Source organism: Novosphingobium sp. KCTC 2891, from assembly GCF_025938155.1.
Classification (GTDB): domain Bacteria; phylum Pseudomonadota; class Alphaproteobacteria; order Sphingomonadales; family Sphingomonadaceae; genus Novosphingobium.
In genome coordinates, this window is sequence record NZ_JAPCZG010000007.1 from 1 (window position 1) to 54055 (window position 54055).

General features: G+C 67.3%; 60 protein-coding genes, 2 tRNA genes and 2 pseudogenes (1 of these 64 cut by a window edge). 33 read left to right on the forward strand and 31 right to left on the reverse strand.

Annotated features, from left to right (window positions below; genetic code table 11):
* Positions 1-177 (reverse strand): annotated as a pseudogene (locus OLX02_RS13420) (biotin synthase); the annotation flags it as partial.
* A 215-nt stretch (positions 178-392) separates the two neighbouring features.
* Here OLX02_RS13420 and OLX02_RS13425 point away from each other — a divergent pair.
* Positions 393-1685 carry a nucleotide sugar dehydrogenase gene (locus OLX02_RS13425; RefSeq protein WP_264423600.1) on the forward strand — a complete coding sequence of 431 codons (1293 nt, stop codon included), beginning with the start codon at positions 393-395 and terminating at the stop codon, positions 1683-1685.
* Here OLX02_RS13425 and OLX02_RS13430 read toward each other — a convergent pair.
* From OLX02_RS13430 to OLX02_RS13480, 11 genes are all read right to left on the reverse strand, one after another.
* Positions 1627-2244 carry a hypothetical protein gene (locus OLX02_RS13430; RefSeq protein WP_264423601.1) on the reverse strand — a complete coding sequence of 206 codons (618 nt, stop codon included), beginning with the start codon at positions 2242-2244 and terminating at the stop codon, positions 1627-1629. The genes OLX02_RS13425 and OLX02_RS13430 overlap by 59 nt on opposite strands.
* Positions 2139-2657 (reverse strand): hypothetical protein, encoded by a 519-nt coding sequence (locus OLX02_RS13435; protein ID WP_264423603.1) that lies wholly within the window; start codon positions 2655-2657, stop codon positions 2139-2141. Before OLX02_RS13435 ends, OLX02_RS13430 begins: the two co-directional genes overlap by 106 nt.
* A gap of 241 nt (positions 2658-2898) precedes the next feature.
* On the reverse strand, positions 2899-3324 hold the full coding sequence (locus tag OLX02_RS13440; RefSeq protein ID WP_264423605.1) for a hypothetical protein: 426 nt from the start codon (positions 3322-3324) through the stop codon (positions 2899-2901).
* Between the two features lie 47 nt (positions 3325-3371).
* Entirely contained in the window at positions 3372-4712 is a 1341-nt protein-coding gene (wecC, locus tag OLX02_RS13445) for a UDP-N-acetyl-D-mannosamine dehydrogenase (protein ID WP_319641250.1), read from the reverse strand.
* The gene (wecB, locus tag OLX02_RS13450; RefSeq protein ID WP_264423607.1) at positions 4709-5833 is read right to left on the reverse strand and encodes a non-hydrolyzing UDP-N-acetylglucosamine 2-epimerase; all 1125 of its coding nucleotides are present in this window, start codon (positions 5831-5833) and stop codon (positions 4709-4711) included. The genes wecC and wecB overlap by 4 nt, the downstream gene beginning before the upstream one ends.
* A gap of 2 nt (positions 5834-5835) precedes the next feature.
* The gene (locus OLX02_RS13455) at positions 5836-6828 is read right to left on the reverse strand and encodes a hypothetical protein (protein WP_264423609.1); all 993 of its coding nucleotides are present in this window, start codon (positions 6826-6828) and stop codon (positions 5836-5838) included.
* Between the two features lie 56 nt (positions 6829-6884).
* Positions 6885-7238, reverse strand: coding sequence for a polysaccharide biosynthesis/export family protein (locus tag OLX02_RS13460; protein WP_264423611.1), 354 nt, complete (start codon positions 7236-7238; stop codon positions 6885-6887).
* A gap of 23 nt (positions 7239-7261) precedes the next feature.
* Positions 7262-7441, reverse strand: a complete 180-nt coding sequence (locus OLX02_RS13465; RefSeq protein WP_264423613.1) for a hypothetical protein — start codon at positions 7439-7441, stop codon at positions 7262-7264.
* A 7-nt stretch (positions 7442-7448) separates the two neighbouring features.
* Entirely contained in the window at positions 7449-7664 is a 216-nt protein-coding gene (locus OLX02_RS13470) for a hypothetical protein (protein WP_264423615.1), read from the reverse strand.
* A gap of 284 nt (positions 7665-7948) precedes the next feature.
* Positions 7949-8194 (reverse strand): hypothetical protein, encoded by a 246-nt coding sequence (locus tag OLX02_RS13475; protein ID WP_264423617.1) that lies wholly within the window; start codon positions 8192-8194, stop codon positions 7949-7951.
* Between the two features lie 104 nt (positions 8195-8298).
* Positions 8299-8865, reverse strand: coding sequence for a hypothetical protein (locus OLX02_RS13480; RefSeq protein WP_264423619.1), 567 nt, complete (start codon positions 8863-8865; stop codon positions 8299-8301).
* Positions 8866-9018: 153 nt separating this feature from the next.
* Here OLX02_RS13480 and OLX02_RS13485 point away from each other — a divergent pair, with 153 nt between their 5' ends.
* Complete coding sequence (locus OLX02_RS13485; protein WP_264423621.1) at positions 9019-10044, forward strand: NAD-dependent epimerase; 1026 nt, start codon at positions 9019-9021, stop codon at positions 10042-10044.
* A 28-nt stretch (positions 10045-10072) separates the two neighbouring features.
* On the opposite strand, the gene OLX02_RS13490 is transcribed toward OLX02_RS13485, so the two are convergent.
* A complete protein-coding gene (locus tag OLX02_RS13490; protein WP_264423623.1) occupies positions 10073-10435 on the reverse strand; it encodes a response regulator in 363 nt (120 codons plus the stop codon).
* A 196-nt stretch (positions 10436-10631) separates the two neighbouring features.
* Here OLX02_RS13490 and OLX02_RS13495 point away from each other — a divergent pair, with 196 nt between their 5' ends.
* The 6 genes from OLX02_RS13495 (at position 10632) to OLX02_RS13520 (ending at position 17623) form a co-directional block, all read left to right on the forward strand.
* The gene (locus OLX02_RS13495; RefSeq protein WP_264423625.1) at positions 10632-11387 is read left to right on the forward strand and encodes an energy transducer TonB; all 756 of its coding nucleotides are present in this window, start codon (positions 10632-10634) and stop codon (positions 11385-11387) included.
* A 171-nt stretch (positions 11388-11558) separates the two neighbouring features.
* On the forward strand, positions 11559-13958 hold the full coding sequence (locus OLX02_RS13500) for a glycosyltransferase family 4 protein (RefSeq protein ID WP_264423627.1): 2400 nt from the start codon (positions 11559-11561) through the stop codon (positions 13956-13958).
* Positions 13912-15222, forward strand: a complete 1311-nt coding sequence (locus OLX02_RS13505) for a glycoside hydrolase family 130 protein (protein WP_264423628.1) — start codon at positions 13912-13914, stop codon at positions 15220-15222. Before OLX02_RS13500 ends, OLX02_RS13505 begins: the two co-directional genes overlap by 47 nt.
* 49 nt (positions 15223-15271) lie before the next feature.
* Positions 15272-16312 carry a mannose-1-phosphate guanylyltransferase gene (locus OLX02_RS13510; RefSeq protein WP_264423630.1) on the forward strand — a complete coding sequence of 347 codons (1041 nt, stop codon included), beginning with the start codon at positions 15272-15274 and terminating at the stop codon, positions 16310-16312.
* Positions 16309-17127, forward strand: coding sequence for a class I mannose-6-phosphate isomerase (locus OLX02_RS13515; RefSeq protein WP_264423632.1), 819 nt, complete (start codon positions 16309-16311; stop codon positions 17125-17127). The genes OLX02_RS13510 and OLX02_RS13515 overlap by 4 nt, the downstream gene beginning before the upstream one ends.
* 52 nt (positions 17128-17179) lie before the next feature.
* Positions 17180-17623, forward strand: a complete 444-nt coding sequence (locus OLX02_RS13520; RefSeq protein WP_264423634.1) for a DUF2721 domain-containing protein — start codon at positions 17180-17182, stop codon at positions 17621-17623.
* Between the two features lie 38 nt (positions 17624-17661).
* On the opposite strand, the gene OLX02_RS13525 is transcribed toward OLX02_RS13520, so the two are convergent.
* Genes OLX02_RS13525 through OLX02_RS13535 form a run of 3 tightly spaced genes read right to left on the reverse strand, consistent with a single transcriptional unit; the run spans position 17662 to position 19951 of the window.
* Positions 17662-17967, reverse strand: coding sequence for a polyhydroxyalkanoic acid system family protein (locus tag OLX02_RS13525; protein ID WP_264423636.1), 306 nt, complete (start codon positions 17965-17967; stop codon positions 17662-17664).
* Positions 17967-18728, reverse strand: coding sequence for a hypothetical protein (locus tag OLX02_RS13530; protein WP_264423639.1), 762 nt, complete (start codon positions 18726-18728; stop codon positions 17967-17969). The genes OLX02_RS13525 and OLX02_RS13530 overlap by 1 nt, the downstream gene beginning before the upstream one ends.
* A complete protein-coding gene (locus OLX02_RS13535) occupies positions 18728-19951 on the reverse strand; it encodes a toxic anion resistance protein (RefSeq protein ID WP_264423640.1) in 1224 nt (407 codons plus the stop codon). Before OLX02_RS13535 ends, OLX02_RS13530 begins: the two co-directional genes overlap by 1 nt.
* 163 nt (positions 19952-20114) lie before the next feature.
* Here OLX02_RS13535 and bla point away from each other — a divergent pair, with 163 nt between their 5' ends.
* Both bla and OLX02_RS13545 read left to right on the forward strand, forming a co-directional pair.
* Positions 20115-21059 carry a class A beta-lactamase gene (gene bla / locus OLX02_RS13540; protein WP_264423642.1) on the forward strand — a complete coding sequence of 315 codons (945 nt, stop codon included), beginning with the start codon at positions 20115-20117 and terminating at the stop codon, positions 21057-21059.
* Between the two features lie 5 nt (positions 21060-21064).
* The gene (locus tag OLX02_RS13545; RefSeq protein ID WP_264424002.1) at positions 21065-21781 is read left to right on the forward strand and encodes an SDR family NAD(P)-dependent oxidoreductase; all 717 of its coding nucleotides are present in this window, start codon (positions 21065-21067) and stop codon (positions 21779-21781) included.
* Positions 21782-21823: 42 nt separating this feature from the next.
* On the opposite strand, the gene hcp is transcribed toward OLX02_RS13545, so the two are convergent.
* The gene (hcp, locus tag OLX02_RS13550) at positions 21824-23464 is read right to left on the reverse strand and encodes a hydroxylamine reductase (protein WP_264423645.1); all 1641 of its coding nucleotides are present in this window, start codon (positions 23462-23464) and stop codon (positions 21824-21826) included.
* A 122-nt stretch (positions 23465-23586) separates the two neighbouring features.
* A complete protein-coding gene (locus OLX02_RS13555) occupies positions 23587-25344 on the reverse strand; it encodes a fatty acyl-AMP ligase (RefSeq protein ID WP_264423647.1) in 1758 nt (585 codons plus the stop codon).
* A gap of 154 nt (positions 25345-25498) precedes the next feature.
* On the opposite strand from OLX02_RS13555, the gene OLX02_RS13560 reads away from it, so the two are divergent.
* The 4 genes from OLX02_RS13560 (at position 25499) to OLX02_RS13575 (ending at position 27722) form a co-directional block, all read left to right on the forward strand.
* Positions 25499-26062: a regulatory protein RecX gene (locus tag OLX02_RS13560; RefSeq protein WP_264423649.1), complete on the forward strand. Its 564-nt coding sequence runs from the start codon at positions 25499-25501 to the stop codon at positions 26060-26062.
* Positions 26046-26543, forward strand: a complete 498-nt coding sequence (locus OLX02_RS13565; protein WP_264423651.1) for a DUF192 domain-containing protein — start codon at positions 26046-26048, stop codon at positions 26541-26543. Before OLX02_RS13560 ends, OLX02_RS13565 begins: the two co-directional genes overlap by 17 nt.
* A 97-nt stretch (positions 26544-26640) precedes the next feature.
* Positions 26641-27054: an NADH:ubiquinone oxidoreductase subunit NDUFA12 gene (locus tag OLX02_RS13570; protein WP_264423653.1), complete on the forward strand. Its 414-nt coding sequence runs from the start codon at positions 26641-26643 to the stop codon at positions 27052-27054.
* Entirely contained in the window at positions 27054-27722 is a 669-nt protein-coding gene (locus tag OLX02_RS13575; RefSeq protein ID WP_264423655.1) for a DUF2155 domain-containing protein, read from the forward strand. Before OLX02_RS13570 ends, OLX02_RS13575 begins: the two co-directional genes overlap by 1 nt.
* A 14-nt stretch (positions 27723-27736) precedes the next feature.
* On the opposite strand, the pseudogene aat reads toward OLX02_RS13575, so the two are convergent.
* Positions 27737-28420, reverse strand: a pseudogene (gene aat / locus OLX02_RS13580) (leucyl/phenylalanyl-tRNA--protein transferase); the annotation flags it as partial.
* On the opposite strand from aat, the gene OLX02_RS13585 reads away from it, so the two are divergent.
* From OLX02_RS13585 to nusG, 4 genes are all read left to right on the forward strand, one after another.
* A tRNA-Trp gene (locus tag OLX02_RS13585) sits at positions 28394-28469 on the forward strand. The pseudogene aat and the gene OLX02_RS13585 sit on opposite strands and share 27 nt — an antisense overlap.
* A gap of 22 nt (positions 28470-28491) precedes the next feature.
* A complete protein-coding gene (locus tag OLX02_RS13590) occupies positions 28492-29991 on the forward strand; it encodes a hypothetical protein (protein WP_264423658.1) in 1500 nt (499 codons plus the stop codon).
* Between the two features lie 220 nt (positions 29992-30211).
* Entirely contained in the window at positions 30212-30406 is a 195-nt protein-coding gene (gene secE / locus OLX02_RS13595) for a preprotein translocase subunit SecE (RefSeq protein WP_264423660.1), read from the forward strand.
* A gap of 22 nt (positions 30407-30428) precedes the next feature.
* Positions 30429-30965 (forward strand): transcription termination/antitermination protein NusG, encoded by a 537-nt coding sequence (gene nusG, locus OLX02_RS13600; protein WP_264423662.1) that lies wholly within the window; start codon positions 30429-30431, stop codon positions 30963-30965.
* A gap of 36 nt (positions 30966-31001) precedes the next feature.
* Here the strand turns inward: nusG and OLX02_RS13605 are convergent, their stop codons facing one another.
* The gene (locus OLX02_RS13605; protein WP_264423664.1) at positions 31002-32093 is read right to left on the reverse strand and encodes a glycosyltransferase; all 1092 of its coding nucleotides are present in this window, start codon (positions 32091-32093) and stop codon (positions 31002-31004) included.
* Between the two features lie 223 nt (positions 32094-32316).
* Here OLX02_RS13605 and rplK point away from each other — a divergent pair, with 223 nt between their 5' ends.
* The 3 genes from rplK (at position 32317) to OLX02_RS13620 (ending at position 33822) form a co-directional block, all read left to right on the forward strand.
* Positions 32317-32748, forward strand: coding sequence for a 50S ribosomal protein L11 (gene rplK / locus OLX02_RS13610; RefSeq protein WP_264423666.1), 432 nt, complete (start codon positions 32317-32319; stop codon positions 32746-32748).
* A 4-nt stretch (positions 32749-32752) separates the two neighbouring features.
* A complete protein-coding gene (gene rplA, locus OLX02_RS13615) occupies positions 32753-33454 on the forward strand; it encodes a 50S ribosomal protein L1 (protein WP_264423667.1) in 702 nt (233 codons plus the stop codon).
* A gap of 140 nt (positions 33455-33594) precedes the next feature.
* Positions 33595-33822 carry a hypothetical protein gene (locus OLX02_RS13620; RefSeq protein ID WP_264423669.1) on the forward strand — a complete coding sequence of 76 codons (228 nt, stop codon included), beginning with the start codon at positions 33595-33597 and terminating at the stop codon, positions 33820-33822.
* 41 nt (positions 33823-33863) lie between these two features.
* On the opposite strand, the gene OLX02_RS13625 is transcribed toward OLX02_RS13620, so the two are convergent.
* Genes OLX02_RS13625 through OLX02_RS13640 form a run of 4 tightly spaced genes read right to left on the reverse strand, consistent with a single transcriptional unit; the run spans position 33864 to position 37557 of the window.
* Positions 33864-34649 carry an enoyl-CoA hydratase gene (locus tag OLX02_RS13625; protein ID WP_264423671.1) on the reverse strand — a complete coding sequence of 262 codons (786 nt, stop codon included), beginning with the start codon at positions 34647-34649 and terminating at the stop codon, positions 33864-33866.
* A gap of 4 nt (positions 34650-34653) precedes the next feature.
* Positions 34654-35214, reverse strand: a complete 561-nt coding sequence (locus OLX02_RS13630) for a chorismate--pyruvate lyase family protein (RefSeq protein ID WP_264423673.1) — start codon at positions 35212-35214, stop codon at positions 34654-34656.
* A gap of 14 nt (positions 35215-35228) precedes the next feature.
* Positions 35229-35990 carry a competence/damage-inducible protein A gene (locus OLX02_RS13635; RefSeq protein ID WP_264423675.1) on the reverse strand — a complete coding sequence of 254 codons (762 nt, stop codon included), beginning with the start codon at positions 35988-35990 and terminating at the stop codon, positions 35229-35231.
* 43 nt (positions 35991-36033) lie between these two features.
* Complete coding sequence (locus OLX02_RS13640; protein ID WP_264423677.1) at positions 36034-37557, reverse strand: flavin-containing monooxygenase; 1524 nt, start codon at positions 37555-37557, stop codon at positions 36034-36036.
* 121 nt (positions 37558-37678) lie between these two features.
* On the opposite strand from OLX02_RS13640, the gene OLX02_RS13645 reads away from it, so the two are divergent.
* From OLX02_RS13645 to OLX02_RS13655, 3 genes are all read left to right on the forward strand, one after another.
* Positions 37679-38650 carry a magnesium and cobalt transport protein CorA gene (locus OLX02_RS13645; protein ID WP_264423679.1) on the forward strand — a complete coding sequence of 324 codons (972 nt, stop codon included), beginning with the start codon at positions 37679-37681 and terminating at the stop codon, positions 38648-38650.
* A 21-nt stretch (positions 38651-38671) separates the two neighbouring features.
* Positions 38672-39580: a cation diffusion facilitator family transporter gene (locus tag OLX02_RS13650; RefSeq protein WP_264423681.1), complete on the forward strand. Its 909-nt coding sequence runs from the start codon at positions 38672-38674 to the stop codon at positions 39578-39580.
* Between the two features lie 83 nt (positions 39581-39663).
* Positions 39664-41451 carry a tetratricopeptide repeat protein gene (locus OLX02_RS13655; protein WP_264423683.1) on the forward strand — a complete coding sequence of 596 codons (1788 nt, stop codon included), beginning with the start codon at positions 39664-39666 and terminating at the stop codon, positions 41449-41451.
* Here OLX02_RS13655 and OLX02_RS13660 read toward each other — a convergent pair.
* Both OLX02_RS13660 and rimO read right to left on the reverse strand, forming a co-directional pair.
* The gene (locus OLX02_RS13660; RefSeq protein ID WP_264423684.1) at positions 41448-42254 is read right to left on the reverse strand and encodes an enoyl-CoA hydratase/isomerase family protein; all 807 of its coding nucleotides are present in this window, start codon (positions 42252-42254) and stop codon (positions 41448-41450) included. The genes OLX02_RS13655 and OLX02_RS13660 overlap by 4 nt on opposite strands.
* A gap of 14 nt (positions 42255-42268) precedes the next feature.
* Complete coding sequence (gene rimO, locus OLX02_RS13665) at positions 42269-43657, reverse strand: 30S ribosomal protein S12 methylthiotransferase RimO (RefSeq protein WP_264423686.1); 1389 nt, start codon at positions 43655-43657, stop codon at positions 42269-42271.
* A gap of 130 nt (positions 43658-43787) precedes the next feature.
* On the opposite strand from rimO, the gene OLX02_RS13670 reads away from it, so the two are divergent.
* A complete protein-coding gene (locus tag OLX02_RS13670; RefSeq protein ID WP_264423688.1) occupies positions 43788-44201 on the forward strand; it encodes a DUF1761 domain-containing protein in 414 nt (137 codons plus the stop codon).
* Here OLX02_RS13670 and OLX02_RS13675 read toward each other — a convergent pair.
* From OLX02_RS13675 to OLX02_RS13690, 4 genes are all read right to left on the reverse strand, one after another.
* On the reverse strand, positions 44191-44943 hold the full coding sequence (locus OLX02_RS13675) for a M23 family metallopeptidase (RefSeq protein WP_264423690.1): 753 nt from the start codon (positions 44941-44943) through the stop codon (positions 44191-44193). The two genes, OLX02_RS13670 and OLX02_RS13675, sit on opposite strands and share 11 nt — an antisense overlap.
* The gene (serS, locus tag OLX02_RS13680; RefSeq protein WP_264423692.1) at positions 44943-46223 is read right to left on the reverse strand and encodes a serine--tRNA ligase; all 1281 of its coding nucleotides are present in this window, start codon (positions 46221-46223) and stop codon (positions 44943-44945) included. The genes OLX02_RS13675 and serS overlap by 1 nt, the downstream gene beginning before the upstream one ends.
* A 61-nt stretch (positions 46224-46284) precedes the next feature.
* The gene (locus OLX02_RS13685) at positions 46285-46470 is read right to left on the reverse strand and encodes a DUF2892 domain-containing protein (RefSeq protein WP_413630259.1); all 186 of its coding nucleotides are present in this window, start codon (positions 46468-46470) and stop codon (positions 46285-46287) included.
* 81 nt (positions 46471-46551) lie between these two features.
* A tRNA-Val gene (locus OLX02_RS13690) sits at positions 46552-46626 on the reverse strand.
* Between the two features lie 113 nt (positions 46627-46739).
* Here OLX02_RS13690 and OLX02_RS13695 point away from each other — a divergent pair.
* Positions 46740-47051 (forward strand): DUF3297 family protein, encoded by a 312-nt coding sequence (locus OLX02_RS13695; RefSeq protein WP_264423694.1) that lies wholly within the window; start codon positions 46740-46742, stop codon positions 47049-47051.
* Positions 47052-47098: 47 nt separating this feature from the next.
* On the opposite strand, the gene OLX02_RS13700 is transcribed toward OLX02_RS13695, so the two are convergent.
* On the reverse strand, positions 47099-47992 hold the full coding sequence (locus tag OLX02_RS13700; RefSeq protein WP_264423696.1) for a LysR family transcriptional regulator: 894 nt from the start codon (positions 47990-47992) through the stop codon (positions 47099-47101).
* Positions 47993-48081: 89 nt separating this feature from the next.
* Here OLX02_RS13700 and OLX02_RS13705 point away from each other — a divergent pair, with 89 nt between their 5' ends.
* The 7 genes from OLX02_RS13705 to mmsB form a co-directional block, all read left to right on the forward strand.
* On the forward strand, positions 48082-49578 hold the full coding sequence (locus OLX02_RS13705; RefSeq protein WP_264423698.1) for a CoA-acylating methylmalonate-semialdehyde dehydrogenase: 1497 nt from the start codon (positions 48082-48084) through the stop codon (positions 49576-49578).
* Between the two features lie 70 nt (positions 49579-49648).
* Positions 49649-50185 carry a hypothetical protein gene (locus OLX02_RS13710; RefSeq protein WP_264423700.1) on the forward strand — a complete coding sequence of 179 codons (537 nt, stop codon included), beginning with the start codon at positions 49649-49651 and terminating at the stop codon, positions 50183-50185.
* A 10-nt stretch (positions 50186-50195) separates the two neighbouring features.
* Positions 50196-50498, forward strand: a complete 303-nt coding sequence (locus OLX02_RS13715) for an I78 family peptidase inhibitor (protein WP_264423702.1) — start codon at positions 50196-50198, stop codon at positions 50496-50498.
* A 94-nt stretch (positions 50499-50592) separates the two neighbouring features.
* Complete coding sequence (locus tag OLX02_RS13720) at positions 50593-51735, forward strand: acyl-CoA dehydrogenase family protein (protein WP_264423704.1); 1143 nt, start codon at positions 50593-50595, stop codon at positions 51733-51735.
* Entirely contained in the window at positions 51732-52781 is a 1050-nt protein-coding gene (locus OLX02_RS13725; RefSeq protein ID WP_264423706.1) for an enoyl-CoA hydratase/isomerase family protein, read from the forward strand. The genes OLX02_RS13720 and OLX02_RS13725 overlap by 4 nt, the downstream gene beginning before the upstream one ends.
* A 34-nt stretch (positions 52782-52815) precedes the next feature.
* Positions 52816-53601 (forward strand): enoyl-CoA hydratase-related protein, encoded by a 786-nt coding sequence (locus OLX02_RS13730; RefSeq protein ID WP_264423708.1) that lies wholly within the window; start codon positions 52816-52818, stop codon positions 53599-53601.
* A 4-nt stretch (positions 53602-53605) separates the two neighbouring features.
* Positions 53606-54055, forward strand: the 5' portion of a protein-coding gene (mmsB, locus tag OLX02_RS13735; RefSeq protein ID WP_264423709.1) for a 3-hydroxyisobutyrate dehydrogenase. The gene runs 420 nt beyond the window's last position; 450 of the gene's 870 nt are visible here — the first part of the coding sequence; its start codon is at positions 53606-53608; its stop codon lies off the right edge, out of view.

Below are 54055 nucleotides of genomic sequence, written 5' to 3' on the forward strand. Positions count from 1 at the left end.
CGTGCACAGCTGCACTTCGCCCGCGCGGTGATGCGCGCGGTGCACTTCGGCGGCGCGGAACACGAGTTCGGGGAACGGAAGGTCGAACAGCGCGGCGATCTCCTCGCGCGTCCAGTCATTGCGGACGGTGCTGCGGAGGGGCGCTTCCGGGGCGGTAAGCGTGGCTGTTTCGGACATCTGCATCTCCCGGCATTCAAACGAGTCTGCGGCCCCTTAAATCAAAAATCCGGCGGGTGCTTGTGGAAAAACGATTGTCGCCCGGCCAACCTACCGGACGGATTTCCGTAAGGAAAACCGCAGAGCACCGCGCGCGTTTACCGGACCGGAAGGGTTGCCCTATTAAGCGGGGCGGCGATGCGGCCCGCTCGGGGCCGGTTTTCAAGACGGATCGGATGACGGTGAGCAAAGCTGTTGAGCGCGTGGGCGTTGTTGGTCTGGGCTATGTGGGCCTTCCGCTGGCGATTTCGTTCGCGCGCAAGTTCCGCGTCACCGGCTTCGACATCAGCGCGCACCGTATCGCCACGCTGAGGGCGGGCGAGGACTATACCAACGAGGTCACCGCCGAGGAACTGGCGGCATCGAGCCTCGAAGTCACCGACGACGCTGAGGCGTTGCGCGATTGCTCGGTGATCATCGTGACCGTGCCGACGCCGGTCGATGAAAGCCGCCGGCCCGATTTCTCGGCGCTGCACGGCGCCTGCCGCACGGTGGGCAAGGTGATTTCTCCCGGCACGATCGTGGTGTTTGAATCGACCGTCTATCCCGGCGCGACCGAGGAGGTCTGCGCCCCGGCGATCGAGGCGGTTTCCGGCCTGAAATGCGGCGTCGATTTCAAGCTGGGCTACAGCCCCGAGCGGATCAATCCCGGCGACAAGGAGCACCCGTTCGAGAAGATCGTGAAGGTCGTCTCCGGGCAGGACGATGAAACGCTCGATACGCTCGCCGATCTCTATGGCGCCGTGGTGACGGCGGGCATCCACCGTGCATCGTCGATCAAGGTGGCCGAAGCATCCAAGGTGATCGAGAACACCCAGCGCGACATCAACATCGCGCTGATGAACGAGATTTCCAAGATCTGCGACCTTGTCGGCATCCGCACCAGCGAAGTGCTGGCGGCGGCGGGGACGAAGTGGAATTTCCTGCGCTTCTATCCCGGCCTGGTCGGCGGGCACTGCATCGGCGTCGATCCCTACTACCTCACCGCCAAGGCCGAACAGCTTGGCTATCACCCCCAGGTGATCCTGGCCGGGCGCCGCATCAACGATGGCATGGGCAGCTACATCGCCCAGCGCGCGGTGAAGATGATGACCGCCAACGGCCGGCCGCTGCGCGAGGCGCGGGTCGGCATCCTTGGCCTGACGTTCAAGGAAAACGTGCCGGACATCCGCAATTCCAAGGTGGAGGACATCGTCCGCGAATTCGCGGAATTCGGCATCGCGCCGCTGGTGCACGATCCGCTGGCCGATCCGGCGGCGGCGCGGCACGAATTCGGCATCGCGCTCTCCCCGCTGGAGGACATGGCCGAGCTTGATGTGCTGGTGCTGGCCGTCTCGCACCGCGCTTTCCTGGAGATGTCGCCGCAGGCACTGGCCGGCATGGTCACGCCCGGCGGCGTGATCGTCGATGTCAAATCCGTGCTGTCGCCGGAATCGGTTCCCGCGGGGCTTCGCTACTGGAGCCTGTGACCGCGCCGGACGGTGGTGCCGCGGTCGGGACCAGTGTCAGCTTGGGCTTTGCGCCGTCGCAGGATTGGCTCTGGTTGGCCGTGGCGCCCGCCTCCGCGTTCCAGATCAGCCCGGTGGCCGATGCTTCCGGCGCCAGCTTGCGATAGAAGCTGCCGTTGATCTGGGTCGTGGCGATCAGTTCGTCGCGGAACTTCAGGTAGAGGTGGTGATCCGGCACCGCGCTGTCCGCTTCCGTCCAGAACTGTTCCAGTGGTCCCTGGTAGGTCATCCCTTCCATGTCCCACACCGCTTCGCCGACCGGCTTGGTCGGGCACTTCATGCCCACGGCGGTCAGGCCCACGGTACTGTTGATCACCACCACGCCCCGGCAATGGCGGATCAGCGTGGGTGTGTGCTGGTCGTGGATGTAGAGCACGCGGTGGCCGCAGCCGGCATCGCGCGCAAGATCGCGGATCAGACGCGAATAGTCGCGGTATCCCCGGTCCATGGGGTCGATCGAGCCCTGCCGCACGCGGTCGAGGTCGTCCTGCGAAGGCCCGTGGCGCAGCCGCTCGAACAAGGCCCGCGCTTCCTCGGGCGTGGCGACGACATGGCAGAACTCGATCGCGGCTGGCGCTTGCCGCGCACGGTGAACTGTTTGACTCCAAAGGGTGGGGAAAAGCGGTTGTCGCGGGCGATGTTGCCGGTGGACGGGCATTCGCCTCCCGCCTTGGTGCATTCTCCGTTGGTCTCGGCGTCGCAGTACCATTCGTCGATGGCGGTCACGCTGTCGCCTGTCTTGAAATGGTTGCCGATGATCGTGTTGTCGTTGGACCGGTCGCGCAGCTTGATCGCCGCACCGCAGAAATCTTCGAAGGTATGGCCTTCGATGCGGGTGCCCGACGAATAGTGCGCCAGATAAACTGGATGAATCTGCGCGCATTCGCGCGCCGTGCGGTTGCGCACCGTGTGGAAGTAGTTGTTGGCGATCACGTTGTCGCGTGAATTGACCAGACGGATCGCCGCGGTCGATGCCGGTCCGTCGTCCTGCCCGATGTCGCCGATGCGGTTGAAGACATTGTCGATGATCGAGGTGCCACTGTTGAAGCCGGTGGTGTCCGGGCTTCGGGCGGTCCAGCCGCAACGCCCCGCGTGCAGCCTCCAGCCGCGTCACCTCCAGCGGATTGAACGCTGCCGTATCGCCTATGCTGTCGGCCAGCGCCGATGTCACACCTCAGCAGCTGGTGCCCGCCAGCACCGCTGCCGCGCGTTCGCCATCCCGCTCTGCGCGTGCAATCGCCGCGTTGACTGCCGTCATCCCCCCGTCCGTCCATGTCGACAGGAAAGGCTGGACCGCGGCAGGATCGGCTTCGGTGACAAGTTGGTCCGCCGGCTTTGCCTTGCGTTGCAGGTTCTCGCGGTGGATCGCCATCAGCGTGCCGGGCAGCGCTCGCAGCGCGCGGCCCGTTGAGCAGCGCGTCCCCGAGCTGGAAGCGATCGTCCGGCGCACCGCCAGAACGCGCCCGTCCTGCGCGGCCAGCGTTCGCGCAAAGATCTCCGCCTGCTGGCGCGACATCGCCTGCTGGCTGGCAAGGGCTGCGCACGCCTGGTCGAGTTCCTGCTCCAGCATGGTGATCGTGGACTGGGCATCGGTCGGCAAGGCCTCCGCTGCCAGGGGCCCGGCCGGCAAAGCGCCGGATGCTCGTGTCACGGCACCTCGATCTGGCCGCCGCGGTCCCAGATGCCCTTGCAGTCGATCACGATCACGCCTCGGCCGACCGGCGGCACCGATGCGCGAAACGGCTTGTGGTCCACCAGCAGCAGGCGCACGTCCGCCTCGCGCAGCGCGTCGTCCGCATCCACCAGCGTCACCCCCCGCGCGGCCAGCCGCTCGGGCAGGGCCTCGATGTTCGGCTCCACCGCCAGCAACCGCGCCGCGGTGCTGCCCGTCAGGTGCTCGACGATCTCCAGCGCCGGGCTTTCCCGCAAGTCGTCGATGTCGGGCTTGAACGTCAGGCCAAACGCGGCGACGGTGATTTCCGCCTGCACGCAGCCGCGCGCGCTGGCCACTTGCTCCACGGCGGCGCGCACCTTGTCGATCACCCAGTGCGGCTTGAAGTCGTTGATCTCGCGCGCGGTGCGGATCAACCGCGCCTCTTCCGGCGTGCGATTGACGATGAACCACGGGTCCACGGCAATGCAGTGCCCGCCCACGCCTGGGCCGGATTGCAAAATGTTGACGCGCGGATGGCGGTTGGCCAGTGTGATCAGCTCCCACACGCTGATCTGCAGCTTGTCGCAGATCAGCGAAAGCTCGTTGGCAAATGCGATGTTAACGTCGCGGAACGCGTTTTCCGTCAGCTTGCACATTTCCGCGGTGCGCGCGTTGGTGATGACGCATTCGCCCATTACGAAGGTCTTGTAGAGCGCGCAGGCCGCCTCCGAACAGCGCGGGGTCATGCCGCCGATCACGCGGTCGTTCTCTACCAGCTCGCGCAGCACGTGGCCGGGCAGCACCCGCTCGGGGCAATAGGCGATGCGTATGTCGGACTCTGCACCCGCCTGCTGCGGAAAGGTCAGGTCGGGCCGCGCCGCCGCCAGCCACGCCGCCATCTGCTCGGTCGCACCCACCGGCGAGGTGGATTCCAGCACCACCAGGTTGCCCTTGGCCAGGACCGGAGCAATCGCCTGCACCGCCGCCTCGATATACGAAAGGTCTGGTTCGTGACCATCCTTGAACGGCGTCGGCACCGCGATCAGGAATGCCTCGGCCGGTTCAGGCACAGTTGTTGCCCGCAGCGTGCCTTCCAGCGTGGCTGCGTGGACTACCATGTCGAGGTCCGGCTCCACGATGTGGATGCGGCCTGCGTTGATCGTCTCCACGGCGTGCGCGTTCACGTCCACGCCGATCACCTCTACCCCGCGCGATGCGAACACCGCCGCAGTGGGCAGGCCGATATAGCCGAGGCCGACCACGGAAATCCGCCCGAAAGGCAGGCGCCGGTCCCGCTGCCTGCTCTTGCGTTCGTCTTGCGCCGTCGGGGTCATTTCCATTGCTCCAGTACCTGTTCGATCCGTTCGCAGGCGCGACCGTCTCCATAGGGGTTGTGGGCGAAGGCCATCGCGCGATAGGCCTTGGCATCATCCATCAGCGCGCTCACGCCCGCGATGATTTTCTCCTGCGACGTGCCCACCAGCCGCACGGTGCCCGCTTCTACCGCCTCGGGGCGCTCGGTGGTGTCGCGCATCACCAGCACCGGTTTGCCCAGCGACGGGGCCTCTTCCTGTATGCCGCCGGAATCCGTCAGGATCAGGTGGCTGCGCACCATCAGGAACACGAACGGCAGGTAGTCCAGCGGCTCGATCAGGTGGATGTTGGCGATGCCTTGAAGGATGCGGTTCACCGGCTCGCGCACGTTGGGATTGAGATGCACCGGATAGACGAAGTCCGCGTGCGGATAGCGGCGAGCCAGCGCGGCGATCGCAGTACAGATGCGTTCGAACCCGCCGCCGAAGTTCTCGCGCCGGTGCCCGGTGATCAGCACCAGCGGCGCGCCTTCGCGCAGGATCGGGGCAAAGCGCTGCGCCAGTTCTCCGGCCAGTGCGCCATCCGTTTCCAGCTTTTCCCGCACCATCAGCAGCGCGTCGATCACCGTGTTGCCGGTCACGCTGACCGATCCGGCGGGCACGTTTTCTGCAAGCAGGTTGCGCCGCGATTGCTCGGTCGGCGCAAAGTGCAGGTGGGCCAGGGCGCCGGTCAGCTTGCGGTTGGCTTCCTCCGGCCAGGGCGAATAGAGGTTGCCGGTGCGCAGGCCCGCTTCGACGTGCCCCACCGGGATCTGCCGGTAATATGCGGCCAGGCTGGTGGCAAAGGTCGTCGCCGTGTCGCCATGGACCAGCACGATGTCGGGCCGGAAGTCGGCCAGCGGCGCTTCCATCCGGGTCAGGATCGCTGCGGTCAGGCCGGACAGCGTTTGGCCCGGCTGCATCAGATCGAGATCGTAATCGGGGCTGATCTCGAACAGGCGCAGCACCTGGTCGAGCATTTCGCGGTGCTGCGCCGTCACGCAGACGCGTGCGTCGATCGCGGCAGAGCTTGCCAGCCGCTTGGCCAGCGGGGCCATCTTGATGGCTTCGGGACGGGTCCCGAAAACGGTCAATACGCGCATTGTCACAGCCCCAAAACCTCCTTTACGCTAACCGCGATCTGGTAAAGGATCTGTGTCATATCCTTGACAATCTGGTACGATTTCACGTCCACACGGGGCAGGACAATGACCTGGTTACCCGTTTTCAGCGGGCGGGCGTTCTCTGCCACCTGGTCGAAGCTGCCGTCGCCGTGGGCCACCACGATGCGGCGCGATCCGCTCTTGTGTGCGAAGCCGCCGGCGGTCTGCACATAGTCGCTCGCGCTGGCCGAGCTGGAATAAGCTATTGCGTTGGGGAACAGCACCTCGCCGCTCACCAGCACCAAGCCGTCCTTCGTCGGCACCTGCAGCACGTCGCCATTCTCCAGCAGCAGGGCGTCGCGTTCGGGGGCGTGGCCGATCGCCACCTGTCCGATCGGCTCGATCTGGCGCGCCCGGTCGATCCACCGCAGCATCAGGTCGGCCTCGTTGCGGCGCAGCATGGATTCGTCGTTGGTGCCCGATCGCGCCGTCAGCGTAGCCATCTGCAGGCTGAGCGAGGTTTGCAGTATCTCCTTCTGCCGATGCTTTACGCGCCGGCGGATCAGCTGGATGTCGTCGGCATTCGATCGCTCGGAGAACTTCACCTGCCGCAACAGGTCGCCCGCGCGCGAACCATAGGGCAGCACGTATTTCTGCTGTGAATCGTGCTCGCCTTCGATTCGCACGGTGATCGTGCCGAGCCTCTTGTCGGGGGTGAAGTCGATCTCGGCGCCATTGGCAACCGCCAGCCGCGGCGCGTCCGACGGCGGATAGTATTCGACGTTCTTCACCGATCCGGTGTTGCGCGCGATGCGCATGTGCGTGGCTGCCGCCAGCGGCCGCGCCATCAGCATCACGTCGGCGGCGTTTGTCGGCGTGCCGATGGGGAATTCGAACACCTTCGGATTTTCAGCAAGGCCGCCCACGGTCACCGTGTTCTGGCGCGGGCCGACGAAGATCATTTCGCCATTGCCCAGTTGCACCTGCGGCATCACGCCCCGGAACAGGAACTCGTACAGGTTCACACGCTTGCGCACCATTTCCCTGCGCCTCACCTGCACAGAGATGAACGAACCACGGTTTGGATCGACGCCGCCGGCGAGGTCAAGATAGTGCAGCAGACTGTCGGCGCTGGTGCCATTGTACTGCCCGGGGCCGTTGGGATGAAGATGTCGCCCTGCGGATCCACCACCAGGTACTGGTTGAAGCTGTAGGCGCCCCACATGCGCATGTAGATGCGGTCGCCCATGGTCACGATATAGTCGGGGTTGTACTGCACGGACGAGGCCTTGGTGAAGACGCCCGCGAACAGCTGCGCGCCGAACACGTCCGAATTCACGTTCGCGTGATAGTCGAACGGCACGCCGCCGGTGTTGGTGGTCTGCTGGATTGTCTGGTCAGCCATTCTCTCGGCCGCCGGCAGCGCGGTCACGTCCAGCGAAGGGAGTGTCGGGGCGATCCCGAAGTCGCGGGCGTTGTGCTGCTGTCCGGCTGCGCCTGGTTCTGCGCGCTCTGGACCAGCGCCGCCAGCACCGCCGGATCGATCCCCAGCGTCCCGGCGCTCGCCATCGCCATGCCAAGGCCGGTCATCCACTCTTGAAAGGTCATGTTCGTGTCAGTCCATGTGATCGCGGACGACGGCCAGCAGGGCGATTCCCGCGGCGAGCATGGTCACCAGCGTGAACGCCAGCGCGTTGTAGAAGCGGCGCGATTTGATGGATCGTTCGGCCAGCGTCGGCTTCTGGACGACGGTGACCTTGCGGACCTTGCGCATCGCGTCGATGCGGCCCTTTTCCAGCCCGGTCAGGGTCGTCTGGCATCTGCTGAGCAAACACCGCTTCCTGCGGCAGCCGCTGGAAAGTTTCGATCTTGCGATTCAGCGCGGCGCCGTTGGGCGAAACTATCTTTGCGGTTTCACTCTTGATCTGCGCGTCCACCGCGTTGATCTGCTGTTGGACTGCCACGACTTGGGGGTGCGTGGGCACCTGATAGGCCTGCACCGTGCGCAGCTGGGTCTGCAATGCCATGCGGTGGGCCTGCACTGACCCACGATGCCCTCGGTGCGCTCAGCCGCCAGTTCGGGCGAGAGCAGGCCTTCCTTGCTCTGGTAGTCTATCACCGCCTTGCGCGCGGCCAGGTTGCGCTGGTCCGCTCGGCCTCGCCTTCCAAAAAGGGGACCTGCGCAGCTACCAGATCGTGGTCGCTGCGGTTCATGAAGGCCTCGCCTTCGCTGACCATGGTCTGCACGATGGCCTGCGCGGTCTGGGGATCGAACGCTTGGGCAGAAACGACCAGCACGCCTTGCGTGTCGTCGTAGTCGATCTTCACGCGGTTCTGGAAATAGGCTTGGAAGTTTTCCATCGACGCGTGGGCAGACCACAGCCGCGTGAACGGATCGCGGTGCCTGCGCGCGCAAGTGCAACCGGGTGTCCAGCATGCGCAGCATGTCGGTGGAAAGCATGTAGTCACGCATCCGCATCTGATCGCCGCGGTCGCCTCCCAATGCGATCCCGCCCAGGAATCCGCCAAAGTGCAGCCCGCCACCACTCGGAAGCTCGGTCTTCTGGATAAGGGCGTGAGATTCCGACACATAGCGGTTCGAGGCGAAGATCAGCCAGAATGCGGAGGACAGCAGGCAAAACAGCACGGCTGGGAGCAGGATGGCCCGGCGGATCGAGCGCCACGCGCCGGGGCACCGCATCGCCCTGCTGCATTTCGCGGCACGGCCCGCGCCATGCCTTCAGCCCGTCGCGCAGCCGCTCGAACACCGCCGGCGGCAGGAAATCGCGCCGCTCCACGAAACCGTCGCGCTCGAAGGCGGCGCGGTCCTCGGGCCGGATCAACCCCGCCAGCTTGCCGCGGCGGCGCTCTGCCATCGCGTGGGCGGCGCGCACCCGCGCCACGTGCAGCCCCGCCTCGTTCAGTCGGCGCGATCCGATCAGGGGATGGTCGATGAAGCTTTTCGCGCCCGTGGCCAGGCTCGCCACCCACCACGGCATCAGCAGGGTCGTGCGCAGGAGGGTGAGCATCATCATGGGCTCGCTGATGCCCCAGCATCGCATGGCCGCGCAATTGCAAATGGGCCGAATGCGGTCTCTTCTGCGCGCAAGTCTTTACCGCGTCGGAAACCATGGCCTAGAGCGAATCGGCTAAGGGGCGTTTCGCGTTCCCGACGGAGATTGGACTTGGCGATTCTTGTTACCGGCAATGCCGGCTTCATCGGCTTTCATACCGCGAAGGCATTGCTGGAGCGCGGGGACGATGTCGTCGGCATCGACGTGGTCAACGATTACTACGATCCCGCGATCAAGGAAGCGCGGCTACGGATCCTTGAAGAGACCGCGCGCCGCACCAACGGGTCCTATGCCTTCGTGCGTGCCAACATGGCCGATCAGGTGGCGGTGGACCGCACCTTTGCCGAGCACGGCGTGCGCCGCGTGGTCAACCTCGCCGCGCAGGCGGGGGTGCGCTATTCGATCGAGAACCCGCGCGCCTACGTCGAAAGCAACATCGTCGGCTTCACCAACATTCTCGAGGCGAGCCGCCACAACGGGGTGGAGCACCTCGTCTATGCGTCCACCAGTTCGGTCTATGGCGGCAACCAGGCGATGCCGTTCAGCGAACACCTGGGCGCCGACCACCCCTTGCAGTTCTATGCCGCCACCAAGAAGGCGAACGAGCTGATGGCGCACAGTTACAGCCATCTCTACCGTCTGCCGACCACGGGTCTGCGCTTTTTCACCGTCTACGGTCCGTGGGGCCGGCCCGACATGGCGCTGTTCCTGTTCGCGAAGAACATCATCGCGGGCAAGCCGATCGACGTGTTCAACTATGGCAACCACACGCGCGACTTCACGTTCGTGAGCGATATCGTCGAGGGCGTGATCCGCGCGCTGGACCGGCCCGCCGCGCCCAATCCTGCGTGGGACGCGATGAAGCCCGATCCGGCGACGAGCAACGCGCCCTACCGGATCTACAACATCGGCAACAATTCACCGGTCAAGCTTACCGAATATATCGAGGCGCTGGAGGACGAGATCGGCCGCAAGGCGGAGCGCAATCTCCTGCCGCTGCAGGCCGGTGACGTGCCGGACACCTTCGCCGATGTCTCCGACCTTGAGCGCGACCTTGGCTACAAGCCCGCGACCACGGTGCGCGAGGGCGTCGCGGCGTTCGTGGCATGGTACCGCGAGTACATGGGCGAGGGGTAAGCGGCAGGCGGCTTGGCGGAAGGGCGCTTCAGGCTGCCCCGGCCGAGAATGTCGCCATGGCCGAGAGCGCGCCTTTCAGTGCTTCGATGCTGACCGGCTTGGTCAGCAGCGGCGCGTCGGGCGTGTCGTCGGTTTCCTCAAGCGAGGCGTGGCCGCTCAGGTAGTAGAATGGCGTGCCCGCTTCGAGCAGCCTCCGCGCCACCGGGGCGGAGGTGGTGTCCTGCCCCAGCGAGAAGTCAAGCAGGGCGCAATCGACGACGCACTCCGCCAGCACGGTCATTGCCTGATCGACGGTGGCGGCGGTGGTCACTGTTTCATGTCCAAGGTCAGCCAGGCTTTCCTCGAGGAGCATCGCCAGAAGCGGCTCGTCTTCGACCACAAGGATTCGCATCTGTGTTCCTAACCGGGCCTCTGCCCGAGCCGCATTCTACCTTTTGGGTGGGACGCGCGGTATAACACTGTACACCCGCCAACGTCATTTTAACCCGGTTTCATCGCCCTTTACAAACCGGCTGCCGCATTTTGGCAATAGGAATGCCCAAAATCAGCTTGGGGAACCCCCTGCCATGCGGGACATTGGGAGCGGCATGAGCATTCCCGACTCGACCGGGCCGACGCGCTACGTCGATGCCGATGGGCTGGGACGCGGCCCGCGTTCGGCGGTTATCGTGCTGGTCGCGCTGCTCCATCTCGCGCTGGCTTTTGCCATTCTGCGCGGTCTTGGCGGAGTGGCCATGCTCCCCGGCGGCGAACCGCAGCCCGCCACCGCCGCCTATGACGTGCCGCTGGACAAGCCTTCGCCGCAGCCGACCGCGACCACCACCGCGCGCGAGCCCGAAGGCGCCGAGGGGGCGGCGGGCCGGAAAGCCCGCGCCACCCAGATCGTCGCCGCGCCCGCGCGCATCTCCACCCGCGCCGCTCCCGCAGCGCCCGCCGCCTCCACCGGCAACGACACGCGATCAGGCGAGAGCGCCGCCGGTGCGGGCACCGGCGGGGGCGCGGCGGGCAGCGGCACCGGCAGCGGGGGCAGCGGCAACGGCGCGGGCGGGCGCTATGTCGCCACCCGCGCGGTCAAGATCGCGGGGGATATCACTTCGGCCCGCGACTACCCCCGAGAGGGCCGCGATGCGCGCGTGGGCCGCAGCGTGGTCATCCTGCTCAAGGTCGGAACCGACGGCCGGGTGCGCGGTTGCAGGGTTTACCGGCCCAGCGGCGACGCCAATGCGGACGCGGTGACCTGTGCGCTCGCGGTGGACCGCTTCCGCTTCCGCCCCGCTCTCGACCAGACGGGCGCCCCCGTGGAATCCACCTATGGCTGGGAACAGCGCTGGTTCGCGCCCTAGTTGCTGCATCTGCTAACGCAAGTGCTGGTGCCCCACGCTTCGAAACGACCCTAAGTTACGACAAGATGAGCGCCCGAGCCCTCAATTATGTTGCGATGCAACGCAACCGAATCCCGGTTGCCGCGTTTGGTTCATTGAACGGACAGATTTTGACCTCGGGGCTTGCCATCGATGACCATCGACCATCACGACACCTTCAACCGGCCGCGCACGGCCAGTAAAACCGGCGCCGCGGTCCTCGACTTCTTCGGCGCCGACGCCCACGTGCCGCGCAAGGCGCGCCGGATTGCGCTGATCGGCGGCTTCCGCCCGCGCAAGTGCGGCATCGCCACATTCACCACCGATCTCTACGAACAGCTGCGCGCGCACCACCCTGAACTGTCGGTCGATCTTCACGTGGTGGACAACCCGCACGACGGGCTGGACTATCCCGGCGTCCGCGGCGTGATCCGCGCCGAGCGCACCGAGGACTATCGCATCGCCGCGCGCCGCATCAACGAAGACGCGGTGGACGCCGTCTGGCTCCAGCACGAATACGGCATCTTTGGCGGCCCCTCGGGTGAAATGGTGCTTGATCTGGTCGATCGCATCGCCGCGCCGCTGATCGTCACGCTCCACACCGTGCTGGCCGAGCCTTCGGACCGGCAGCGCGCCATCCTCGATCACATCCTGCGCCGCGCCAGCCGGGTCATGGTGATGAGCCATCATTCGCAGGGCCTGCTGCGCCGCCTTTATCACGTGGCGGAAGATCGCATCGTCGTGATCCCGCACGGCGCGCCCGACCGGCCGCTCGGCCGAGGCGAGGCGTTCAAGGCGCGTTCGGGCCTTGCGGGCCGCAACGTGATGATGACGTTCGGCCTGCTGGGCCCCGGCAAGGGGCTGGAAACCGTGATCGAGGCGCTGCCCGCCATCGTCGCGGCGCACCCCGCCACCGTCTACCGCATCGTCGGCGCCACGCATCCCAATCTCGTTGCCGAACAGGGCGAGGCCTACCGAGACAGCCTGATCGCGCGCGCGGAGCAACTGGGCGTCGCCGGCAACATCGAGTGGGACAACCGCTTCCTCGAAACGGACGAACTGCTCGACCAGCTCGAAGCCTGCGACATCTATCTCACCCCCTATCCCAATCTCCAGCAGTCCACGTCCGGCACGCTCAGTTTCGCGGTCGCGCTGGGCAAGGCGGTCGTCTCCACCCCCTATGTCCACGCCAGCGAACTTCTGGCGGACGATGTCGGTGTGCTGATCCCGCCCCGTTCGGCGGGGGCGCTGGCCGATGCGGTCAATGGCCTGCTGGGCGATCCCCATGCGCTCGCGGCGATGCAGCGCCGTGCCTGGCTGCGTGGGCGCGATACGATCTGGCCGCGCTTCGCCGAAGCGAGTGCGGGCCTTGTCGAAAGCGTGGTGGTCACCGCACCGCGCCGGATGCCGCTCCTCGCCACGCCGGGCTTTGCCGGGGTGCGCGCGATGAGCGACGATACCGGGATGTTCCAGCATTCGATCGGCATCGTGCCCGATCGTCGTCATGGCTACTGCATCGACGACAACGTGCGCGCGCTAATGCTGATGGGCGAGGCGGACGCGGTGCCCGTGGCGCAGCGGCAGCGCTGGGCCACGGTCTATGCCTCGTTCATCCAGTATGCCTGGAATCCCGATGAGGAGCGCTTCCGCAACTTCATGGCGTTCGACCGCACCTGGTGCGAGGACATCGGCTCGGAAGACAGCAACGGTCGCACCTTGTGGGCGCTGGGCCATGCCATGGGCAAGGCTCCGGACGAGGGGCTGCGCGCCTGGGCAAGGCAGTGGTTCGACATCGCCGTCGGCCCGCTTTCGCAGGTGTCCTATCCGCGCGCGGTGGCTTTCACCATGCTTGGCGCGCTCGAGGCGCTCCGCGTCGATCCCGGCCACGGCCAGGCGCTCGATCTGGTGAAGCGCGGGGGCGAGATGCTTCACGCCCTGCTCCAGGCCGGTCGCCGGCCCGACTGGGCGTGGTTCGAAGCGGTGCTGGGCTATGACAACCCGCGGATGCCGCAGGCGCTGATCGAGGCGGCCGCGCTGCTTGGCCGTGACGACTGGCTTCACAGCGGGCTTGAGTCGCTGCGCTTCATCGCGGGCCAGCAGGTTTCCGCAGAAGGGAAGTTCCGCGCCATCGGCTCGGAAACTTTCCACCGCCCCTACGAAACGATGCCCTTCGATCAGCAGCCTTTGGAAGCCTGGGCCGCCATCGACGCCGCCGCCGCCGCGTTCCGCGCGACGGGGGATCCATCATGGATCGCCCATGCCGAACTGGCCTATCGCTGGTATCTGGGAGCCAATGATCGCGGCGTTGCGCTGGGCGACATCGTCTCGGGCCGCTGCCGCGATGGTATTACGCCGCAAGGTGCGAACGAGAATTGCGGCGCGGAATCGATTCTGGCATTCCAGCTCTCGCACTACGCGATGCAGGCGCTTGCCCGACCCGGTCTTGATCAGGGACGGTTAAGGGACGGACAGGCTATCATGGCTGCACGCAGAATGGGGAGCGCACTTGTCGATCGAACGCAGCAGGGCGCACACCAGCTTGCGAATTCTTGACGAAAGGCTTCACGCCGATCCCTCCCGGGTTGTCCTCCGGCCATTCCATCTGGGATGGTCGGGCGGCACCGCGCAGGGATCGCGCGCCGCGCGGCTGGTGGCCGACGTTCTCGCGCTGCCCGATGGGGAAGCGGCGGAGGAGTATGGCCGTGTGCTCCACGATTTCGAGGAGCGCCACTGGCAGACCGAACAACTGTTCGAGGAACGCTATCGCGAAGTGGAATCGGCGCTGGGTCTTGACGGCAAAGGGCTCAGCCCGATCCGCAAGCGGCTGATCGGTGCCTATTTCTGCCACGAATATACCTACGCCGCCGCAGCGCTGATGAACCCCAGCATCGTGCCGCACCCCGACCAGTCGGGGATCACCGGCGGGTCGGTGCGCTTCGTGATGAGCCTGCGAGCCGTGGGTGAAGGGCACATCAGCTCGATCGTGTTCCGCGAAGGCATCGCTCACACCGACGGCAGTTTCCAGCTCTGGCCGCAAAGCGCCTTCGCCACCGCGATGACGCTGGACGACGCCACGATGGTCGATGCCGACAGCGCCGTGACGGTGCATCGCCACGCCGAATCCAGCCTGTCCAATTCGGTGATCTTCCCGATCACCGAACAGCAGCGCGGGGGCCTCGAAGACTTGCGCCTGGTCCGCTTCGACCATGGCGACGGAGATTTCGAATGGGTGGGCACCTACACGGCCTATTCGGGCAGTTCGATCCGCTCCGAATTGCTGCGCACGCGTGATTTCCGGGAGTTCGTCCTCGAACCGATCGAGGGGCGGGCCGGCCGCAACAAGGGCATGGCGCTGTTCCCGGAGAAGATCGGCGGGCGCTACTGCATGGTCGGGCGGCAGGATGGCAAGAACCTGTTCCTGATGTATTCGGACCGGCTCGACCACTGGGACGATGACGGCGTGCTGCTGATGGAGCCGAAATTCCCTTGGGAATTCGTGCAGATCGGCAATTGCGGCAGCCCTATCCTCACGGACCGCGGCTGGCTGCTGCTGACCCATGGCGTGGGGGCGATGCGCAAATACGCGCTGGGCTGCGCGCTGCTGGACCGGGATGACCCGTCCAAGGTCATCGCCCGCAGCCGGACCCCCTTGTTGACCGCCATCGATGCGGACCGTTTCGGATATGTCCCAAATGTGATCTATACGTGCGGTGCACTAAAGGTGGGCGCGAACCTGCTGGTGCCTTATGGAATTTCGGACAGCGCGGTGGGATTCGCGGCCACATCGATCGACGAGATATTGCAATTGATGGAGTGACGCACCCCGCGTCGCGGAGCTTCACGATTGCGAAAAAAGACGGGATTTCATGGACAAGATCATTCCGGTAGTGCTCTGTGGGGGTAGCGGGACGCGCCTCTGGCCACGTTCGCGCAAGGTCAAGCCGAAGCCCTTCCTGCCGCTCGTGGGGGACACCACCCTGTTCGAGGCGACCGTGCTGCGCTGCGGCAAGGAGGCTGGATTCGGCGATCCGGTGATCGTTACCGGTGCGGCCCATCTCGAACATGTCGAGCAGCAGCTGCCCGATCGCGCGCACACCTGGATCATCGTGGAGCCCGAGGGCAAGAATACCGCCGCCGCCATCGCGCTGGCGGCGCTGCGCCTGCCCGCGGACGCGGTGATGCTGGTCTGCCCCAGCGACCACCACATCGGCGATTGCGATGCCTTCCAGGCCGCCGCGCACGAAGCGGCAAAGCTGGCAGCGCAGGGTTGGCTCGTCTCGTTCGGTATCGCGCCCACGGCGCCCGAGACCGGCTTCGGTTATCTCAAGCAGGGCGAACCGATCGAAGGCACCGCCGGCGCGCGGGTCGAAAAGTTCGTCGAGAAGCCCAATCTCGAACGCGCCATCGAGTTTCTCGCCCATGGCGGCTATTCGTGGAACGGTGGCATCTTTGCGTTCCGCGCGGGCACGTTCCTTGCGGAACTCGAAGCCCACCGCCCGGCGCTGGCCGCGGCCGTCCGCGCCTCGGTCGAGCAGGGGCGCGAGGACGGGATGCGCTTCCACCCCGATCCGGCCGCCTTCGCGAAGATCGAAAGCGAATCCGTCGATTACGCGGTGATGGAAAACACCGACCGCGCGGCGATGGTCCCGGCGGTGATGGCCTGGTCCGACATCGGCAACTGGCAGGCGCTGCACGAGGCGCTCGACCGCGACGAGGCCGGCAACGCGGTCAAGGGCGCGGCCGAACTCAAGGACTGCAACAATGTCCTCGTCCACACGGACGGCCCTCGTGTTTCTGTGATCGGCGCATCCAACCTGATCGTGGTGGTGGACAATGGCGAAGTGCTGGTCTGCACGCCCGAAGGCGCGCAGCTGGTCGGCAAGCTGACCGGAGCCGCCAACCAGTGAGCAAGCTGCCGATCCGCACCGTGGAAAAGCCCTGGGGCAAGGACGTGCTGCCAGCACCCTTCTCCGCGCCCGGGGGCCAGCGGATCGGCGAGATCTGGTTCGAGCCGCCGCCCGAAGTGCCCTCGCTGCTGATCAAGTACATCTTCACCAGCGAGAAGCTCTCGGTGCAGGTCCATCCGTCCGACGAGCAGGCGGCGGCCAGCGGCGAGACCGAGGCCACGGGCTATGGCGGCAAGGAAGAGTGCTGGCTGGTCATCGATGCCGAACCCGGCGCCACCCTTGGCGTCGGCTTCACCGGCCCGGTCGATGCCGCCACCATGCGCGCCGCCGCGCTCGATGGCAGCATCGAGGACATGCTGGTCTGGCACCCGGTCGGCCCCGGCGATTTCTTCTACATCCCCGCCAACACCGTCCACGCCATCGGCGCGGGGGTCTCGCTGATCGAGATCCAGCAGAACTCGGACATCACCTACCGCCTCTACGATTATGGCCGCCCGCGCGAGCTTCATCTCGACAAGGGCATCGCCGTGTCGAAGGGCGAGGCGCTGGACCCCGGCTTGCGCAAGCACATTCCCGAAACCGGCACGGTCGAACTCGCGCGCGGGCGCTATTTCACCGCGCACCGCGTCGATGGACTGCCCGGCGATGCCCTGCGCGCCGAATATGACGGCCCGCTGCTGGTCATCCCGCGCAAGGGTCAGGTTCTTCTGGCTGACCAGCCCATCGCGCCGGGCGATTGCGCCTCGGCGCCGAACATCGCCGCGCTGACCTTGCCGGCGGACGGGCAATACATTCTCGTCCGCGCGGCGGGGTAATTCGTATCCACCCGCCTTGCGCGCCTGCCGGGCGGGCGCGACAGTGCCGCCCATGATCGCGCAGACCATCCAGCTCGCCCTGGCCCCGGTGTTCGTGCTGGTGGCCATCGGCAACATCATGAACATCCTCACCACCCGGCTCGGCCGGATCGTGGACCGCTCCCGCACCCTGCAAAAGCTCCACGCCGAAACAGCGGGGCCGGCGCACGATGCGGTGGTGGTGGAAATGCGCTACGTCGACCGCCGCATCCAGCTGATCGGTCACGCGCTGCTGATCCTGGTGCTCAGCGGCATCGCCATCGGCGTCACCGTCGGCACGCTCTTCCTGGGCGAAATGGCCGGGCGTGAATTTCGTACCGCCACCGGCACCAGCTTCTTCATCGCCATCGCGCTGCTGATGATCGCGCTGGTCTATCTGCTGCTTGAAACGCGGCTCGTTTCCAGCACGCTGCGGTTGCCGCGCGAACTGCTCGAACTGGAGCGCAAGGACCTCTAGGTCGCCTTCGCGTGCGCCTGGGTGCCGTTAGGTGCCGTTCAGGTCAGCAGCTTCTCGCCCTTCTCGCGGATCGTGCCTTCGATCATTTTCCGTGCAAAACCAAGGCCGGCCGGGATCTCGACGTCGAACGCCAGCGCGGTTTCCTCGATCTCCAGCGCGCAGGGCACCTGGAACCCCATCGCGCTGACATCCATCTTCATGTGGTCCTGATCCACCCAGCTCATGTCGATCGAGACCATGCCGCCGACGATATCGGCGGCCTTGCCTTCGGCTTCGCCCATGCGCGCGTTCAGGCGGCGGCGGACTTCTTCCTTGCCGAGAGTATGGGGAATCGAAATGCGCATCAGGTATCCTTTGGCGGCGCCGCAAGCTGTCGGGTTTCCTCAAGCCCGTCACCGTACTTGTAGTCAAGATAGCGCCCGCGCACGGCCAGCGCGTCGATGTCGCCGGCGGCCAGCTGGCGGCTGATCTCGTTGATTTCCTGACTGATCTTGCCCAGTCCATCGGCCAGCTGCTGGTCCGCATCGCGCCCGCCGCGCTGCTCCTTGCGCAAGGCGGCGGGAATGCGGCGATAGCTTTCCACCATGCCCGGCAGGTGCTCGCCCACCAGCCGTCGCACTTCGGCAACTGCCGGCTCGGCCGGGTCGAGCCCTTCAAGCTGGACACCAAGGCCGTCGAGTTGCACGCCGATCTGGTCGACAAGGCCCACCGCTGGCGCGGGCAGCGCAGGGCGCTGAGCTTCCAGCCACAGCTCGGTGCGTCCCACCATGGTCCGTACGTCGCCGCTGTTGAGCGAGGCGAGATCGGGCACCTTGAGCCGGGGGAACGTGCCGAAGAACCACAGTGCGCCCACGATAGCGAGGAACGTGACCACCAGTCCGGTGAAGCCGATCCCGTCGATCACGAGGCCCGCCACCATCGCGCCCAGCAGCACGACCGCCACCGCCATCGCCATGCGCGCCGCCTTGCGCGCCAGATGGCGGCGTTTCACTTCGGCCGAACGCTGCCCGATCGAGCGCCCGCCCACGCGCCGCCCGCCTTCTCGCTGGCGGACCAGCGACTGGCGCGCTTCGGCAAGGATGCGGTCGCTTTCCTGCGCGGTCATCAACCCTCCAGCGACAGCAGCGGCGAGGTTTCCGGCCCGCTCACCTTGGCCTGCGCCGCGCCTTCTGCCCGTGCGATATAGCCCTTGGACTTCTCGACCTCGCCCGAAAGCGTGTCGACCGTCTGCTTCATCGCGTCCAATGCCTTGAGCTTGAACGTGTCGATGGTGTCCATCGTGTCATAGATATTCTGGAACGCGCGCTGCAGCGTTTCGAGCGGGATCGTGCTCGATGCGGCCATCTCGTGGATCTTGCCGGTCTGTTCGCGCAGCAGCTTGCCGGTGGAATCGATGATGTTCGCGGTGGTGGTGTTGAGCGCGGTGATCTGTTGCAGCACCAGCCGCTGGTTGGTCATGGCCTGCGCCACCGTAACCGCCGTGCGCAGCGCGGCGACCGTGGTGGTGCTGGCGCGGTCGACGCCCTTCACCAGTTCGACGTTGTTCTTCTTGACCAGATCGAGCGCGAGGTAGCCCTGCACGGTGACGGCCATCTGCGTCAGCAGGTCCTGCGTGCGCTGGCGGGTGTAGAACAGCGCGGATTCGCGGATCGCCTTGGCCTTGGCGGGATCGGTGTGATCCAGATCGAGCGCAGCATCCTCCAGCCGCTGGTCGAGCACCTTGGAGATGTGGATCATCTGCTCCAGGTTGCCCATCGCTTCCCACAGCTTCTGCCGCTCCACGTCGATGGCGGCATTGTCCATCAGCAGCTCGTCCTTGCCCGAGGCGAGGCGGTCGAGGATCGCCTTGATGTGTCCCTGCGCGGACGTGTAGCCGTCGAAATAGCGCTTCAGCTTGTTGCCGAAGGGCAGGATGCCAAGGAACTTGCGCGGGGCGGACAGATTGCCCTGCCGGCCGGGATCGAGGTCTTCCACCGTGCGCCGCAGCTGGGCCAGATCGGCGCCGACGCCGGTGTCCTTGTCGATGGCGCGGATCGGCCGGTCGAGAAAGCGGTTAGACATCCCCGCGGCCGCGACGATTTCCTTGCGGCCCATGTTGGTCAGCTGGTCGATGCGCTTGCCGAATTCGGGGCTTTGCGCGTCCTGCGCGATCAGATCGGCGACGAAGCTGTCGACTTTGGATTCCAGCTTCGTCTTGGCATCGTCGGAAACCGGCACCAGCCCGGCCGCCTGCGTGGGTGCGACCACCGGCACCGGATCGGGCGGGGTCAGCGTGATCGGGCTGGCCGTGGCGGTCTGGCTGGAACTGTCGGGCGCATTGGTGGCCATGATATCCGGTCGCTTTCGCAAAGAGTGCGGCCAAGATGGCGGTGCTGCCGCGTCTCTGCAACCTGTATTGTCGATGTAATACAGCAGTTGGTCGACTGCGGACCTTCATGCTGGCATCCCGCGTTGTGGCGCGATAGCCTTGGCCCACAGGGAGACCGCATTCATGCATCGCCGCCAATTCGCTCTCGGCCTCGCCGGGTTTGTCGCCGCCAGTGCCGCACAGATCGGCGCCGCTGGGCCGGCCTTCGCCCGGTCGGAGCGCAAGCCGGCTCCGCATAAGCCCTTCGCGGGCGTGAAGGCGCTGGGCAAGCTGGAGCATGGCGTTGGGGGGCGGCTGGGCGTGTCCGTCCTCGATACCGGCACCGGACAGAGTTTCGGCTGGCGCGAGGACGAACTGTTCGGGATGTGCTCGACCTTCAAGCTGAGCCTCGCCGCGCTGGTCCTGCGGGAAGTCGATGCCGGTCGGCTCGACGCGAACGAGCGGCTGATGTGGTCGGTGCTCGACCTGCTGCCCAATTCGCCGGTGACGGGCGCCGCCATTGGCCCGCAGGGCATGACCGTGACCGCACTGGCGCAGGCGGCGCAGGCGACGAGCGACAACCTGGCTGCCAATCTGGTGATGCGCCGGCTGGGCGGGCCCGGCGCGCTGACCGCGTTCTGGCGCTCGCTGGGCGACACGGTGAGCCGGCTCGATCGCTACGAAACCGCGCTCAACATGGTGCCGGCGGGCGAGCAGCGGGATACCACTTCGGCCCGCGCGATCACGCGCAGCGCGGCGCAGTTCCTTGCCGGGCCGGTGCTGTCGGCGCCGTCCCGCGATATGCTGCTGCGCTGGATGGCGGGCACCACCACGGGCACGCGGCGCATCCGCGCGGGCCTGCCTGCGGGCTGGGGCGCGGGGGACAAGACCGGCACCGGCATGGCGCCGGGCATGGAAAGCAAGATCAACGACATCGCGGTGGTGTTCCCGCCGGGGCGCGCGCCGCTGGTCGTCACCTGCTTCTACGAACCCGCCGACGCCCCGCAGACGATCCGCCCGCAGGACGAGGCGGTCCATGCGGCGGTGGGGCGGATCATTGCCGATCCCGCCGCGTGGAAGCAGCGTTGAACGCCATGCCGGGCTTGCGCTGCGCGGTGTTCGGAGCGAGCGGCGGCATCGGGGCCGCGCTGGTGGACGCGCTGGCCCTGCGCGAGGACGTGGCCGTGGTCCACGCCGGTGCGCGGCGGCAGGGCGCGGGGGGCGGCAAGGTCCGGCCCTTCGCCTTCGACCTGACCGACGAAGCCAGCATCGCCGCCGCCTGCACGGGCATCGGCGCGCCGCTTGATCTTGCCATCGTGGCGACGGGCCGGCTGACCTTGTCCGACGGAAGCGGGCCGGAGAAATCCTACCGTGCGCTCGATGCCGCGCGGCTGGCGGAAAGCTTCGCGGTCAACGCCATCGGCCCTGCGCTGGTGGCGAAGCACGTGCTGCCGCTGCTGCCCAAGGACCGGCGCAGCGTGTTCGCGGCGCTGTCGGCAAGGGTGGGGTCGATTTCGGACAACCGGCTGGGCGGGTGGCACGGATATCGCGCCAGCAAGGCGGCGCTCAACATGCTGGTGCGCAATTTCGCGGTGGAACTGGGCCGCACGCACCGTGATGCGGTTGTGGTGGCGCTGCATCCGGGGACGGTGGACACCGGCCTTTCCGCGCCGTTCCAGAAGGGCGTAGCCGAGGGGAAGCTGTTCACCGCCGAGTTCGCGGCGGACCGGCTGCTGGCGGTGCTCGATGGGTTGGGCCCGGCAGACAGCGGCAAGTTGTTCGCGTGGGACGGGGCGGAGGTGGCGTTCTAGGACGAAGGCGCCCACCGAAACTTCGGCAGGCGCCCATTCCGATCACGCCGCGGCGAGCATCCGCGACAGGTCTTCTTCCGCTTCGCCGGTCGGGCGGATGTCGAACTTGTCGACCAGCACGCCCAGCAATTCGGGGGTGAGGAACTGCGGCAGCGTGGGGCCGAGGTGGATCTTGCGGATGCCGAGGTGCAGCATGGTCAGCAGCACGGCGGTGGCCTTCTGCTCGAACCAGCTGATGGCATAGTGCAGCGGCAGGTCGTTCACGCCCACGCCCAGCGCGCCGGCGACTGCGACGGCGACCTGGATTGCCGAGAACGCATCGTTGCACTGGCCCACGTCGAGCACGCGGGGAATGCCGTTGATGTCGCCCAGATCCTCGCGGTTGAAGCGGAACTTGCCGCAGCCGAGCGTGAGGATCAGGCTGTCCTTCGGCGTGGCGACGGCCAGATCATGGAAGTAGTTGCGGCCCGGACGGGCGCCGTCGCAGCCGCCGATCAGGAACAGGTTCTTCACCTCGCCCTTGCCGATCATGCCCAGGAGCGTGTCGGCCACGCCCATCACCGTGTTGCGCGCGAAGCCTGCGGGAATGCGCTCTTCCGGCGCGTCGACGGCAAAGCCCGGCTGCGCCAGCGCGCAGGCGATCGCGGGGCTGAAATCGTGGTTCTCGATGTGCGGCAGCCCTTCCCAGCCGACAGGGCCAGCGGTGAAGATGCGGTCGGCATAGCCCTTGATCTCGGGGTTGATCAGGCAGTTCGAGGTCATCACGATCGCGCCGGGGAAGGCGGCGAAGTCCTTCTGCTGGTCCTGCCAGGCGCCGCCATAGTTGCCGATGAGATGCGGGAAGGCCTTGAGGCCGGGATAGGCGTTGGCGGGCAGCAGTTCGCCGTGGGTATAGACGTTGATGCCCTTGCCGGCGGTCTGCAGGAGGATGGCCTCCAGATCGCCCATGTCGTGACCGGAGACGAGGATCGCCTTGCCCGCCACCGGGGTCATGCGCACCATGGTCACTTCAGGATGGCCGAAACGGCCGGTATTGCCCGCGTCGAGCAGTTCCATGACCTTGAGGTTGAGCGCGCCGATCGCCAGCGATTCGGCCAGCAGCGCGTCGATGTCGGTGGGGTCGGTGGCAAGAAACGCGGCGATGCGGTGGAACTCGGCGCAGACCCCGGCGTCCTGCTCGCCCAGCACGCGGGCGTGTTCGCCATAGGCGGCGGTGCCCTTCAGGCCATAGAGCACGAGGTTGCGCAGCCCCACTACGCTGGGGCCGTCACGGTCCATGAAGCGCTGGATCGCGGCCATCGGCGCGGCGGCGGCGAGTTCGGCCGGTGTGAGGCCGGGATTCCACGTCGCGGGTTCGGGCAGGTTGGAAAGATCGGCGCCGGCGGCCTCGGCGCAGGCGCGCGCACGGTCGCGCAGTTCAAGCGCGCGGGCGATCAGCACGATGAAGCGCGTGCGGTCGAAATTGACGTTGGTGAGGGTGGTGAACCACGCCTGGAAGGTGAAGTCGTCCACCGCAGCATCGCGCGCACCCTTGGCCGCGGCGCGGGCGGCATAGGCGGAGACGCCCTGCATCACGCGCAGCAGCACGTCCTGCAGATCTGCGACGTCGGCGGTCTTGCCGCACGAGCCGACCTTGGTGGCGCAGCCGCCCTTGTTCGATTGTTCGCACTGTACGCAATACATCCCGGCACCTCTTTGTGGTATTACAAATACCGCTTTATAGGCGATGATCGGCGACCGGGTTGACCAAGGTCAAAAACGGCCGCCGAACCGGACTGTGCGAAAGATCAGGTGGGCGAGGGGCCTCAGGCGGCCAGCTTGTAAGGCTCGATCTCGCCCGTGAGGTAAAGCTTCTTGGCCTTGGCGCGGCTGAGCTTGCCCGAGCTGGTGCGCGGCAGGGTGCGCGGCGGCACGAGCTCGACCACGCAGTTCATGCCGGTGATCGAGCGGACCTTCTCGCGGATCTGGTCGCGCAGCTTCACGCGTTCTTCGGGATCGGACACGCGGCAGTGGACCAGCACCGCCGGCGCTTCCTCGCCGTTCTCGGTCTCGACCGAGAAGGCGGCGATGTCGCCCTGGTGGAAGCCCGGCAGCTGTTCCACGGCCCACTCGATGTCCTGCGGCCAGTGGTTCTTGCCGTTGATGATGATCATGTCCTTGGCGCGGCCGACGATGAACAGGTAGCCCTTCTCGTCGACGTAGCCCATGTCCCCGGTGTCGAGCCAGCCATCGACCATGCAGGCCTCGGTCGCTTCGGGATCCCGGAAATAGGAGTGCATCACGGACGAGCCGCGGCACCACACCTTGCCGATGTGGTGGTGGCCCTTGGCCTCGCCGTTTTCGCCGCGCACTTCCACGTCCATGCCGCGCACGGGCACGCCGCAGTTGACGATGGCACGGTAGCGCGCCGGGCGCGACAGGTCGCGCGGGCTGCCCGAAAGGCGCTCTTCCTCGACCAGTTCCACGCGGATGCCTTCGCCCGGGGGCATGATCGTCACCGCGAGCGTCGCTTCGGCCAGGCCGTAGCTGGGCAGGAAGGCGGCGGCCTTGAACCCGGCATCGGCGAAAGCGTTGACGAAGCCCTGCATCACGTCGGGCCGGATCATGTCCGCGCCGTTGCCCGCCACGCGCCAGCGCGACAGGTCGAAGCGTTCCGACACCTGGCTCTGGCTGGAAATGCGGCGCGCGCAGATGTCATAGCCGAAGGTGGGCGAATAGGAGAGCGAGGTGCCCTGGTTGCGGCTGATCAGGTCGAGCCACGCCAGCGGGCGGCGGGCGAAATCCTCGGTCTTGAGGTAATCGACCGACATCTGGTTGGCGATGGGCGAGAGGAAGCAGCCGACGAGGCCCATGTCGTGATACCACGGCAGCCAGCTGATGCAGCGGTCGCCATCGGTGAACCGCATCCCGTGCGCGTGGCCGGCCAGGTTGGCCATCAGCGCGCGGTGGGTGACGGCGACGCCGTGCGGGAAGCGGGTGGAGCCGCTGGAATACTGGAGGTAGCTGATCGCCTCGGGATCGGGCTGGGGCAGGTTGCCGGCATCGGGCGCGATATCGGCAAAGGCATCCCACGACATGCCGGGGCAGCCCTGCCGCGCGGCGGCGGCGGCGGCCATTTCCCCGATCTCGCCGGGGAACAGCAGCATCTTCGGGTCCGAGCTGGAAAGCTGGACCGCGAGCTGGTCGATGTAGTTTTCCTTGCCGCCGAAGCTGGTCGGCAGCGGCAGCGGCACCGGCCATGCGCCGGCATACATCGCGCCGCAGAAGAGCGCGGCGAACTCGGCGCCGGTTTCGGCGATCAGGGCAATGCGGTCCCCCGGCGCGACGCCGCGCGCCACGAGGCGACCCGCCGCGACCAGCGCATCCGCGCGCAGCTGGGAATAGGGATAGACCTGCGCCAGTTGTCCGCGCGGATCATGGAAGTTGAATCCGCGTTCGCCCTGTGCGGCATAGTCCAGCGCGTCGCAAAACGTCGCAAAGTCCGCGAAACGGCGCGGTTGTGCATCGTCATTGGGCGTTGGAACAAGCGCCGCCTTCTCCACGATGGCGTCCGAAACGGTCATGCGATACCCCGATTTTCTTGTCTTTACCTGCGAACCTATTCTGCGTTCGCAGGTGAATGGTCCATGACTATCGCCGCGCTCGCCCCCCTTGCGGAGCAGGGTGCGGCGTCAAAGCGTTCTCATTTAGTGCGGACTGTGGCACGAATATGGCGCAATGGACGCAAACCCCGCCGATCGCCGCCGTAAAGCGCCGCCCAGACCGCTCGACAAGGCGCGTCTGGAGGAACTCGCGCTGGCCTATGTCGCGCGCTTCGCCACCAGTGGCGGCAAGCTGGCGGACTATCTTTCGCGCAAGCTGCGCGAGCGCGGCTGGGACGATGCGGAACCGGCCGACGTCCCCGCGCTCGTCGGGCGCATGGTCGAGAAGCGCTATGTCGACGACGCCGGCTATGCCCTCGCCAAGGGGCAGGGGCTGCTGCGGCGCGGCTATGGTGCGCGGCGGATCGACCAGGCGCTGGGCGCGGCGCGCATCTCCGAAGGCCTGCGCGAGGATGCGCTGGGCAGCGCGCAGGAGCGCCGCGCCGCCGCGCTGGTTCTGGCGCGCAAGCGGCGCTTCGGTCCGTTCGGCCGCGATGGCGCGTGCCATGACCCTGTCATGCGCGAGAAGCAGGTGGCAGCGATGCTGCGCGCCGGGCATCCCCTTGCCACGGCGCGGCGGCTGGTGAATGCAGGGACGATCGAAGATGCGGAAAGTTGGGTCGATGAAGAACTGGATTAGGATCGCCGGGCTGGCCATGGCCGCCGGCCTCGTCGCCTGCTCGCCCGCCTCGGCGGGATCGAAGGCGCCCGCACCCGTCGCCGCGGCGGCGCCCGCCGTGCACCCGCTGTCCGGGCTGGCGGTGGTTCCGCTCACCGTCACCACCGCCGCCGGCCCGCACCGCTTCGCGGTCGAAGTGGCCGCAACGATGGCCGAGCAGGAAAAGGGCCTGATGTTCCGCACCGCGATGGGCGCGGACGAAGGGATGATCTTCCCCTACATGCCGCCGCAGCGCACTGCGTTCTGGATGAAGAACACCGTCCTGCCGCTCGACATCGTGTTCGTCGGCGCGGACCACAAGGTGCTGAACATCGCGGCGGACGCGGTGCCCTATGATCTTACCCCGCTGCCCTCGGCCGGTCCGGTGTCGGGCGTGCTCGAACTCAACGCCGGCCGCGCGAAGGAACTGGGCATCCAGCCGGGCGACCTCGTCGAATGGTGATCGCGGCGGCGCTGCGGCGGCCGCGTGCGGCAAAGGGTGGCGCAAGGTGCATCTCGCGCTTGCCGAACACCCCCTTCAAGGGCTAAGCGCCGCGCTCATGAGCATCCTCGGCAAGATCTTCACCTGGTGGGACGGCGCCACCTTTGGCACCATGCTCGACAGCGCGCGCAACGGCGAGCTCGTCGGTCACGATGCGCAGGGCAACAAGTACTACCGGGCAACCAAGCCCTATCCCAAGGGCCACCCCTTCGCCGGGCGTGAACGTCGCTGGGTGATCTACAACGGCGCCAACGACGCCAGCCGCGTGCCGGCCGAATGGCACGGCTGGCTGCACGGCAGCTTTGACGGCGTTCCCGAAAGCAACCTGCCGCCGGCGCGGATCTGGGAAGTGGATTACACTCCCAACGCCACCGGCACGTCGGCTGCCTATCGCCCGCAGGGCGCGCTGGAACGCGGCGGCAAGCGCGCCGCTGCCACCGGCGACTACGAAGCCTGGTCCCCGGAAGCCTGATGAATCGCGCCGCATCGCCGGTCCTTGCGCTGCTGGCCTGTTCGGCGGCGCTGGCCGGCTGCAACCGCCAGGCGGAGGCACCGCCCCCGCCAGAGGCGACGCAGACCGGGCAGCCGGAAGGCATGGCCAGTGGCGGCGTGGTCGAGAACGCGTACGGCACGCCGGTGAAGGACCGCGTGGCGACGCTCGGCTTCCTCAACAAGCGCAACAATATCACGCAGGACATCGTCCTGAAAACGGGCGAGGCGCGCCGCATCGGCAATGCCATCGTCAAGCTCGCCACCTGCGAGAAGACCGCGCCGTGGGAAGATCCGCCGGAAACCGGCGCTTTCGTCCAGCTCTTCGTCGAGGAGCGCGCCACCACGCAGGAAAAGCTGGCGTGGCACAAGGTGTTCTCGGGCTGGCTGTTCCGCAACTCGCCGTCGCTGAACGTCGTCCAGCACCCGGTCTATGACGTCTGGGTCAAGGACTGCGCGATGAAGTTCCCCGGCGAGGAGGACAGCCCTGCCGCTGCCGCATCGTCGAGCAGCGCGGCAAAGCCCGCCGGCAAGGCATCGCCCGCGCCGACCGAATCATCGTCGCCCTCTGCCGACGTGCCGAAGGCTGCGGTTCCGAAGGCTCCTGCGCCCAAGGCCCCTGCGGCCGATGCCGAGGCCGGCCCGGCGTAACGCCGCAGCGCGGCTTCCAGCAGGCCGAGATATTGCGACTGCGGGATTTCCACCGCGCCCATCGACATCAGGTGCGGCGTGGCGAACTGGCAGTCGAGCAGGTCCGCTCCGCCCCGGCGCAGCGCCGCCACCAGCCAGGCCAGCGCCACCTTGGAAGCATCGGCCGTGCGGCTGAACATGCTCTCTCCGCAGAACACCCGGCCGAAGCCGACGCCGTAGAGGCCGCCCACCAGCCGCAGCCGGCCTTCCTCGTCGGGTAGCCACGTTTCCACCGAATGAGCGTGCCCGATCCTGTGCAACTCGCGGTAGCTTTCCCTGATTCGCCGGCTGATCCAGCTTTCCTCCGCATCCGCGCGCGGCGCGGCGCAACTGTCGATCACTTCGTCGAACGCGGCGTTGCACGTCACCGTGAAGCGCCCGCGCCGCAATGTGCGCGCCAGCGATTTCGACAAGTGGAAGCCATCGAGCGGCAGGATCGCCCGCAGCCGCGGCTCTACCCAGTAGATTTCGGGGTCGTCACGGCTGTCCGCCATCGGAAATATCCCGGCGCGGTAGGCCCTGAGCAGCAGTTCGGGCGGGATGATCGGGTCCGAGCGGGCCATATGTGACAGGAAAACACTTTCCGCCGGTTGCATACCCCGCGTCAAGCCACTAAGGGCCGGTCCCAGCGCAGGAGTGTAGCTCAGTTGGTAGAGCATCGGTCTCCAAAACCGAGGGCCGTGGGTTCGAGTCCCCCCACTCCTGCCATTTTCCCGGAAACCATGGTCTGTTGAACCACCGCCCCGCCGCGCGGCGCGAACGGCTGGCTGCATCGCTGGCGGTGTTTCTGGTGCTCGCCATCCTCGCCGTCGTCTCGGTGGCCCACGGCACGTTCTACGACGACGAGGCCTGGACGCTCCATTTCATGGACCGTGCGCCCACCGTGTGGCGCGTCATCGCCGAAGCGAACGCGGGCGATGTCCACCCGCCCCTCGGCTATGTCATCATGCGGGTTCTCCACGATGTCCTTGGATCATGGCTGGCGGTCAAGCTGGCCGGCGGGCTGTGGAGCGCCGCGGGCATGGCGGGGCTGCTCTGGTTTGCGGGCGCGTCGTGCGACCGGCGGACGCTGGCATGGTCGGCGCTGCTTCTCGCCGGGGCGGCCACGGCAGTAATGTGGGGCACCTCGCTGCGCTGGTATGCCTGGTTCAATCCGCTCTACTGGCCGCTTGCGGGATTCGCAGGATGGCGCGCGCGTTCGCTGACATCGGGCGCGGCGGCGCTGGCCGTGGGCGGCGTGCTGCTGTTCCATACCAATTACCTCGCGGCGCTGGCCGTCCCCCCGCTCGCACTCGTGGTCTGTCTGCGCCACGGTGCGGCTGCCGGCACGGCGGAGCGCTGGCGTGCCGCCGCCGTGCTGCTGGCCGGCGCGCTTGCCTGCCTCCCGCAGGCGTGGGTCATGGCGCGGGTCCACATGGCGGACGGCGCCGAGCAGACCGGTTCGCTGGGGCAGGCGCTGGCGCAGGCCGGATCGACCGCCGTGCTGGGCAATGCGGTTTTCGTCGCCGCCCCGCTGGCGCTGGCTTTCGCACTGGTTTCGCTCGTGGCGCTGGCTTTGGCCGTCACCAAGCCGGAATGGCGCCGCGCCGCGATGCCGCTGCTGGTTCCGCTGATCGTGTCGGGCGGGTTGCTGGTGCTGTCAGGGGTCGGTTACCGGGGGCGCAACGCGGTCTTCCTCCATCCGCTCTGGCTGCTGCTGGTGGCGCGCGCGCTGGCCGCATCGCCGCGCTGGCTGCAAGGCGTGGGACTTGCCGCGGCGCTGGCGATGGCCGCGCTGGGTCTGCGCAATGTCGCCATCCACGATGGCACGATGAAGCGTTCGTTCAACACGCCTTATGCGGCAGCCATGGAGCGTCTGCGCGCGCAGGCGCAGGCGTGCCGGGCGGCAACGGTGATCCACCACGATCCCGTGCTCGGCGTGCTCCTGGCGCAGGCCGGGATGCCCCAGCGCGAGGCGTTCATGGAGCAGCGCGCGCCGGTGATGCTGCAGCCGGGGGACTGCCTGCTGGCGGTGCACGGCTGGCGCGGTCCTCGCGATCCGGGCAGGATGGCGGCGTGGGAAGCTTCGTTTCGCGCGCCCGCGCTGGTCTCGGCGGGACGCCAGCCGCTGGGCCGCGATGCCGATGCCGCGATGAAGGCGCGCCTTTCGGGCGAATCGCTGGACGAAGCCTATCTGGTGCTCGAACCGCTGCGGGCCCGCAGCCCCATGGTGTACCGGCCGACCGACTGAGCGCGGCTCTGGCCGGCGAACGGTTCCCCCGCGAGAGGGGCCTGGTCGGCGCTGCGCAAGGCAGTCCCCTTGCCTTTGCCGGCCCTTGCGCCTAAATGACCTCCACTTTCCGACATCGGAACATCTCCAAGCCCCTCCCGGACCTGTCCGGGGCGGCGATGTCCCCTAGGCGGAAGGCGTGACATTTCTCAGGCAAGCGCAAGCGAAAGCGGGAAGATCGATGGCCAAGACCAGCCCCGGTGAATTCATCAACCAGGTCCGTGCGGAAGCGCGCAAGGTCATCTGGCCGACGCGCCAGGAAACGACCACCACGGCAATTTTCGTCGGCATCATGATGCTGATCCTGTCGGTGTTCTTCCTCGGCATCGACACTGTGTTCGGCTTTGTCGTGCAGTGGCTCCTGTCGCTCGCCTGATTTTCAGATCCAAGGATTTCCCATGGCCCGCTGGTACATCATCCACGCCTATTCCGGTTTCGAGAACAAGGTCCGCGAAGCGATTCTCGCCGAGGCGGAACGCATCGGCCTGTCGCAGCTGGTCGAATCGGTCGAAGTTCCGACCGAGACGGTGACCGAGGTGAAGCGCGGCAAGAAGGTCGCGGTCGAACGCAAGTTCATGCCGGGCTACGTCCTCGCCAAGCTAGCGATGAACGACGACATCTACCACCTCGTCAAGAACACCCCGAAGGTCACCGGCTTCCTCGGCCACAACGGCAAGCCGCAGCCGATTTCCGAGAAGGAAGCCGCGCGTTACTTCGGCGCGCGCGAGCAGGCCGCTGCCGAGCCGCGCAAGCACGTTTCGGTCGATTACGAGATCGGCGATTCGGTCAAGGTCAACGCCGGTCCGTTCGCGACCTTCAACGGCATTGTCGAGGAACTCGATTTCGACAAGCAGCGCGTCAAGGTCTCGGTCTCGATCTTCGGCCGCGCCACTCCGGTCGAACTCAGCTTCGAAGAAGTCGAACTGGTCAAGTAATCACGCCAGGCCGGGCGGCTGGGGCGGCGCTTTGCGCTACCCCGCCGCGCCGGCTTCGCGGTAGAGCTGCGCCGTGCGCGCGGCGATATTCTGCCAGTTGAGGTCTTCGCGGCAGCGCCGCTGCACCGCTTCCTCCAGCTGTTCGAGCAAGCCGGGCGTCTCGATCAGTCGCCGTCCCGCATCGGCCAGCGCCGCCACGTCCATCGGCGGCACGATCAGCCCTGCATCCTGCACCGCTTCCTTCAGCGATCCCACATCGGTCGCGATCACCGGGCGTCCCGCGCCAAAAGCGCTGGCGATCACGCCGCTTTGCGTCGCGTCGCGGTAGGGCAGCACCGCCGCCGCCGATCCTGCGACCAGTGATTCCAGTTCCGCCTGTCCCAGCCGCCGCGTGATCGCGGTGACGTTGCGCGCGCCGAGCCGCTTGGCGTGGCGCGCCATTTCCGGGCCGGCGCCCGCGATCAGCAACTCGACCGGCAGGCCGTCGCGCAGCCAGATGTCGTTGGCGTCCAGCAGTTCGGCCAGCCCCTTGTAGGCTTCCATCCGGCCAAAGAAGATCAGGCGATTGTGCTTCGCGGCCACGGGCGGAACCGGCGTGCCATGGCGGCCGAAGTGCAGCACGCCATGCGGAATCGCCGCGATTTTCGCAGGGTCGACTCCGGTCCCGGCAAGGTCGGCGGCGAGCAACGCGCCGTGCACGATGATGCGGTCGCTGGCGGCGCGCAACCGGCGATAGGCCCGCGCAAACACGCGCGCCGCGCGGTCGTCCTCGCCGCTGTGCGGCAGCGGATCGTGCACCGTCGTGATGAACGGCAGGCGCCCCTTGAGCAGGCCGGCCAGCTGCGCCATCGAGCGCGTTGGATGTTCCTGCACATGGACCACGTCGGGGCGGAAGCGCGCGATGTGCCATGCGCAAATTCCCGCGATCACGGGCTGGAGCGGGGCGAGGTGGTGCGGCACGATGCGCACGTCCATCCGCTGGCGCAGCCATGCGAGCGATTCGGGCGAGAGCTGGCGTCCGGCATTGCGGCGGCTCAGCACCAGCAGGACGTCGTGTTCTTCGGCGAGGGCGGCGGCAAGGCTCGCCGCATAGTCGGCGTGGTGGGTCGCGATAAGGGCAATGCGCATTGCCCGGGCGGCTAGCACGCGGGGCGGGGGGCGGCAACAAACCTGCCTGATCGCCCTCCGTCCGGCCCGCCGGGCATTGCCAATTCGGCCCGTGTGCGCTAACCGCGCGCCCTTCACGTGGGTGATTCCCACGCGATCCGTGCGGGAGAGGGCGTTCGCGCCATCGTCTGACCGCTCACTCTGAGGTCCGTCGCCGGACCGACAGGAAGAAAGGAGGCCCCTCGTGGCCAAGAAAATTGAAGGTTACATCAAGCTGCAGGTTGCAGCCGGCGAGGCCAAGCCCGCGCCGCCGATCGGTCCTGCGCTGGGTCAGCGCGGCGTCAACATCATGGAATTCTGCAAGCAGTTCAACGCTGCCACGCAGGAAGTCGAGAAGGGCACGCCGCTTCCGACCGTGATCACGGTCTATGCCGACCGTTCGTTCACCTTCGTCACCAAGACCCCGCCCGCCACCTTCTTCATCAAGAAGGCCGTCGGCATCAAGTCGGGCTCGAAGACTCCGGGCAAGGCTTCGGCCGGTACGATCACGCGCGCGCAGCTCGCTGAAATCGCCGTGTTGAAGATGAAGGATCTCAACGCGAACGACATCGACGCCGCGACCAAGATCATCGAAGGTTCGGCCCGCGCGATGGGCCTCACCGTGGTGGAGGGCTGAACCCATGGCCAAGCTGACCAAGAAGAACAAGTCGCTCACCGAGAAGCTGGGCGACAACCAGAACCTGCATGGCATCGATGAAGCCATCCAGATGCTGAAGGACCTCAAGACCACCAAGTTCGACGAGACGCTGGAAGTCTCGCTGAACCTGGGCGTCGATCCGCGTCACGCCGACCAGATGGTCCGCGGCATGGTCACCCTGCCCTCGGGCACCGGCAAGGACGTCAAGGTTGCCGTGTTCGCGCGCGGCGACAAGGCTGAAGCGGCTCTGGCCGCCGGCGCCGACAAGGTCGGTGCCGAAGACCTGCTGGAAGACATGCAGAACGGCAACCTCGACTATGGCCGCGTGATCGCCACGCCGGACATGATGGGCGTCGTCGGCCGTCTCGGCAAGGTGCTGGGTCCGAAGGGCCTGATGCCGAACCCGAAGCTCGGTACCGTCACCCCGAACGTCGCTGACGCGGTCAAGGCTGCCAAGAGCGGCCAGATCGAGTTCCGCGTCGAAAAGGCCGGCATCATCCACGGCGGCATCGGCAAGCTGAGCTTCTCGAACGAAGCGCTGCGCGCCAACTTCGACGCTTTCGTCGACGCCATCATCAAGGCGAAGCCGGCTGGCGCCAAGGGCAAGTACGTCCGCAAGGTCGGCCTGTCCTCGTCGATGGGCCCGGGCCTGAAGATCGACATTGCGCAGGTTCACGGCGGCTGATCACAGCCCGTCGCGACTGACAAAGAGAAGGCCGGGAAGGGTAACCTTCCCGGCCTCTTTTTATGCCCGCGCTTTTTGAACCGTCGGCTTGCCCGCCGCGCGCGCGCAAGGCATCGACGCCGGCCAGCAGGAGAGCGCGCGTGTCCGATGAGCCAGAACCCGCCAACCCGGTCACCCGCGCGCGGCTGATGGTCGAAGCCGAGGTGCCGCTCGAACGGCGCGGCCCCGGCTGGGACCGCCACTGGCGCGAGCTGGAAGCCTATGCTGCCGCCGGCACGGACTGGACCGTCAGCCGCACGCCGCCCGCCCCGCAGAAAAAGCCCCGCCGCCGTCGCCGGGGCAGGGCCATTTCCTCGCCAGAGGCCTGAAGCCTCAAGCCTCAAGCCTCAAGCCGTGTCGGGAAGGGCGATCAGTTCGCCTGCGTGCGTCCGCGTGCCTGCACGCCCGCCACGCGGCTGGCGATCTGCTCGGGCGTGACTGCGGCAGAAAAGGCGCGGCTCTGCGCCTTCTCGTGGGTGCGCCCTTCGCCATAGGCCAGCGCATTGCCGCCATCGATCTGGGCCTTGTAGGCGGACAGCGTGGCCGCCGGGATCGTCGCCATTTCAGCGGCCAGCGCGAGCGCGGTGTCGAGCAGTTCGCCGGCCGGCACCACGCGGTTGACCAGGCCCCATTCCAGCGCCTTCGCCGCGTCGATGAAATTACCGGTGAAGGCCATTTCCTTGTAGCGGCCGATGCCGATCAGGCGCGGCAGCTTCTGCGACAGACCCCAGCCGGGCAGGATGCCCACGCGCGCGTGCGTATCGGCAAAGCGTGCCTTGTCGCTGGCGATCAGCACGTCGCAGGCAATGGCGACTTCGAAGCCGCCGGTGATGGCAACGCCGTTGATCGCGCCGATCACGGGCTTGGGGCAATGTTCGATGGCGTGGACCGGATCGGCCGGCTCGCCCGCCTGCGGTGCCACCGCGCCAAGGCCGCCTTCGGTGCCCAGTTCCTTGAGGTCCAGTCCCGCGCAGAACGCGCGCTCGCCGGCGCCGGTCAGCACCACCACCGACACGTCGGGATCGGCGGCCACCTGCTGCATCGCCTGTGCCAGCGCATCGCGCAGCCCGCGTGACAGGGCGTTCATCGCCTCGGGACGGTTGAGCGTGACCACGGCCACGTTGTCCCGCTTTTCAATCAGCACCAGTTCGCTCATGTCCTCATCCCTTTTTCGCGAAGTTCGCTTTTGTATAACACTCTATAACCAGGCTGATGGCTCTCCCATCTGTCAGGCGCAAGAGCCCGCGATGCGACAGCACGGTGTCGGCCGGGCAGCCGGGCCAGCCGCCGGCGTGTTCGGACAGGCGCTCGCGCCGGAAGCCCAGCGGGGCCACGACTTTGCCGAAGGGCACGTCGCCGGTTTCCAGCGCGCGGTTCATCTCGGGCGTCAGCCGCGCGGGCACGTACCAGTTCTTGGCCTCGGACAGCACGGTGCCGCCGCAGGCCAGCCGCACGTGGCGAAAGCCCACCGGCTCGTCCGCACCGATGCCCAGCAGCGCGCGGGTTTCCGCATCGGGCGCCTCCACGGCGGCGCGGTCCACGATGGCGCGGATTTCGGGAGAGGCGGCAATGCCCTGCACGCGGCACCAGTCGGACAGCGCCGCCGTGGCGCTGTCACGTGCGCGCAGTGCCTGCTGGAAGCGGTGAAGCTGCGACGGCGCGCAGCCCGCCAGCGAGGCTGCCGCGATCAGCCCGATCGCCTCGCGCGTGCGCGGAAGCACCGCGCGGCTTCCGCTCAGATACCCCCCGGCACCGGGGGGCGACCGACTGCCGCAAGGCCCTCCTCCAGCGCCCTGGCGCAGGCGGCGAGTTCGTCCGCGTTGGTCGAGCGGATCACGAAGTTGGCGCCGGTGCGCCCTTCGCGGAAGAACGGGTAGCTGCCGATCTGGCAGCCCTCGTGCGCCTTTTCGGTCTGGCCCAGCAGGTCGGCAATCTCGCTTTCCGCCACCCAGCAGCCGATGGTGGTGGACAGCAGCGGCAGCCCGCCTTCCAGCGTGCCGGTCAGCCCGTCGAGCATCCCCGCGGTGATCGAGGGGACGCCCGCCATGATGTAGATGTTCTCGGCCTTGATCCCCGGCGCGCCGGACATCCGGTTCTCGATCAGGTCGGCGCCCGCCGGCACGCGCGCCATGCGCAGGCGCGCATCGGTCAGCCCTCCGCGCGAAGCGTAGTAGCCTTCCAGCACCGCCCGCGCCTTGGGATGGATCACCACATCCACGCCCAGCGCGGCGGCGATGGCGTCCACGGTGATGTCGTCGTGCGTCGGACCGATCCCGCCGGTGGTGAACAGGTAGTCGTTGCGCGCACGCAGCGTGTTCACGGCCTCCACGATGGCGTCCACCACGTCGGGCACCACGCGCACTTCGCGCAGGCGGATGCCCTGCACGCCGAGCCAGGTGGCGATCTGCGCGATGTTCTTGTCCTGCGTTCGGCCGGAGAGGATTTCATCCCCGATCACGATCAGCGCGGCGGTCCAGATGCGGGATTGGTCAGTCATCGGCAGCTACCGATAGCCAAATCGTTCCTGCAAGCAAGCGTGACTATTCGGCCGCCTCCCGCACGTGCAGTCCGGCCACGGCCGGCTCCGCCTGTGACAGGGTGAGGATTCCGTCGTCCACGGGGTCGGTCTTCATGAAGGCGCGGTCGCGCACATAGTCCTGGTTCAGGCGCCAGCGCAGGTCGGTCGCGCTTTTGGGCTGAAGGTGCTTGCCGCGCATCAGGTAGCCGGACGAGAAATCGAACACGTCGTCGAACACCAGCTTGCTCTCGTCGGGCAGCACCGGGGTCGCCACGTCGCGGCCGGTGTCCTTCATCCGGTTGAGCAGGCGGCAGACGTAGTCCGCATTGATGTCCGCGCGCAGCGTCCACGATGCGTTGAGATAGCCGAACACCGCCGCAAGGTTGGGCAGGTTCGAGAACATCACGCCCTTGTAGTAATAGTGGTCCGACAGGTCGATCGGCACGCCGTCCATCGACAGCGCGATCTTGCCCGCGACCGCCAGCTTCAGCCCGGTGGCGGTGACGATCACGTCGGCATCGAGATGCTGGCCCGAGGCGAGTTGGATGCCGGTCGCGTCGATGCGCTCGATCCGGTCGGTCACGACCGAGGCCTTGTCCGCCTTGATCGCCTCGAACAGGTCGGCATCGGGCACCAGGCACAGGCGCTGTTCCCACGGGTTGTAGGGCGGGGTGAAAGCCTTGGCGTCGTACTTGTCGCCCAGCATCTCCTTCAGCTTCTGCGTCAGGAACGCCTTGACCTTTTCCGGCTGGCTGCGCGCACGCTTGTAGAAGAAGTTCTGCAACCGCACGTTCTTGAAGCGGGTGACGGCATAGGCGATGCGATCGGGCAGCCACTTGCGCAGCCAGTTGGCGAAAGCATCGCGCGCCGGACGCGAGGCGTACCAGGTCGGCGTGCGCTGGAGCATGGTCACGTGCGCCGCGTCCTTCGCCATCGATGGCACGATCGTCACCGCGGTTGCGCCCGATCCGATCACCACCACGCGCTTGCCGGCATAGTCGAGGTCTTCGGGCCAGAACTGGGGGTGGACCAGCGTGCCCTTGAAATCGTCCCTGCCGGGAAGGTCGGCCTCGAACGGCGTGTCGTAATCGTAATAGCCCGAGCCGAGATAGAGGAACCGCGCGGTCGACGCGTGGCGGCGCCCGCCTCCGTCCTCGGTCACCAGCAGCCAGCGCGCGCTCGCGCTGTCCCAGTCGGCCGAGACGACCTTGGTGCCGAAGCGGATGTGCGGCCGGATGTGGCGCTCATCGGCAATGCGATTGAGGTATTCGAGGATCGACGGCCCGTCGGCGATGGCCTTTTCATGCCGCCACGGCTCGAACACGAAGCCCAGCGTGTGCATGTCGCTGTCCGAACGCACGCCGGGATAGCGGAACAGGTCCCAGGTGCCGCCGATGCTCTCCCGGCGCTCAAGGATGGCGTAGCTGCGATCGGGGCAGATCTTCTGCATATGCGCGGCCATGCCGATGCCGGAAATGCCCGCGCCGACGATGGCCACGTCGATATCCGGTTCCACGCCCGCATCCAGCTTGATTTCCACGCCCATCCGACTCTCCACCGATCTGGCCCTTGTCTGGCCCGTCTTCTTATTGACAGGGATGTTAGCCGCTCCGCGCGCAAAATCCAGCCCGATTGCGTTTTGGCGTCCCAGGCGACAGGAAGGGCCCATGATTGTTGCCGCGCGCCGCTATTTCGCCGGAAAGGCCCACGAAGTCGAAATCGAACTGGACGGTCAGCCGCGCCAGTGCCTCGAAGGCGGCTGTTTCGACTGGATCGGGCTGTGCGAGCCTTCGGTGGAGGAGATGGAGCTGGTGCGCCGCCAGTATGGCCTCCACCCGCTCGCGGTGGAGGACGCGCTCAATCCGCGCCAGCTGCCCAAGGTCGATGTCTATGGCAAACAGCTGTTCGTCGTGGCGCGCACCGCCGCGCTCGAGGATGGCGAGACCATCGGCTATGGCCAGACCGCGTGCTTCATCGGCGCCGATTTCGTCATCTCCGTGCGCTTCGGCAGCACCCGCGCCCATGTCGAGCTGCGGCGCGAACTGGAAGGCGATGCCGAGCGGCTGGCCGAAGGCGCTGACTATGTGCTCCACGCCGTGCTGGACTTTATCGTCGATGGCTACCTGCCGATCATGGACCGGCTGGAGGACATCGCGCAGGATATGGAGGAGGCCGCGATCGATGCCTTTCCCGGCCCCGTCACGATCCGCCGCATCTTCCGCCTGCGCCGCCAGCTGCGGCGGTTCGAGCGGGTGATCGGCCCGATGGAGGAAATGGTCGAGCGGCTCGCGCAGGCCGACCTGCCCACCATCGACCCTGCCGCCCGTATCTGGTTCCGCGACGTGCTCGATCACGTGCGCCGGGTGATGGCGCGGATGCGCGGGCTGAAGGAAACGCTCGCCGCCATTGTCGAAACTGCGGCGCTGCTCGAACAGCACCGGCAGGGCGACATGACCCGCCAGCTGGCCGCGTGGGCCGCCATCCTGGCCGTGCCGACCGCCATCGCGGGCATCTACGGCATGAATTTCGACTACATCCCGGAACTGAAGTGGCACTATGGCTACTTCCTCGTCTGGGGCGTTATCGTGTCGATCTGCGGCGGGCTGTTCTGGCGTTTCCGCCGCATCGGCTGGCTCTAGCCCTTACCTTCAGGAGCATCCATGGCCGGCGGTTCGACCAAGACCATTCTCATCGCGCTCGGCGCCAATGTCGGCATCGCGGTGGCCAAGTTCGGCGCGGCCGCGGTCACCGGCTCTTCGGCGATGCTCACCGAAGGCATTCACAGCCTCGTCGATTCGACCAACCAGCTCCTCCTGCTCTATGGCCGCAAGCAATCGCGCAAGGCGCCCGACGCCACGCACCCGTTCGGCTATGGACGAGAGCTGTATTTCTGGTCGTTCATTGTCGCGATCCTCGTGTTCTCGCTCGGCGCGGGCGTGTCGGTCTATGAAGGCATCCTGCACATCATCGCGCCGGAACACGCCACCAGCCCGCTGATCGCGTTCATCGTGCTGGGCGTCGCCGCCGCGCTCGAAGGCTGGTCCACCGTCGCTGCTCTGGCCGATTTCAACAAGACCCGTCGCGGCTCGATCTGGGCCGAGATCCGCAAGACCAAGGACGCACCCACGCTGGTCCTGCTGCTGGAGAACTCGGGCGCGCTGATCGGTCTCGCCTTTGCCGCCGCCGGTCTCACCCTCAGCCTCGTCACCGGCAATCCGTTCTGGGACGGCCTCGCCTCGGTGCTGATCGGGCTTGTCCTCGGCGGGCTGGCGGTCATCCTGCTCTATGAGGCGAAAGGCCTGCTGATCGGGGAAAGCGCCGATCCGGCCATGGTCGAGGCGATCCGCAGCCGCGCCGCCGCCCACGCCGGCGTCGTCCGCGTCCACGAAGTGCTCACCCTGCACAGCGCCCCCACGATGGTCACGGTCATCATCAGCGCCGATTTCGAGGATGCCATCACCGCGCGCGACGTGGAGCGCGTCGTGCTGGCCATCGAACGCGAAGTGGCGACCACGTTCCCGATCGTCGCGCGCGTCTATGTCCGCCCGCGCGACAGTTCGACGACCTGAACCCGGCAACCGGCGCGATTGCGCGGAGCGGGGGAGCGGCGTAGTCTTCGCGGGTCAGGTCCATCGGCCCGGGGGAGGCATTGATGCGCGCCAGAATGGTCATTGCCGTTGCCGCTCTGCTGGCAGGAAGCGCTGCCGGATCGTCTGCACGCTGGCTCGGGCTGGACCCGGCGGAGGCCGCCGCGCTGGCCGCGCTCGATCCCGCGCGCACCGCTGCTGCGGCCTGCCGCCCGGCCCCTGGTGCGGAACCGCTGCTGCGCCAGCGCCTGCGCCTCGCCGCCGCGCTTGCGCCGGTCCAGCCGGGGCTGGAAGCCTTGCCGCTCTATCCGGATGTCCCTCGTTCCGCGCTCGATCCCGCCGGTCTCACGCCCGCCGCCCGTCCGTGGTTCGACCAGGGCCTGCTCATGGCCTACAATTTCAACCACGCGGCGGCGATCGCCTCGTTCCGGCGCGCGCAGGCGCTCGCGCCCGATTGCGCGCTGTGCTTCTGGGGAGAGGCGCTGGCCTATGGCCCCAACATCAACGCCCCGATGGACGTGGCGCAGAACCCGGCCACGCTGGCGGCGCTGGCCCGGGCGCAGTCTCTCGCCGCTTCGGCGCCCCCGCTCGACCGGGCGCTGGTCGATGCGCTGGCCCGGCGCTACGCGGTCGATCCGGCGGCGGACCGTGCCGCGCTCGATGCCGCCTATGCCGATGCGATGCTGGGCGTTGCCGGAAAGGTGCCGGACAACGACGAAGTGGCGGTGCTCGCGGCCGAAGCGGCCATGGATACCAGCCCTTGGAACTACTGGGATGCGGGCCGCCGCACTCCCAATCCGCGCATTGCGCAGGCGGTGTCGCTGGTCGAAGGCGTGCTGGCCCGGCACCCCGGCCACCAGCAGGCCGCGCACCTCTACGTCCACCTGATGGAAAATTATGCCGATCCGGCCCGCGCCGAAAAGGCGGCCGATGCGCTGGCGCTGTCGGCCATGCCGCAGGCGGGCCATCTCGTGCACATGCCCTCGCACATCTACTACCGCATCGGGCGCTATGCGGATTCGATCCGCACCAACATCGCCGCGGCCCGTGCGGACGAAGCTTACCTCGCCCGCGTCCACGACGATGGGATGTATCGCTATGGCTATTATCCGCACAACGTCCACTTCATCGTGGCGTCGGCGCAGCAGGCGGGCGATCTCGCGCTCGCCGTGCGCGAGGCGGACCGGCTCTCGCGCATCCTGTCGAACGACGTCGCGCGGCGCTTTGTCTGGATTCAGGGCATCATTGCCGCGCCGGCCTTCGCCTATGCGCAAGGGGCCAGCGCCGCGCAGATCCTCGCGCTGCCCAGGCCCGCGGCGGATATGCCCTATGTCACCGCCATGTGGCACTATGCCCGCGCCGTCGCCCGCGCGCGCCAGCGCGACCGCGCGGGTTTTGCGGTGGAACTGGGCGCGATGGAACGGCTGGCCGACGATCCCGCCCTGGCACCGCTCGCCGCGCAGGGGTTGCCCGCTGCCGACCTGATCCGCCTTGCCGCCTATGTCGCGCGCGGACGGCAAGCCTACGCGCAGGGCCAGTTCGAAGCGGCCGCGGATCACTACCGCGCGGCGATGAAGATCGAGGCGACCATCCCCTATCAGGAGCCGCCCTACTGGTATTACCCGGTCGGCCAGTCACTGGGCGCAGCGCTGCTGCGCGCCGGCAAGCCGGAGGAGGCGCGCGATGCCTTCCGCCAGGCGCTGCTGATGGCGCCGGACAGCGGCTGGGCGCTCCATGGCCTGGCGCAGGCGGAAGCGGCGCTGGGGCACCGGATCGAAGCGAAAGCCGCCGAAGCCGCGCTGGAACGCGCGTGGCGGGGTGACCCGCGCCTGCTGGATCTTGATCGGCTCTAGGGAAGGGGCCGGCGCAGGTCCGCGCCGGTTTCGGCATAGCGGCCCAGCACGGCGCGAACTTCTGCGCTGCCAAGGCGGGCGTTCACCATGCGCTGCTCCAGTGTCAGCGCGTCCTCGATGGCCAGGTCGGCGCTGGCATGAACGATGCGCTTGGCCCCCGCCAGCGCGCTGCGCGAAAGCGACGCGAACTTGCGCGCCATGGCCAGCGCCGCGTCCAGCGGCTCGTCGACCGCCGCGTTGACCATCCCCAGCCGCGCGGCTTCTTCGGGATCGACCACGCGCGCCATGCCGATCAGTTCCAGCGCACGCGCCGGGCCGAGCAGCCGTGCCAGCCGCACCGTGCCGCCGCCGCCGGGGAACATCGCGATGTGCATTTCGGGCAGGCCGATGGTGTAGGCACCCCGCCGTGCCAGCCGGATATCGCAGGCGAGCGCCAGTTCGAAGCCCACGCCCATGCAGTCCCCGTTGATCGCGGCGATCACCGGCACGTCCAGCGTTTCCAGCCGCCGGGTGATCTGGTGAAAGATCGAATCGCGCCACGTTGCCGCCGGATCGGCCGGGCTGGCGGCAATGGCCTCGGCCGCGCCGGCCAGTTCGCCAAGGTCGAAATGGCGGATCAGCACGCCGTCCTGCGCGCCGGTGAGGATCAGCGCGCGCAAGGCATCGTCCTGCGCCAGCGCGGCAAGATGTTCGTCCAGCGCAGCGGTCATCGCGCCGTCCAGGAACCCATGCGGTGGATTGTCGAAGCGCAGCACCGCAATTCCGGCGCCATCCCGCTCCAGCCGAACCTCGCCTATCGCCATGCTCCCGGACCGCGTCAGACGATCACGCCGAACAGGTCATGCGCGTCGGCGTCCTCGATCAGCACATCGGCAAAGTCCCCGGCCTTCAGCGTGGCGGGCACGTCGCGCAGATAGACCGCGCCGTCGATCTCGGGCGCATCGGCCTGCGATCGGGCGGTGGCGCCGATGTCGCCTTCTTCGTCCGGCTCGCCCACTTCGTCCACGATCACGCGGATTGTCCGGCCCACCTTGGCGGCCAGCTTCGCCGCGCTGATCGCCTCGGTCTTGGCCATGATCCGCGCGTAGCGTTCTTCCTTGACCTCCTCGGGCACCTGGTCGGGCAGGTCGTTCGCCGCCGCACCAGCCACCGGCTCGAAACGGAACGCGCCCACGCGGTCGAGCTGGGCTTCATCCAGCCAATCGAGCAGGTACTGGAAGTCGGCCTCGGTCTCGCCGGGGAAGCCGACGACGAAGCTGGAGCGGATCGCCAGGTCGGGGCAGATTTCGCGCCATGCCTTGATGCGCTCCAGCACCTTGGCCTCGTTCGCCGGGCGCTTCATCGCGCGCAGCACGTTGGGGCTGGCGTGCTGGAACGGGATGTCGAGATAGGGCGTCACCAGCCCCTCGGCCATCAGCGGGATCACCGCATCGACGTGGGGATAGGGGTAGACATAGTGCAGCCGCACCCACGGCGTCTGGCCATCGGGCGTGCGCAGCTGGCCCAGTTCGCGCGCCAGGTCGGTCATGTGCGTGCGCACCGCGCGGCCCTTCCACTGCCGCTCCTCGTGGCGCACGTCCACGCCATAGGCAGAGGTGTCCTGGCTGATCACCAGCAGTTCCCTGGTGCCCGCCGCGACGAGCTTTTCGGCCTCGCGCAGCACCGCGTCGATGCGCCGGCTGGCCAGCTTGCCGCGCAGCGAAGGGATGATGCAGAACGCGCAGGCGTGGTTGCAGCCCTCGGAAATCTTCAGGTAGCTGTAGTGGCGCGGGGTCAGCTTGACGTCGCCCGGGTCCGCCTGCGGAATCAGGTCGATATACGGACCCATGCTGGGCGGCGCGGCTTCGTGCACCGCCTCGACCACCGCTTCGTACTGGTGCGCGCCCGTCACGGCGAGCACCTGCGGGAACTTCGCGCGGATCGCGTCCGCCTCGTTGCCCATGCACCCGGTCACGATCACGCGCCCGTTTTCGGCAATCGCCTCGCCGATCGCGGCCAGGCTTTCCTCCTTGGCCGAATCGAGGAAGCCGCAGGTGTTCACCAGCACCACGTCCGCGCCCGCGTAGTCCGGGCTCATCGCATAGCCGTCCGCGCGCAGGCGGGTCAGGATACGCTCGGAGTCGACCAGCGCCTTTGGGCAGCCGAGGCTGACCATGCCCACGCGGGGCTGGTCGGGAATTGCGATCGGGGGAGTTTGGGAAGCCATGTTGCGGCCGGCCCATAGCGGGATTCGCCTGAACAGTCACCCATGGCTGTGTCCAGCCGCCTCCGGAGGCGATTTGCAAAAGGCGGATCAAGCGGTTACGCAGTCGCCGCGGGGCAAGGGAAGAGAAAGCATGGGTCCTGTAAACTGGCTGGCGGTGATTGTTGCTGTGCTGGCCGCGCTGATCGTTTCCGCTGTCTGGTACGGCCCGCTGTTCGGCCGCGCCCGGCTTGAGGAAGTCGGCCCCGGCGGTCTTGGCGTGCGCCGCGCGCCGGGACGTACCGTGGCGCTCACGGCGACGCTGCTGTTCGTTTCCGCCTCGATGATGGGCCATATGTTCGCCCGCGTCGGCAGCGAAACGCTCAGCGTGAAGCCCTGGCTTTATTTCATGATGTCGGTCGGGCTGGCCGGGGCTTTCGTCATCCCCTCGCTGTGGGTCAGCTATACCCACCAGCGAATCAGCACGCGCCTCGCCCTGCTCGATGCGGGCTGCTGGCTCGCCGTCTATTTCGCGATGGGCCTGGTGTTCTGGGCGTTCAAAGCCTGACCGGCAGGTAGGTGTAAGGATCGCGGGGCGCGTTGTCCTTGCGCACCTCGAAATGGAGCGTGGGCTTCATCGCCTCGCCGGTGGCGCCGATCCGCGCGATCACCTGCCGCGCGGCAACCGCCTGGCCTTCCGTCACCGCCACTTTGCCCAGATAGCCATAGGCGGTCACCCAGCCGCCGCCGTGGTCGATGAGGATCAGCTGCCCGAAGCGTTCGGGCTCGGTCCCCGCGAACAGCACCCGGCCGGCCGCTGCCGCATGGACGGTCATGCCTGCAAAGGCGGCCAGGTCCATGCCGTTGTTCGGCCGGCCTTTCGCTGGCACGCCGAAGCGACCGATCACTGCCCCCGATGTCGGCCAGGAAAGCCGCGGCGCGCCCATTTCGCGGTCATGGCGGGGTAGCGGCTCGGGCAGGGGCCGGGGCGCGGGCGCCGCGCGGACCGGTAGGGCGGCGCGCGGCCCGGATCGGGGCGCGGGCGATGCGACGGGCACAGGGGCGCCCGCCGGACCTGGCCGCTTGAGCACCTGTCCGGTCCGCACCGTGTAGGGATAAGGCACCGCGTTGGCCTCGGCGAGCGCCTTCATCGTCACGCCCATCCGGCGCGCGATCGACAGGAAGCTGTCGCCCTCGCGCACGGTATAGTTCCACGCGACGATCGGCGCTCCATACGGCGCCCCGTCAGAAGGCGCCGCGAACGCCGGGGCCGCCGCCACCAGCAGAAGCATGGCGGCAAGGCGGGGCATCAGCCCTGCGGCACCAGCCGGGTCAGCCCGCCGGTATAGGCCCGCAGCGCCTCGGGCACGTCGACCGAGCCGTCGTTCTGCTGGTAGTTCTCCAGAACCGCCACCAGCGTGCGACCCACCGCGAGGCCCGATCCGTTGAGCGTGTGGACGAACTCGGTGCCCTTTGCGCCGTCCGGGCGGTAGCGCGCGTTCATGCGCCGCGCCTGGAAGTCGCCGCAGTTCGAACAGGACGAAATCTCGCGGTAGGCGCCCTGGCCCGGCAGCCAGACTTCAAGGTCATAGGTCTTGCGCGCGGTGAAGCCCATGTCCCCGGCGCAAAGCAGCACCTTGCGATAGGGCAGGCCCAGCGCCTGCAGGATCGATTCGGCCGCGCCCGTCATGCGCTCGTGCTCGGCTTCCGAATCCTCGGGCTTGCAGATCGAGACGAGTTCGACCTTCTCGAACTGGTGCTGGCGGATGAACCCGCGCGTGTCGCGCCCGGCCGATCCGGCTTCCGAGCGGAAGCACGGCGTCAGTGCGGTCATCCGCAGCGGCAGCGCGGCGTCGGCCAGGATCTGCTCGCGCACCGCGTTGGTCAGCGAAACTTCGGCGGTGGGGATCAGCCAGCGGCCATCGGTGGTGCGGAACAGGTCCTCGGCGAACTTGGGCAGCTGCCCGGTGCCGAACACCGCTTCGTCCTTCACCAGCAGCGGTGGCAGGCACTCCTCATAGCCGTTCACTTCGGTCTGGCGGTCGAGCATGAACTGCGCCAGCGCGCGGTGCAGGCGCGCCATCTGGCCCTTCAGGAACGTGAAGCGCGCGCCGGAAATCGCCGCGCCGGTCTCGAAGTCCAGCCCCAGCGCCGGGCCGATGTCGGCATGTTCGCGCGGCGCGAAAGCGAACTCGCGCGGGGTGCCCCAGCGGCTCACCTCGACGTTCTGCGTCTCGTCCTCGCCTTCGGGCACCTCCGCGTCGGGCAGGTTGGGCCAGGCGGCCAGAGCGGTGTTCTGCTCGGCGGTGAGGCGGCGTTCCTCCTCCTCCAGCGCGGGCAGTTCGCTCTTCAGAGCGGCGACTTCGGCCTTCAGCGCCTCGGTGGTGTCCTTGCCGCCCTTGCCCATCGCCGCGCCGATCGCCTTGCTGGCTTCGTTGCGGCGGGCCTGCGATTCCTGCATCCGCGTGGCGACATCGCGGCGCGCGGCGTCGAGCGCGAGGATGGATGCGGCCACCGGCGCCACTCCCCGGCGGGCGAGGGCGGCGTCGAAGGCTTCCGGATTTTCGCGGATCAGGCGGATGTCGTGCATGGCGCCGGGCTATGCCGCCGCGCCCCGCACGATGCAAGCGCGGGGCGCGTGCCGCACGCGATCAGTGATGCAGGCGGTGGTCGATGTGCAGCAGCCGGTAGAGCGGGCAATAGCCCACAAGGCCCGTCACCAGCGGCACCAGCCCCAGCCAGGCCCACGTCGCTCCCGGCACTACGAGCGCCAGAATGATCAGCACGAGGCCGAGGACGATGCGATTGATCCGGTCGATTTGGCCCACGTTGGCCATGATGCAGTCTCCTGTCTTGCAGGAGCAGCCTCAGCACCATTTCCGAAAGGCCTGCCTTGATCGAGGTCAAGGGGAAGGAAATGGTGGGCGCGGCAGGGATTGAACCTGCGACCCCACCCGTGTGAAGGGTGTGCTCTACCACTGAGCTACGCGCCCGTCCCTTGGCCATGCGGCCGGACGTCTGGCCGGCAATCGCCGGGGCAGGGGCGCGCCTCTACGACCTTGGCGTTCGATTGACAAGTGGGGCGATCAAGATATTTGCGGCGACCATGACCGAAGAAACCACCACGCCCGAAAACGCCGGCCTCGCCTCGACTTCCGGCGATGTCCCCCCCGATCGCCTCGCGATCCATCCGCGCAGCCCGTATTTCGATGCGGACAAGCTGGGCCGCGGCATCGGCATCCGCTTCAAGGGCGTGGTGCGCAACAATGTCGAGGAATACTGCATTTCCGAAGGCTGGGTGCGCGTGCAGGCCGGCAAGACCATGGACCGCAAGGGCAACCCCCTGACGCTCAAGTTGAGCGGCACGGTCGAGGCATGGTACGAAGACCTGGGCGAAGACGCCCCCGTCGCGAAGTAACGGCTGATCAGGTCGCGCCTTAGGCGTGACCTGATGCCCCCGGCCCATCACGCCAGCAGCCGGCCGCGTTCCCGCGCGACCAGCGCGGTCAGCCAATCCTTGAACGCGCGCACGCGGGCCAGGTTGTGCGTGTCCTTGTGCGTCACCAGCCAGAACGTGCGGGTGATTCGCTGTTCGGGAAGCACCGGCACCAGCCACTTGTCCGCATCGCCGATGAAGCACGGCAGCACGCCGATGCCCGCCCCCGCCGCGATCATCCGGTGCTGCGCATTGATCGAGCTTGAGCGCACCGTGGCGGAAAGGTCCGGCTCGATTTCCGCGAGGTATCGCAGTTCGGGCGCGTAGAGCAGGTCGGGGATGTAGCCCACCAGCCGGTGCCCGCGCGCCAGATCGCCGGGCCGCTCCGGGGTGCCCCGCCGCGCCAGGTAGCCGCGCGTGGCATAGAGCCGCAGCGCATAGTCCGACAGCTTGCCTGCGATCACCGGCCCGGCACGCGGCCGCGACAGCGTGACGGCCAGGTCTGCCTCGCGCTTCGACGGGCTGAGGAAGCCCGAGCTGGCGACAAGGTCTACCATCAGGCGCGGGTGCGAATCGATGAATGCGGGCAGCGCGGGCGCCACGATCCAGCTGGCGAAGCCTTCGGACAGGCTGACCCGCAGCAGTCCCGCCGGGCCGCCGCCGGTGGCGGCGTGTTCGGCGATGCGGCTTGCGGCCTGCTCCATCGCTTCCACTTCGGCCAGCATCGCCTCGCCTGCCTCGGTCAGCACCTGCCCTTCGCGCGTCTGTTCGAACAGTGTGGCGCCCGCGCGCGCCTCCAGCCGCCGCAGCCGCCGGCCCACGGTGGTGGCGTCCACTCCCATCGCGGCGGCGGCGCGCGCCAGCTGGCCGTTGCGCGCAACGGCGAGGAAGGCCTGAAAGTCGTTCCAGTCGGGTACCTGCATAATTGCAGGTGAACCTCGCATTTTCGTCCGTTGCTTGCAACCGGGCGTGGGTGCAGGAGGCGCTGGCATTTCCAGAGGAGAGGATTTCCATGCGCCTCATCGACCATTTCATCGTCGGCGGTTCCGGCGGCGAGCCCGCCCGCAAGGGCGACGTTTTCGATCCTAACAACGGCGGCGTGCAGGCGCAGGTCGCGCTCGGCACCGCCGAGACGCTGGAGCGTGCCGTGCAGGCCGCGCTGGCCGCGCAGCCCAAGTGGGCCGCCACCAACCCGCAGCGCCGCGCCCGCGTGATGTTCCGCTTCAAGGAACTGGTCGAAGCCAACATGGACGAGCTGGCGCGCACGCTGTCGGCCGAACATGGCAAGGTCATCGCCGACTCGAAGGGCGACATCCAGCGCGGTCTGGAAGTCGTGGAGTTCGCCTGCGGCCTGCCGCACGTGATGAAGGGTGAATATACCCACGGCGCCGGCCCGGGCATCGACGTCTATTCGACCCGTCACCCGATCGGCATCGGCGCGGGCATCACCCCGTTCAACTTCCCCGGCATGATCCCGCTGTGGATGTCGGCCATCGCCATCGCCACGGGCAACGCCTTCATCATCAAGCCGTCGGAGCGCGATCCCTCGGTTCCCGTTCGTCTCGCTGAACTGTTCATCGAAGCCGGTCTGCCCGAAGGCATCTGCCAGGTCGTCCACGGCGACAAGGAAATGGTCGACGCGATCCTCGATCACCCGGCGATCGGTGCGATCAGCTTCGTCGGTTCGTCCGACATCGCGCACTACGTCTACAACCGCGGCGTGGCCGCCGGCAAGCGCGTGCAGGCCATGGGCGGCGCCAAGAACCACGGCATCGTCATGCCCGACGCCGATCTCGACCAGGTCGTCAACGACCTGTGCGGCGCGGCTTTCGGCTCGGCCGGCGAACGCTGCATGGCGCTCCCGGTTGTCGTCCCCGTTGGCGAGGAAACCGCCGAGAAGCTCAAGGCCAAGCTGATCCCCGCGATCAACGCCCTGCGCGTCGGCATCTCGACCGATCCTGAAGCGCACTACGGTCCGGTCGTGACCCAGGCGCACAAGGAGAAGGTCGAAAGCTGGATCGGCAAGTGCGTCGAAGAAGGCGGCGAACTGGTCATCGACGGTCGCGGCTTCACGCTGCAGGGCCACGAGAAGGGCTTCTTCGTCGGCCCGACGCTGATCGACCACGTCACCGCAGACATGGACAGCTACCACAACGAGATCTTCGGCCCGGTCCTACAGATCGTCCGCGCCAAGAACTTCGAGGAAGCGCTCGAGCTGCCGTCGAAGCACCAGTATGGCAACGGCGTCGCCATCTTCACGCGCAACGGCCACGCCGCGCGTGAATTCGCCGCCCGCGTCAACGTCGGCATGGTCGGCATCAACGTGCCGATCCCGGTGCCGGTTGCCTACCACACCTTTGGCGGCTGGAAGCGTTCGGCCTTCGGTGACACCAACCAGCACGGCATGGAAGGCGTGAAGTTCTGGACCAAGGTCAAGACCGTCACGCAGCGCTGGCCCGACGGTTCGCCGGACGGCGGCAACGCCTTCGTCATCCCGACGATGGGCTGACGGATCAGGAAAGGAAGCCTCCGGTGCGCGTTGCCATGTCCAATGCCAACCGCACCGGAAGGATCCTGACATGATGCGAAAACTGACCCCCGCCCCGCTTCTGGCTCTCGCGCTCGCCGCCTGCTCTGGCGAGCCGCAGGCGCCTGCGCCCGAAGCGAGCGGGACGGCTTCCGAAGCCGCGGCGGCCTCCAGCGAGGCGCCGGCTTCGGCAAGCGCGGCGCCGGCTGAGTCCGATGCTTCCCGGCCCGATGTCTCCGACGCCGCGAGCCCCGCACCGGCTGCCTCGACGGAAGCCTCGATCCCGATGGCTGCACGCGGCCGCTGGGGTCTTGTCCCGGCTGATTGCACCTCGACAAGGGGTGAGGCCAAGGGGCTGCTGGTGGTCGATGCCGCCAGCCTCAAGTTCTACGAATCGGTCGGCAAGCTCGCCAGCGTCAAGGAGCGCAGCGACACCCGCATCCGCGCCGCCTTTGCCTTTTCGGGCGAGGGCATGACCTGGCAGCGCGACGAAGTGCTCGAAGTGCAGGACGGCGGCAAGACGCTGGTCCGCCGCGAATACGGCGCGGACGCGATGCCGGGGCCGCTCAAGTATACGATCTGCGGGTAAGGGGGCGATCATGCACAAGACCATCCTGCTTCTCTCGCTCGCCGCGGCCACGGCAGCCTGCGCGCAGACCCCTGCGCCGGCCGTTTCCGCGCCTTCGCCCGTGCCGCAGGAAACCTGCAACCGCGATGCCGGGCAGGCTTTCCTCGGCCGCACCGCCTCGGCAGAACTTGGCGCGCAGATCCTTGCCGCGACCGGCGCGCGCAACCTGCGCTGGGTCGCGCCGGGCATGGCCGTTACCATGGATTTCAGAGGCGACCGGGTGACGGTCGGCTATGACGAGAAGATGTCCATTACCAGCATTGCCTGTGGGTGAGGCTGGACACCGGCGGGGTGCGGCAATAGGCGCGCCCTGCTGACATTAAACGCTTGCTTGAAAGGGCGGTTGAACCGTCCGGAGGGAAGGGACCATGACCGATCAGTTCGCGCTGACCGAAGACCAGATCGCCATTCAGGACATGGCGCGCCGCTTTACCGCGGACGCGATCACCCCGTTCGCGGCGCAGTGGGACGAAGACCACACTTTTCCGCGGGAAACGATCAAGGCCGCGGCAGAGCTTGGCTTCGCCGCGATCTACGTCAGCGAGGAATCGGGCGGGATCGGCCTCGGCCGGCTTGAAGCCGCGCTCATCATGGAAGCCATGTCCTATGGCTGTCCCGCGACCAGCGCCTTCATCTCGATCCACAACATGGCTTCGTGGATGATCGACAAGTTCGGCGGCGACGAGATCAAGGGACGCTACCTGCCCAGCCTCGTCACCATGGACCTGATGGCCAGCTACTGCCTTACCGAACCCGGCTCGGGGTCGGACGCGGCGGCGCTCAAGACCACCGCGCGTCTCGATGGCGATCACTATGTCGTCAACGGCACCAAGCAGTTCATCTCGGGCGGCGGCGTGAACGACATCTACGTCACCATGGTCCGCACCGGCGATGACAGCGCGCGCGGCATCTCGTGCCTGGTGATCGACAAGGACATGCCCGGCGTCAGCTTCGGCGCGCCGGAAAAGAAGCTGGGCTGGAACGCCTCGCCCACCGCGCAGGTGATCTTCGACAACGTGCGCGTGCCCGTGGCGAACCGCGTCGGCGCCGAAGGCGACGGCTTCAAGTTCGCGATGGCCGGCCTCGACGGCGGCCGCCTCAACATCGGCGCCTGCTCGCTGGGCGGCGCGCAGCGCTGCCTCGATGAAGCGATCCAGTACGTCAAGGATCGCAAGCAGTTCGGCAAGTCGATCGCCGAATTCCAGAACACCCAGTTCACCCTGGCCGACATGGCGACCGATCTGGAAGCCGCGCGCGCGCTGCTCTATCTCGCCGCCGCCAAGGTCACGCAGGGCGCGCCGGACAAGACCCGCTTCTCGGCCATGGCCAAGAAGCTCGCCACCGACAACGGCTCGCAGATCGTCGACCAGGCGCTCCAGCTGTTCGGCGGCTACGGCTACCTGCGCGACTATCCGATCGAACGCTTCTGGCGCGATCTGCGCGTCCACCGCATCCTCGAAGGCACCAACGAGGTCATGCGCATGATCGTGGGAAGGGACCTGCTCAAGTGACCGACGACGTCCTCGTGAAGAAGGAGGGCGCCGTCGGCGTCCTCTCGCTCAACCGTCCCAAGGCGATCCACGCGCTCAATCTCGACATGGTGCACGCCATGGTCGCGGCGATGCAGGCATGGCAGGCCGATCCGGCGGTGCAGGCCGTGGTGATCGACCATTCCGAAGGCCGCGGCTTCTGCGCGGGGGGCGACATCGCCTTCCTGCGCAATTCGGCGCTGAACGACGGCGGCGTCTCGGGCCGCAAGTTCTTCCACGATGAATACCAGCTCAATCACCTGATCCAGAGCTACGGCAAGCCCGTGGTGACGTTCATGGACGGCATCACCATGGGCGGCGGCGTGGGCATTTCCGGCCCGGCCAGCCACCGCGTCGCGACCGAGGCGACCCGCCTTGCCATGCCCGAAACCGGCATCGGCCTGTTCCCCGACGTCGGCGGCGGCTGGTTCCTGTCGCGCCTCAAGGGCCGGCTCGGCCAGTATCTCGCGCTCACCGGCGCGCGGCTCGACGGCGCGGAATGCGTCTGGGCGGGGCTTGCCACGCACTACCTGCCGGCGGAAAACGTGGCCGAGGCCAAGGCCCGCATCGCCGCCGATCCCGCCGCGATCCCGGCCATCCTGCGCGAACTGTCGGCCGTGCCGCCAGCCGCGAAGATCGCCGCCCATGCCGATGCGATCGAACGCCTCTTCGCTTCCGACCGCTACGAGGACATCCTCGCCGCGCTGAAGGCGGACGGCAGCGATTTCGCGCAGGAAACGCTCAAGACGCTCGCCACCAAGAGCCCGCAGACCTGCAAGGTCGCGCTGCGCCAGCTGGCGGACAGCCTGAAGTGCGCCGATTTCGCCGCGAACATGGTGATGGAATATCGCATCGCCAGCCGCGTGCTGACCCTGCCCGATTTCGCCGAAGGCGTGCGCGCGGTCATCGTCGACAAGGACAACGCGCCGCAATGGAACCCGGCCACGCCCGAAGGCGTGACCGACGATCTCATCGCCAACATCTTCGCACCGCTTCCCGCGGGCGAGGAATGGCAGCCGCTGGCCTGAACGGCCGCACGAACCGACCTCCGGGAGGACTGACATGGCAGACTACGAAACGATCCTCGTCGAACAGAAGGGTGCCGTCACCCTCATCACGCTCAACCGTCCGCAGTCGCTCAACGCGCTGAACTCGCAGGTGCTGGGCGAACTGATCGACGCTTTCGCCGCGTTCGAGGCCGATGCCTCGCAGGGCTGCGCCGTGCTGACCGGCGCGGGCGAGAAGGCCTTCGCGGCCGGCGCCGACATCAAGGAAATGGCCGACAAGCCGGCCTCCGATTTCTACAACGAGGACTTCTTCTCGAAGTGGACCAGCCACCTCGTCAAGACCACGCGCAAGCCGTGGATCGCGGCGGTCAACGGCTTCGCGCTGGGCGGCGGCTGCGAACTCGCCATGATGGCGGACTTCATCATCGCGTCGGAAAACGCCAAGTTCGGCCAGCCCGAGATCAAGCTGGGCGTTGCGCCGGGCATGGGCGGCTCGCAGCGCCTGACCAAGGCCGTGGGCAAGGCCAAGGCGATGGACATGTGCCTCACCGGCCGCATGATGGACGCCGCGGAAGCCGAGCGTTCGGGCCTTGTCACCCGCGTCGTGCCGCTGGCCGATCTGCTGGACGATGCACTCAAGACCGCTGCCGTGATCGCCGCGATGCCGCCGATGGCCGCCAAGGTGAACAAGGAAATGGTCAACGCCGCGTTCGAGACCACGCTGGACCAGGGCCTGCTGTTCGAACGCCGCGCCTTCCAGATCCTCACCGCGAGCGAGGACAAGGCCGAAGGCATGAAGGCCTTCATCGAAAAGCGCCCCGGCGTGTGGAAGGGGAAGTAAGACCATGAAGATCGCATTCATCGGCCTTGGCAACATGGGTGGCGGCATGGCCGCGAACCTCGTCAAGGCGGGGCATGAAGTCCACGCGTTCGATCTTTCGGCCGACGCGCTGGCCAAGGCGGCCGAGAACGGCTGCGGCACCTTCACCACCGTGCCCGAGGCCGTTGCCGGCGTCGACGCGGTCGTGACCATGCTGCCCAACGGCGGCATCGTGAAGAGCGTCTACACCAACGACGTGATCGGCAAGGCACCCAAGGGCGCGCTGTTCCTCGATTGCTCGACCATCGACCTCGCCACCGCGCGCGAAGTGGCGGCCCTTGCCGCCGATGCGGGCTATGAAATGGCCGACGCTCCGGTTTCGGGCGGCATTGCCGCCGCCAACGGCGGCACGCTGACGTTCATGGTCGGCGCTTCGGATGCCACGTTCGAGAAGGCCAAGGCCGTGCTCGAACCG

Excerpts from the sequence above, each read along its gene's own strand:
- OLX02_RS13675 (WP_264423690.1), bottom strand. The coding sequence starts at position 44,943 with ATGCCCCGCCTTGCCGCCATGCTTCTGCTGGTGGCGGCGGCCCCGGCG.
- OLX02_RS13495 (WP_264423625.1), top strand. The coding sequence starts at position 10,632 with ATGAGCATTCCCGACTCGACCGGGCCGACGCGCTACGTCGATGCCGAT.
- secE (WP_264423660.1), top strand. The coding sequence starts at position 30,212 with ATGGCCAAGACCAGCCCCGGTGAATTCATCAACCAGGTCCGTGCGGAA.
- OLX02_RS13650 (WP_264423681.1), top strand. The coding sequence starts at position 38,672 with ATGGCCGGCGGTTCGACCAAGACCATTCTCATCGCGCTCGGCGCCAAT.
- OLX02_RS13530 (WP_264423639.1), bottom strand. The coding sequence starts at position 18,728 with ATGACCGCGCAGGAAAGCGACCGCATCCTTGCCGAAGCGCGCCAGTCG.
- OLX02_RS13460 (WP_264423611.1), bottom strand. The coding sequence starts at position 7,238 with ATGGCTGACCAGACAATCCAGCAGACCACCAACACCGGCGGCGTGCCG.
- OLX02_RS13685 (WP_413630259.1), bottom strand. The coding sequence starts at position 46,470 with ATGGCCAACGTGGGCCAAATCGACCGGATCAATCGCATCGTCCTCGGC.
- OLX02_RS13560 (WP_264423649.1), top strand. The coding sequence starts at position 25,499 with ATGGACGCAAACCCCGCCGATCGCCGCCGTAAAGCGCCGCCCAGACCG.
- nusG (WP_264423662.1), top strand. The coding sequence starts at position 30,429 with ATGGCCCGCTGGTACATCATCCACGCCTATTCCGGTTTCGAGAACAAG.
- OLX02_RS13705 (WP_264423698.1), top strand. The coding sequence starts at position 48,082 with ATGCGCCTCATCGACCATTTCATCGTCGGCGGTTCCGGCGGCGAGCCC.
- wecB (WP_264423607.1), bottom strand. The coding sequence starts at position 5,833 with ATGCGCGTATTGACCGTTTTCGGGACCCGTCCCGAAGCCATCAAGATG.
- OLX02_RS13625 (WP_264423671.1), bottom strand. The coding sequence starts at position 34,649 with ATGAGCGAACTGGTGCTGATTGAAAAGCGGGACAACGTGGCCGTGGTC.
- OLX02_RS13575 (WP_264423655.1), top strand. The coding sequence starts at position 27,054 with ATGAATCGCGCCGCATCGCCGGTCCTTGCGCTGCTGGCCTGTTCGGCG.
- rimO (WP_264423686.1), bottom strand. The coding sequence starts at position 43,657 with ATGGCTTCCCAAACTCCCCCGATCGCAATTCCCGACCAGCCCCGCGTG.
- OLX02_RS13570 (WP_264423653.1), top strand. The coding sequence starts at position 26,641 with ATGAGCATCCTCGGCAAGATCTTCACCTGGTGGGACGGCGCCACCTTT.
- OLX02_RS13640 (WP_264423677.1), bottom strand. The coding sequence starts at position 37,557 with ATGGGCGTGGAAATCAAGCTGGATGCGGGCGTGGAACCGGATATCGAC.
- OLX02_RS13555 (WP_264423647.1), bottom strand. The coding sequence starts at position 25,344 with ATGACCGTTTCGGACGCCATCGTGGAGAAGGCGGCGCTTGTTCCAACG.
- OLX02_RS13545 (WP_264424002.1), top strand. The coding sequence starts at position 21,065 with ATGCCGGGCTTGCGCTGCGCGGTGTTCGGAGCGAGCGGCGGCATCGGG.
- OLX02_RS13465 (WP_264423613.1), bottom strand. The coding sequence starts at position 7,441 with ATGACCTTTCAAGAGTGGATGACCGGCCTTGGCATGGCGATGGCGAGC.
- OLX02_RS13535 (WP_264423640.1), bottom strand. The coding sequence starts at position 19,951 with ATGGCCACCAATGCGCCCGACAGTTCCAGCCAGACCGCCACGGCCAGC.
- hcp (WP_264423645.1), bottom strand. The coding sequence starts at position 23,464 with ATGTATTGCGTACAGTGCGAACAATCGAACAAGGGCGGCTGCGCCACC.
- OLX02_RS13475 (WP_264423617.1), bottom strand. The coding sequence starts at position 8,194 with ATGGAAAACTTCCAAGCCTATTTCCAGAACCGCGTGAAGATCGACTAC.
- rplA (WP_264423667.1), top strand. The coding sequence starts at position 32,753 with ATGGCCAAGCTGACCAAGAAGAACAAGTCGCTCACCGAGAAGCTGGGC.
- serS (WP_264423692.1), bottom strand. The coding sequence starts at position 46,223 with ATGCACGACATCCGCCTGATCCGCGAAAATCCGGAAGCCTTCGACGCC.
- OLX02_RS13490 (WP_264423623.1), bottom strand. The coding sequence starts at position 10,435 with ATGCGAATCCTTGTGGTCGAAGACGAGCCGCTTCTGGCGATGCTCCTC.
- OLX02_RS13730 (WP_264423708.1), top strand. The coding sequence starts at position 52,816 with ATGGCAGACTACGAAACGATCCTCGTCGAACAGAAGGGTGCCGTCACC.
- OLX02_RS13480 (WP_264423619.1), bottom strand. The coding sequence starts at position 8,865 with ATGATGCTCACCCTCCTGCGCACGACCCTGCTGATGCCGTGGTGGGTG.
- OLX02_RS13510 (WP_264423630.1), top strand. The coding sequence starts at position 15,272 with ATGGACAAGATCATTCCGGTAGTGCTCTGTGGGGGTAGCGGGACGCGC.
- OLX02_RS13565 (WP_264423651.1), top strand. The coding sequence starts at position 26,046 with ATGAAGAACTGGATTAGGATCGCCGGGCTGGCCATGGCCGCCGGCCTC.
- OLX02_RS13660 (WP_264423684.1), bottom strand. The coding sequence starts at position 42,254 with ATGGCGATAGGCGAGGTTCGGCTGGAGCGGGATGGCGCCGGAATTGCG.
- OLX02_RS13670 (WP_264423688.1), top strand. The coding sequence starts at position 43,788 with ATGGGTCCTGTAAACTGGCTGGCGGTGATTGTTGCTGTGCTGGCCGCG.
- OLX02_RS13500 (WP_264423627.1), top strand. The coding sequence starts at position 11,559 with ATGACCATCGACCATCACGACACCTTCAACCGGCCGCGCACGGCCAGT.
- OLX02_RS13525 (WP_264423636.1), bottom strand. The coding sequence starts at position 17,967 with ATGCGCATTTCGATTCCCCATACTCTCGGCAAGGAAGAAGTCCGCCGC.
- OLX02_RS13695 (WP_264423694.1), top strand. The coding sequence starts at position 46,740 with ATGACCGAAGAAACCACCACGCCCGAAAACGCCGGCCTCGCCTCGACT.
- OLX02_RS13720 (WP_264423704.1), top strand. The coding sequence starts at position 50,593 with ATGACCGATCAGTTCGCGCTGACCGAAGACCAGATCGCCATTCAGGAC.
- OLX02_RS13655 (WP_264423683.1), top strand. The coding sequence starts at position 39,664 with ATGCGCGCCAGAATGGTCATTGCCGTTGCCGCTCTGCTGGCAGGAAGC.
- OLX02_RS13605 (WP_264423664.1), bottom strand. The coding sequence starts at position 32,093 with ATGCGCATTGCCCTTATCGCGACCCACCACGCCGACTATGCGGCGAGC.
- OLX02_RS13425 (WP_264423600.1), top strand. The coding sequence starts at position 393 with ATGACGGTGAGCAAAGCTGTTGAGCGCGTGGGCGTTGTTGGTCTGGGC.
- OLX02_RS13700 (WP_264423696.1), bottom strand. The coding sequence starts at position 47,992 with ATGCAGGTACCCGACTGGAACGACTTTCAGGCCTTCCTCGCCGTTGCG.
- OLX02_RS13710 (WP_264423700.1), top strand. The coding sequence starts at position 49,649 with ATGATGCGAAAACTGACCCCCGCCCCGCTTCTGGCTCTCGCGCTCGCC.
- OLX02_RS13635 (WP_264423675.1), bottom strand. The coding sequence starts at position 35,990 with ATGACTGACCAATCCCGCATCTGGACCGCCGCGCTGATCGTGATCGGG.
- wecC (WP_319641250.1), bottom strand. The coding sequence starts at position 4,712 with ATGACCCCGACGGCGCAAGACGAACGCAAGAGCAGGCAGCGGGACCGG.
- bla (WP_264423642.1), top strand. The coding sequence starts at position 20,115 with ATGCATCGCCGCCAATTCGCTCTCGGCCTCGCCGGGTTTGTCGCCGCC.
- OLX02_RS13715 (WP_264423702.1), top strand. The coding sequence starts at position 50,196 with ATGCACAAGACCATCCTGCTTCTCTCGCTCGCCGCGGCCACGGCAGCC.
- OLX02_RS13520 (WP_264423634.1), top strand. The coding sequence starts at position 17,180 with ATGATCGCGCAGACCATCCAGCTCGCCCTGGCCCCGGTGTTCGTGCTG.
- OLX02_RS13645 (WP_264423679.1), top strand. The coding sequence starts at position 37,679 with ATGATTGTTGCCGCGCGCCGCTATTTCGCCGGAAAGGCCCACGAAGTC.